This is a genomic window from Robertmurraya mesotrionivorans (genome assembly GCF_050971805.1).
Classification (GTDB): domain Bacteria; phylum Bacillota; class Bacilli; order Bacillales; family Cytobacillaceae; genus Robertmurraya_A.
Genome location: NZ_JBPCCH010000009.1, coordinates 1 through 57411, shown reverse-complemented (window position 1 = coordinate 57411; position 57411 = coordinate 1). Strand labels below are relative to the sequence as shown.

The 57411-nt window shown below is 38.2% G+C and carries 58 protein-coding genes and 1 riboswitch (1 of these 59 only partly in view); of the genes, 37 read left to right on the top strand and 21 right to left on the bottom strand.

Features of this window, described 5'->3' with window-relative positions; all coding sequences use genetic code 11:
- Together ACRX5O_RS15155 and ACRX5O_RS15150 are read left to right on the top strand one after the other, a co-directional pair.
- Positions 1-773, top strand: partial view of a YitT family protein gene (locus ACRX5O_RS15155; RefSeq protein ID WP_433906706.1) — the 3' portion only. It extends 61 nt beyond the left edge of the window; only the last 773 of its 834 coding nucleotides appear in the window; its start codon lies off the left edge, out of view; it ends in the stop codon at positions 771-773.
- Positions 774-1008: 235 nt separating this feature from the next.
- Positions 1009-1587 (top strand): cell wall hydrolase, encoded by a 579-nt coding sequence (locus ACRX5O_RS15150; protein ID WP_433906705.1) that lies wholly within the window; start codon positions 1009-1011, stop codon positions 1585-1587.
- 28 nt (positions 1588-1615) lie between these two features.
- Here ACRX5O_RS15150 and ACRX5O_RS15145 read toward each other — a convergent pair whose 3' ends face one another.
- Positions 1616-2443: an STAS domain-containing protein gene (locus ACRX5O_RS15145; RefSeq protein WP_433906704.1), complete on the bottom strand. Its 828-nt coding sequence runs from the start codon at positions 2441-2443 to the stop codon at positions 1616-1618.
- A 200-nt stretch (positions 2444-2643) separates the two neighbouring features.
- Positions 2644-2731: riboswitch (cyclic di-GMP riboswitch) on the top strand.
- A 123-nt stretch (positions 2732-2854) separates the two neighbouring features.
- Between ACRX5O_RS15145 and ACRX5O_RS15140 the strand changes: the two genes are divergently transcribed.
- Positions 2855-3724: an NAD(P)-dependent oxidoreductase gene (locus tag ACRX5O_RS15140; protein ID WP_433906703.1), complete on the top strand. Its 870-nt coding sequence runs from the start codon at positions 2855-2857 to the stop codon at positions 3722-3724.
- 309 nt (positions 3725-4033) lie between these two features.
- Positions 4034-4630 (top strand): cell wall hydrolase, encoded by a 597-nt coding sequence (locus tag ACRX5O_RS15135; protein WP_433906702.1) that lies wholly within the window; start codon positions 4034-4036, stop codon positions 4628-4630.
- Between the two features lie 44 nt (positions 4631-4674).
- Here ACRX5O_RS15135 and ACRX5O_RS15130 read toward each other — a convergent pair whose 3' ends face one another.
- Positions 4675-5850 (bottom strand): sensor domain-containing diguanylate cyclase, encoded by a 1176-nt coding sequence (locus ACRX5O_RS15130; RefSeq protein WP_433906810.1) that lies wholly within the window; start codon positions 5848-5850, stop codon positions 4675-4677.
- Positions 5851-6023: 173 nt separating this feature from the next.
- On the opposite strand from ACRX5O_RS15130, the gene ACRX5O_RS15125 reads away from it, so the two are divergent.
- Positions 6024-6611 (top strand): helix-turn-helix domain-containing protein, encoded by a 588-nt coding sequence (locus tag ACRX5O_RS15125; protein ID WP_433906701.1) that lies wholly within the window; start codon positions 6024-6026, stop codon positions 6609-6611.
- Between the two features lie 67 nt (positions 6612-6678).
- On the opposite strand, the gene ACRX5O_RS15120 is transcribed toward ACRX5O_RS15125, so the two are convergent.
- The gene (locus ACRX5O_RS15120) at positions 6679-6810 is read right to left on the bottom strand and encodes a hypothetical protein (RefSeq protein ID WP_285852229.1); all 132 of its coding nucleotides are present in this window, start codon (positions 6808-6810) and stop codon (positions 6679-6681) included.
- A gap of 127 nt (positions 6811-6937) precedes the next feature.
- Here ACRX5O_RS15120 and ACRX5O_RS15115 point away from each other — a divergent pair, with 127 nt between their 5' ends.
- Complete coding sequence (locus ACRX5O_RS15115) at positions 6938-7066, top strand: hypothetical protein (protein ID WP_433906700.1); 129 nt, start codon at positions 6938-6940, stop codon at positions 7064-7066.
- 110 nt (positions 7067-7176) lie between these two features.
- Positions 7177-7785, top strand: a complete 609-nt coding sequence (locus ACRX5O_RS15110; protein ID WP_433906699.1) for a LysE/ArgO family amino acid transporter — start codon at positions 7177-7179, stop codon at positions 7783-7785.
- A 137-nt stretch (positions 7786-7922) separates the two neighbouring features.
- Here ACRX5O_RS15110 and ACRX5O_RS15105 read toward each other — a convergent pair whose 3' ends face one another.
- From ACRX5O_RS15105 to ACRX5O_RS15095, 3 genes are all read right to left on the bottom strand, one after another.
- Positions 7923-8534: a glycosyltransferase gene (locus ACRX5O_RS15105; RefSeq protein ID WP_433906809.1), complete on the bottom strand. Its 612-nt coding sequence runs from the start codon at positions 8532-8534 to the stop codon at positions 7923-7925.
- Positions 8535-8607: 73 nt separating this feature from the next.
- A complete protein-coding gene (locus tag ACRX5O_RS15100) occupies positions 8608-9102 on the bottom strand; it encodes a CBO0543 family protein (RefSeq protein ID WP_433906698.1) in 495 nt (164 codons plus the stop codon).
- Positions 9103-9155: 53 nt separating this feature from the next.
- A complete protein-coding gene (locus tag ACRX5O_RS15095) occupies positions 9156-9782 on the bottom strand; it encodes a DUF2238 domain-containing protein (protein ID WP_433906808.1) in 627 nt (208 codons plus the stop codon).
- 293 nt (positions 9783-10075) lie between these two features.
- Here ACRX5O_RS15095 and ACRX5O_RS15090 point away from each other — a divergent pair, with 293 nt between their 5' ends.
- The 4 genes from ACRX5O_RS15090 to ACRX5O_RS15075 all read left to right on the top strand — a co-directional run bounded on the left by ACRX5O_RS15090 (position 10076) and on the right by ACRX5O_RS15075 (position 19182).
- Positions 10076-15148, top strand: coding sequence for a rhamnogalacturonan lyase family protein (locus tag ACRX5O_RS15090; RefSeq protein ID WP_433906697.1), 5073 nt, complete (start codon positions 10076-10078; stop codon positions 15146-15148).
- A 112-nt stretch (positions 15149-15260) separates the two neighbouring features.
- On the top strand, positions 15261-17504 hold the full coding sequence (locus tag ACRX5O_RS15085) for an EAL domain-containing protein (RefSeq protein ID WP_433906696.1): 2244 nt from the start codon (positions 15261-15263) through the stop codon (positions 17502-17504).
- Between the two features lie 132 nt (positions 17505-17636).
- The gene (locus ACRX5O_RS15080; protein WP_433906695.1) at positions 17637-18782 is read left to right on the top strand and encodes a PstS family phosphate ABC transporter substrate-binding protein; all 1146 of its coding nucleotides are present in this window, start codon (positions 17637-17639) and stop codon (positions 18780-18782) included.
- A gap of 73 nt (positions 18783-18855) precedes the next feature.
- Complete coding sequence (locus tag ACRX5O_RS15075) at positions 18856-19182, top strand: YnfA family protein (RefSeq protein ID WP_391557052.1); 327 nt, start codon at positions 18856-18858, stop codon at positions 19180-19182.
- 52 nt (positions 19183-19234) lie between these two features.
- On the opposite strand, the gene ACRX5O_RS15070 is transcribed toward ACRX5O_RS15075, so the two are convergent.
- Both ACRX5O_RS15070 and ACRX5O_RS15065 read right to left on the bottom strand, forming a co-directional pair.
- On the bottom strand, positions 19235-19672 hold the full coding sequence (locus ACRX5O_RS15070; protein WP_433906694.1) for a GNAT family N-acetyltransferase: 438 nt from the start codon (positions 19670-19672) through the stop codon (positions 19235-19237).
- Positions 19673-19726: 54 nt separating this feature from the next.
- Positions 19727-20932 carry an MFS transporter gene (locus ACRX5O_RS15065; RefSeq protein WP_433906693.1) on the bottom strand — a complete coding sequence of 402 codons (1206 nt, stop codon included), beginning with the start codon at positions 20930-20932 and terminating at the stop codon, positions 19727-19729.
- Positions 20933-21041: 109 nt separating this feature from the next.
- Between ACRX5O_RS15065 and ACRX5O_RS15060 the strand changes: the two genes are divergently transcribed.
- Both ACRX5O_RS15060 and ACRX5O_RS15055 read left to right on the top strand, forming a co-directional pair.
- The gene (locus tag ACRX5O_RS15060; RefSeq protein WP_433906692.1) at positions 21042-23012 is read left to right on the top strand and encodes a methyl-accepting chemotaxis protein; all 1971 of its coding nucleotides are present in this window, start codon (positions 21042-21044) and stop codon (positions 23010-23012) included.
- A 117-nt stretch (positions 23013-23129) separates the two neighbouring features.
- Positions 23130-23375, top strand: a complete 246-nt coding sequence (locus tag ACRX5O_RS15055) for a Parvovirus coat protein VP1-like protein (protein WP_433906691.1) — start codon at positions 23130-23132, stop codon at positions 23373-23375.
- 47 nt (positions 23376-23422) lie between these two features.
- Here ACRX5O_RS15055 and ACRX5O_RS15050 read toward each other — a convergent pair whose 3' ends face one another.
- Positions 23423-23932, bottom strand: a complete 510-nt coding sequence (locus tag ACRX5O_RS15050; protein WP_433906690.1) for a DoxX family membrane protein — start codon at positions 23930-23932, stop codon at positions 23423-23425.
- A gap of 395 nt (positions 23933-24327) precedes the next feature.
- Between ACRX5O_RS15050 and ACRX5O_RS15045 the strand changes: the two genes are divergently transcribed.
- Complete coding sequence (locus ACRX5O_RS15045; protein WP_162927734.1) at positions 24328-24501, top strand: hypothetical protein; 174 nt, start codon at positions 24328-24330, stop codon at positions 24499-24501.
- A 54-nt stretch (positions 24502-24555) separates the two neighbouring features.
- Here ACRX5O_RS15045 and ACRX5O_RS15040 read toward each other — a convergent pair whose 3' ends face one another.
- The 3 genes from ACRX5O_RS15040 to pdxR all read right to left on the bottom strand — a co-directional run bounded on the left by ACRX5O_RS15040 (position 24556) and on the right by pdxR (position 28585).
- The gene (locus tag ACRX5O_RS15040) at positions 24556-25926 is read right to left on the bottom strand and encodes an aldehyde dehydrogenase (RefSeq protein ID WP_433906689.1); all 1371 of its coding nucleotides are present in this window, start codon (positions 25924-25926) and stop codon (positions 24556-24558) included.
- A 15-nt stretch (positions 25927-25941) separates the two neighbouring features.
- Positions 25942-27141: an iron-containing alcohol dehydrogenase gene (locus ACRX5O_RS15035; protein ID WP_433906688.1), complete on the bottom strand. Its 1200-nt coding sequence runs from the start codon at positions 27139-27141 to the stop codon at positions 25942-25944.
- A 64-nt stretch (positions 27142-27205) separates the two neighbouring features.
- The gene (gene pdxR / locus ACRX5O_RS15030; RefSeq protein WP_433906687.1) at positions 27206-28585 is read right to left on the bottom strand and encodes a MocR-like pyridoxine biosynthesis transcription factor PdxR; all 1380 of its coding nucleotides are present in this window, start codon (positions 28583-28585) and stop codon (positions 27206-27208) included.
- 106 nt (positions 28586-28691) lie between these two features.
- Here pdxR and ACRX5O_RS15025 point away from each other — a divergent pair, with 106 nt between their 5' ends.
- Both ACRX5O_RS15025 and ACRX5O_RS15020 read left to right on the top strand, forming a co-directional pair.
- A complete protein-coding gene (locus ACRX5O_RS15025) occupies positions 28692-29132 on the top strand; it encodes a GNAT family N-acetyltransferase (RefSeq protein WP_433906686.1) in 441 nt (146 codons plus the stop codon).
- A 202-nt stretch (positions 29133-29334) separates the two neighbouring features.
- The gene (locus ACRX5O_RS15020; RefSeq protein WP_433906685.1) at positions 29335-29631 is read left to right on the top strand and encodes a DUF3817 domain-containing protein; all 297 of its coding nucleotides are present in this window, start codon (positions 29335-29337) and stop codon (positions 29629-29631) included.
- A gap of 105 nt (positions 29632-29736) precedes the next feature.
- On the opposite strand, the gene ACRX5O_RS15015 is transcribed toward ACRX5O_RS15020, so the two are convergent.
- Positions 29737-29979 carry a hypothetical protein gene (locus tag ACRX5O_RS15015; RefSeq protein ID WP_433906684.1) on the bottom strand — a complete coding sequence of 81 codons (243 nt, stop codon included), beginning with the start codon at positions 29977-29979 and terminating at the stop codon, positions 29737-29739.
- Between the two features lie 165 nt (positions 29980-30144).
- Between ACRX5O_RS15015 and ACRX5O_RS15010 the strand changes: the two genes are divergently transcribed.
- The gene (locus tag ACRX5O_RS15010) at positions 30145-30666 is read left to right on the top strand and encodes an acyl-CoA thioesterase (RefSeq protein ID WP_433906683.1); all 522 of its coding nucleotides are present in this window, start codon (positions 30145-30147) and stop codon (positions 30664-30666) included.
- Between the two features lie 73 nt (positions 30667-30739).
- Here the strand turns inward: ACRX5O_RS15010 and ACRX5O_RS15005 are convergent, their stop codons facing one another.
- A complete protein-coding gene (locus ACRX5O_RS15005; RefSeq protein WP_433906682.1) occupies positions 30740-33310 on the bottom strand; it encodes a rhamnogalacturonan lyase in 2571 nt (856 codons plus the stop codon).
- A gap of 904 nt (positions 33311-34214) precedes the next feature.
- Here ACRX5O_RS15005 and ACRX5O_RS15000 point away from each other — a divergent pair.
- The 3 genes from ACRX5O_RS15000 to ACRX5O_RS14990 all read left to right on the top strand — a co-directional run bounded on the left by ACRX5O_RS15000 (position 34215) and on the right by ACRX5O_RS14990 (position 35713).
- Entirely contained in the window at positions 34215-34862 is a 648-nt protein-coding gene (locus tag ACRX5O_RS15000; RefSeq protein ID WP_433906681.1) for a pentapeptide repeat-containing protein, read from the top strand.
- A 184-nt stretch (positions 34863-35046) separates the two neighbouring features.
- Positions 35047-35214, top strand: a complete 168-nt coding sequence (locus tag ACRX5O_RS14995; protein ID WP_162927735.1) for a hypothetical protein — start codon at positions 35047-35049, stop codon at positions 35212-35214.
- A gap of 49 nt (positions 35215-35263) precedes the next feature.
- Complete coding sequence (locus ACRX5O_RS14990) at positions 35264-35713, top strand: hypothetical protein (protein ID WP_433906680.1); 450 nt, start codon at positions 35264-35266, stop codon at positions 35711-35713.
- 52 nt (positions 35714-35765) lie between these two features.
- On the opposite strand, the gene ACRX5O_RS14985 is transcribed toward ACRX5O_RS14990, so the two are convergent.
- Positions 35766-35978, bottom strand: coding sequence for a Spo0E family sporulation regulatory protein-aspartic acid phosphatase (locus ACRX5O_RS14985; protein WP_433906679.1), 213 nt, complete (start codon positions 35976-35978; stop codon positions 35766-35768).
- Positions 35979-36202: 224 nt separating this feature from the next.
- On the opposite strand from ACRX5O_RS14985, the gene ACRX5O_RS14980 reads away from it, so the two are divergent.
- Complete coding sequence (locus ACRX5O_RS14980; protein WP_433906678.1) at positions 36203-37021, top strand: VOC family protein; 819 nt, start codon at positions 36203-36205, stop codon at positions 37019-37021.
- Between the two features lie 133 nt (positions 37022-37154).
- Positions 37155-37532 (top strand): VOC family protein, encoded by a 378-nt coding sequence (locus ACRX5O_RS14975; protein WP_433906677.1) that lies wholly within the window; start codon positions 37155-37157, stop codon positions 37530-37532.
- A 154-nt stretch (positions 37533-37686) separates the two neighbouring features.
- On the opposite strand, the gene yeiL is transcribed toward ACRX5O_RS14975, so the two are convergent.
- Positions 37687-38343, bottom strand: coding sequence for a transcriptional regulator YeiL (gene yeiL, locus ACRX5O_RS14970; RefSeq protein WP_433906676.1), 657 nt, complete (start codon positions 38341-38343; stop codon positions 37687-37689).
- An 83-nt stretch (positions 38344-38426) separates the two neighbouring features.
- On the opposite strand from yeiL, the gene ACRX5O_RS14965 reads away from it, so the two are divergent.
- The 3 genes from ACRX5O_RS14965 (at position 38427) to ACRX5O_RS14955 (ending at position 42110) form a co-directional block, all read left to right on the top strand.
- Positions 38427-39578, top strand: coding sequence for an MFS transporter (locus ACRX5O_RS14965; RefSeq protein ID WP_433906675.1), 1152 nt, complete (start codon positions 38427-38429; stop codon positions 39576-39578).
- Between the two features lie 141 nt (positions 39579-39719).
- On the top strand, positions 39720-39860 hold the full coding sequence (locus ACRX5O_RS14960; protein ID WP_162927736.1) for a hypothetical protein: 141 nt from the start codon (positions 39720-39722) through the stop codon (positions 39858-39860).
- Positions 39861-40046: 186 nt separating this feature from the next.
- Positions 40047-42110: a transglycosylase domain-containing protein gene (locus ACRX5O_RS14955; protein WP_433906807.1), complete on the top strand. Its 2064-nt coding sequence runs from the start codon at positions 40047-40049 to the stop codon at positions 42108-42110.
- Between the two features lie 55 nt (positions 42111-42165).
- Here ACRX5O_RS14955 and ACRX5O_RS14950 read toward each other — a convergent pair whose 3' ends face one another.
- The gene (locus ACRX5O_RS14950) at positions 42166-43608 is read right to left on the bottom strand and encodes an alkaline phosphatase PhoX (RefSeq protein WP_433906674.1); all 1443 of its coding nucleotides are present in this window, start codon (positions 43606-43608) and stop codon (positions 42166-42168) included.
- A 290-nt stretch (positions 43609-43898) separates the two neighbouring features.
- Between ACRX5O_RS14950 and ACRX5O_RS14945 the strand changes: the two genes are divergently transcribed.
- The 4 genes from ACRX5O_RS14945 to ACRX5O_RS14930 all read left to right on the top strand — a co-directional run bounded on the left by ACRX5O_RS14945 (position 43899) and on the right by ACRX5O_RS14930 (position 46822).
- On the top strand, positions 43899-44084 hold the full coding sequence (locus tag ACRX5O_RS14945; protein WP_430776637.1) for a twin-arginine translocase TatA/TatE family subunit: 186 nt from the start codon (positions 43899-43901) through the stop codon (positions 44082-44084).
- 80 nt (positions 44085-44164) lie between these two features.
- Positions 44165-44914 (top strand): twin-arginine translocase subunit TatC, encoded by a 750-nt coding sequence (tatC, locus tag ACRX5O_RS14940; protein WP_433906673.1) that lies wholly within the window; start codon positions 44165-44167, stop codon positions 44912-44914.
- A gap of 204 nt (positions 44915-45118) precedes the next feature.
- Complete coding sequence (locus ACRX5O_RS14935; protein WP_433906672.1) at positions 45119-46360, top strand: ATP-binding protein; 1242 nt, start codon at positions 45119-45121, stop codon at positions 46358-46360.
- A gap of 24 nt (positions 46361-46384) precedes the next feature.
- On the top strand, positions 46385-46822 hold the full coding sequence (locus tag ACRX5O_RS14930) for an SRPBCC family protein (RefSeq protein ID WP_433906671.1): 438 nt from the start codon (positions 46385-46387) through the stop codon (positions 46820-46822).
- Positions 46823-46928: 106 nt separating this feature from the next.
- On the opposite strand, the gene ACRX5O_RS14925 is transcribed toward ACRX5O_RS14930, so the two are convergent.
- Positions 46929-47645: a GntR family transcriptional regulator gene (locus ACRX5O_RS14925; RefSeq protein WP_433906670.1), complete on the bottom strand. Its 717-nt coding sequence runs from the start codon at positions 47643-47645 to the stop codon at positions 46929-46931.
- A gap of 262 nt (positions 47646-47907) precedes the next feature.
- Here ACRX5O_RS14925 and ACRX5O_RS14920 point away from each other — a divergent pair, with 262 nt between their 5' ends.
- From ACRX5O_RS14920 to ACRX5O_RS14905, 4 genes are all read left to right on the top strand, one after another.
- Positions 47908-48567: an amino acid ABC transporter permease gene (locus tag ACRX5O_RS14920; protein ID WP_433906669.1), complete on the top strand. Its 660-nt coding sequence runs from the start codon at positions 47908-47910 to the stop codon at positions 48565-48567.
- Positions 48560-49282 carry an amino acid ABC transporter ATP-binding protein gene (locus tag ACRX5O_RS14915; protein WP_433906668.1) on the top strand — a complete coding sequence of 241 codons (723 nt, stop codon included), beginning with the start codon at positions 48560-48562 and terminating at the stop codon, positions 49280-49282. The genes ACRX5O_RS14920 and ACRX5O_RS14915 overlap by 8 nt, the downstream gene beginning before the upstream one ends.
- Positions 49283-49377: 95 nt before the next feature.
- Positions 49378-50346, top strand: coding sequence for an SIS domain-containing protein (locus ACRX5O_RS14910; RefSeq protein ID WP_433906667.1), 969 nt, complete (start codon positions 49378-49380; stop codon positions 50344-50346).
- A 23-nt stretch (positions 50347-50369) separates the two neighbouring features.
- Positions 50370-51161, top strand: coding sequence for a transporter substrate-binding domain-containing protein (locus tag ACRX5O_RS14905; protein WP_433906666.1), 792 nt, complete (start codon positions 50370-50372; stop codon positions 51159-51161).
- Between the two features lie 129 nt (positions 51162-51290).
- Here the strand turns inward: ACRX5O_RS14905 and gltC are convergent, their stop codons facing one another.
- Complete coding sequence (gene gltC, locus ACRX5O_RS14900; RefSeq protein ID WP_433906665.1) at positions 51291-52202, bottom strand: glutamate biosynthesis transcriptional regulator GltC; 912 nt, start codon at positions 52200-52202, stop codon at positions 51291-51293.
- 147 nt (positions 52203-52349) lie between these two features.
- Here gltC and gdhA point away from each other — a divergent pair, with 147 nt between their 5' ends.
- On the top strand, positions 52350-53732 hold the full coding sequence (gene gdhA / locus ACRX5O_RS14895) for an NADP-specific glutamate dehydrogenase (RefSeq protein WP_433906664.1): 1383 nt from the start codon (positions 52350-52352) through the stop codon (positions 53730-53732).
- A gap of 345 nt (positions 53733-54077) precedes the next feature.
- Here gdhA and ACRX5O_RS14890 read toward each other — a convergent pair whose 3' ends face one another.
- The gene (locus ACRX5O_RS14890; protein ID WP_433906663.1) at positions 54078-54917 is read right to left on the bottom strand and encodes a fructoselysine 6-kinase; all 840 of its coding nucleotides are present in this window, start codon (positions 54915-54917) and stop codon (positions 54078-54080) included.
- A gap of 142 nt (positions 54918-55059) precedes the next feature.
- On the bottom strand, positions 55060-55680 hold the full coding sequence (locus ACRX5O_RS14885; RefSeq protein WP_433906662.1) for a helix-turn-helix transcriptional regulator: 621 nt from the start codon (positions 55678-55680) through the stop codon (positions 55060-55062).
- A gap of 211 nt (positions 55681-55891) precedes the next feature.
- Here ACRX5O_RS14885 and ACRX5O_RS14880 point away from each other — a divergent pair, with 211 nt between their 5' ends.
- The 3 genes from ACRX5O_RS14880 to ACRX5O_RS14870 all read left to right on the top strand — a co-directional run.
- Positions 55892-56509: a superoxide dismutase gene (locus tag ACRX5O_RS14880; RefSeq protein WP_433906661.1), complete on the top strand. Its 618-nt coding sequence runs from the start codon at positions 55892-55894 to the stop codon at positions 56507-56509.
- A gap of 85 nt (positions 56510-56594) precedes the next feature.
- Positions 56595-57104, top strand: a complete 510-nt coding sequence (locus tag ACRX5O_RS14875; RefSeq protein ID WP_433906660.1) for a helix-turn-helix domain-containing protein — start codon at positions 56595-56597, stop codon at positions 57102-57104.
- Positions 57105-57193: 89 nt separating this feature from the next.
- Positions 57194-57411, top strand: a 218-nt coding sequence (locus tag ACRX5O_RS14870; RefSeq protein WP_433906659.1) for an IS3 family transposase, incomplete at its 3' end; no start/stop codon positions are given.

The window sequence follows — 57411 nt, the reverse complement described above, 5'->3', positions numbered from 1 at the left end:
TTCACTTTTTTCTAGCACCTAATCAATTTGCTGCCGGAGGTTTAGGTGGTTTGACCATTGTGATGCATCACTTTTTTCCAAACGTTTCGATTGGTTTATTAATGTTATGTTTTAATGTGGTGTTGTTTGGATTAGGATTCATGTTTCTCGGTTTTAGCTTTGGTTTAAAGACCATTTACTCCAGCTTTATGTTATCGTTTATGGTTTGGTTGTTTGGGGAAGTTGCTCCAATGGATAATCCCCTAAGTGAAGACAAGCTGATTCAACTCATGGTCGGCGTATTAATTGCTGCACTTGGATTGGTCATCGTGATGAAAGAGGGAGCTTCAACCGGAGGAATGGACCTTATCGGCATGATATTAAATAAATATTTTTCGATTGATATAGGTAAAGCTGTGTTGTTTTCCGATATGATCATCGTGCTACTGTCGATTGTTGCCTTTGGTGTGGAAAATGGGTTATATGCACTATTTGGAATTGTGTTAAGAGGCGTCGTTATCGATTATTTGATTCAACAGTTTAGTTTAACTAAGGAAGTTGTCATAATTAGCTATAAATGTGATTTAATAAAGAACTTTATTATTGAAAATCTAGGCCGTAGCGCCACCGTGCATGAAGCAAAAGGTGTTTTTAGCAATGAGCAAAAGGAAGTCATAACGATCGTGCTAAAACGAAGCGAGTTTCATTCACTGAAAAAATATATTAATGAAATCGACAAACGAGCTTTTATTAGCGTACATAATATGAGCGAAGTCGTCGGAAATGGATTTTAGAGTATTGTTTAGGTAAATAAATCCCATGTTACATTCCTGAAATATATGTAATAAAGGAAAAAGCAATCATTTGTTTCTTAAATAAACCTGGTAATTCCACCCATCATAAGGGCGGTTAAAGCCCGGTCTATCAATATATTGTGTCAACAAAAATTATTTGTCCAATAATTGGAACATGCACGGGTATATTACATCTGGTAACCTTCTTGTTATCGAAAGCAAGGAGGTATTTTTTATGAACATTCTAAAGAAACTACTTGTTCTCTCTACTCTATCGTTCACATTGGTTGGGTTCGAAACTACTTCGAGCGCAGCTGAACAAACTCTTTCAGTGAAAAGTGGAGAAACATCTTGGAAAGTAGTAAGTAAAACTGACAATTCTGCTCTTGAATTAATGAAAGAAAATCATGATAAATTTCCAACATTATATGAAAAGGAAATTGATGTTACAGATCAGGAAAAGGAATTGATGGCTCGACTTGTATCCGCGGAGGCAAAAGGTGAGCCGTACGAAGGGAAAGTGGCAGTTGCAGAGGTTATTATTAACCGTGTAGAGCATGAGGAATTCCCTGATACTGTCAAAGAAGTTGTATACGAGCAGGTATCTGGTACGTATGCATTTTCCCCTGTTCAAAATGGTGAGATTAACAAGCCGGCGGATGAGAAATCAATGGAAGCTGTAGAAGAAGCTTTGGTTGACAAGGAGAATGATACAGAGGCCATATATTTTTATAATCCGGAAATTGCAACGGATACATGGATTTTATCAAGACAAGTGACAGAAACGATTGGTAACCATCGATTTGCGATTTAGAAACCAGGGAATAAACTTCCCTGGTTTTTTACTGAACAAAATATTGCTTTAATGCTTGTTGCAATGTTCCTAATGTTTTTGTCTTCTTATAGAAGGCTGAAACATCTAAATGAATCATTTTTTTCACAACTTCGGCACGTAAACCGGTGATAATCGAGTGGCAACCCATCATGGAAGTGCCGTCGATAATTTTCATAAGATGGTCGATAACATCAGGTTCCATATCGCCAATTCCTGATAAATCAATGATTAACGTTTGCATGCGAAGTCTTCCAATCTCTGTTAGAACCTTTTCTTCTAGAATTGCAGTTCGGAAGGAGTCTACCGTCCCAATTAAAGGTAAAATACATACAGAAGAAGTGATTGGAATAATAGGTACTGATAGATTTTCAACTAGTTGTCTTTGTGCAACAATAAGAGAATCTTTGTATTTTGAATAACTGATAAAGAAAGTGTTCAGAAACTGGTCAACTCGATTATTGATTTGTAGCTCGAGCTGAAAGAAGTCATCTAACGCATATTTGTTGGAAAGAGTGTTAAACGATTGAATAAACTTCCAAAGTGTACGTCGTGTCGCTTGAACCCATTCAAGTTTGAAGGATAATTCAATTGAATGGGTAGCCCATACAATTCCCTCTTGCTTGGCAAAAGCTTTCAGTTCATCCTCATTGCCATCGATAATGTCGATAACTAGCTTTTGAGCATTCGAAACTAAGTTGATATTACCGATTCTTAGTATTTCATCAATCCGACCTTTTACATTTACAGCCTCTAGAAGAAGTGAGTTCTTAAATTTATCTTTATTTTCTTCAATAAAGTGTTTTAAGTCAAAAGAAGCTTGATATGTATATTCCATGAGATGTTCCCCCTTTTACAATTCCCCAAAAACTAATACCCATAAAATGTATTTGATAAACATGTTTTTAAGATAAAAATAATAATGAGATATTTAATAGGGAAAAAGAAGGATTTGGGATAGAAAACAGTGACTTTTATCATAGTTGTCGACTGATTTCGACAAATCTTCTATAATGGGTTTGCTAAAATAAAAAATATAATTGAAAAAGGCAAACTCATTGAAAGGTGGGGACGCAAAGCTACAGATCTAAGGTTCTAAAGGAACTATGATGGCTGAGTTGCCAAGGGAATAATCGGAAGACCTATATCCCTTTGGGTGTAGGTCTTTTCTGTATTTCAAAAAAAGTTTGGACCATACACCTTTCACATTACAAAAAGAAATAAATTTTTAAAATAAGGAGTGATGACATTGAAGGTTGGATTTATCGGCTTGGGCAGTATGGGGTTACCGATGGCAGAAAATCTTTTGAAAAATGGCTATGAATTAGTGGTATACAATCGGACGAAAAGCAAATGCCAAGAATTAGCCAAAAAAGGAGCCTTTATAGCAAATACTCCAGCTGAAGCAGCCGGTCATACGGACATCGTCTTTACCATACTTTCCGACGATACAGCTGTAGAGAATGTCGTGTTTGGAGATGAAGGAATACTTGCTGGGTTACTGCCAGGTGGCATTCATGTGTCTATCAGCACCATCAGCGTGCATTTGGCAAAGACACTAACGGCTGACCATGAAAATGCCCGTCAACATTTTGTTTCTTCCACCGTTTTAGGTCGCCCTGAGGCAGCTGCAGCCGCTGCTTTACGCTTTATTGTTGCAGGTCCAGAAGAGGCAAGAAAGAAAGTCATACCTATCCTGAAAATGTTAGGACAAGATGTTTTCACTGTTGGTGATCAAGGGTATTTATCGAATGTGGCTAAGCTGGGAAATAACTTCTTACTTGTATCCATGTTAGAATCCTTATCAGAAATATTCGTAATGGTGGAGAAGCACGGAGTTGAACCAAAGCAGTTTTTAGAAATTATTAATTCCCTGTTTGCATCTCCAGTTTATAATACTTATGGAAAAATGATTATAAATGAACAGTTTGATCCTGCTGGCTTTAAGCTGAAGCTAGGGTTAAAGGATGTGAATTTAATGATTGATGCAGCAAATGAGGTATCAACGGAGTTGCCAATTGCAACCCTCGCACAATCTCACTACAGTTATGCGATCGAAAAAGGCTGGGGAGACTTAGATTGGGCAGCCATCATGAAGGTACTAAAGGATATTAATTAGGTAGAGTCAGTCGGCTCTACTTTTTTAATTTTTTGGAGGTAAATTAGAGGTCAAAATTGAGTGGGTCAGGTGGTTTTTTTACAAAAAAGCTTGTCATAATTCAGTAATATGTTTGTAATACCACCCTAATCAAGAAAAAAACGAATAAAATATGCTGGAAATTTGACCCTTTTCAAAGCTTGTGAAACGTTGATACCATTACTGTTGGAAAAATTAACTAGTTGTAGGGAAAAATTGGTTCATGAAACGGTATGTTACATCTGGTAATCTACTAGTTGTTCGAGAAAACAGCAATTGGAGGTACAAGCTATGAAAATGCTAAAAAAATTACTAGTGATCTCAACTCTATCATTTACATTGGTTGGATTCGGAACAGCAGCAGATGCTGCTACTCAAACACATGTGGTACAAAAAGGAGACACGTTCTGGAATATTGGTTCTAAGTATGGTGTTTCTGTTCTAAAGTTAATGAAGCAGAATAACAAAACGACATCACTTTTATATCCAGGTGAAAAGCTAGTGATTCCGGCAACTACTTTGTCAACAGCTGATAAGGATCTATTAGCGAGACTCGTAAGTGCGGAAGCTAAAGGGGAATCTTATGCGGGGAAAGTAGCTGTTGCGACAGTTATTTTAAATCGTGTGAACCACCCAGATTTTCCTAACACAGTAAGTGAAGTTATTTATCAAATCGACCAAGGTTATTATGCGTTTACACCGGTTCAAAATGGAACCATTAACCAAGCGTCAGATGAAGAATCAAAGCGTGCAGTTGACGAGGCGTTAGCGTTCCAAGGACAGGGACAAGGTTCATTATATTTTTATAATCCACAAACAGCGGCAAGTAACTGGGTGTTCTCTCGTGAAACAACGATTACGATTGGAAACCATAGATTTGCAAAATAAAAAATGGCAAGAGGGGATTGTACCCTCTTGCATACATATAGTTACTACCCATAAATAGCCACTTGATCTCTACCGTTATTCTTTACATAATACAGCGAATGATCAGCATGCAAAATCATTTCATTCACATTCTTATACTCTTGAAAATCATTGCTACATAACCCGATACTAAGCGTTAAATATATGGAATGACCGTTTTCTAACATAAAAGGAACTATACGATGAAGCTCAATTAGTTCCTCGGCGATTTGTGAAGCGTTATGATGATCTAATTGGTTTAAAAAGACAATAAATTCCTCTCCGCCGTATCGACCGACGATCCCGTAGTTCTTACAAACTTTTTGAATTTGATTAGCAACAAATACAATGGCTTGATCTCCGATGGTATGACCATACGTATCATTAATATTTTTAAAGTGATCAATATCTATTAACATAAGTGATACAGGTTGATTGGAACCTTTGGCAAGAGACAGTGTTTCTTGAGATGATTCTAAATAATACTTACAATTTAGTAAGTTGGTTAAATGGTCATACATAGCTGATTGCTTAAAAGTTTGAACGTTTCTAGTTTCTTGTTCTTTTTCTAAAGTAATGCGTTTTATTTTATCAGCTAATCCTAGTGAAAGGACCATTACTTCTACTAAAACCCCTATTTTCGGTGCATACAACGTCACTGCATTTAAAGGTAAAAGCTGATAAGCAGCGCATATATTTAATAAAACACCCACGAGTAAAAGTGCCCATGCAGCAACGAAATATTTTGATTCTCTAGAAGTGAATCTCACCTTCAAAGCGATTGCCAAAATGAAAATGACAGCTATTGTCGTAATAATCGTACTAACCATCGTTGCCGTTCTAAAGTTAAGTACAAAAGGAAGTACGAGGGCTACGGCACAAAAAAAAATAAAAGTATTAACTACTACTTTGTATAATAATGGTGCGTTTGTTTTTAGCTGAAGAAAGTGCTTCGCAAACTGCAAAGAGAATAGCGATGTCCAAACGATAAAAAAGGAATTCGACCTTAACGTCCACCAAGGATAATCTTCCCAAAGCCATTGAAACGCAAATCCATCCCAGATAGACTGCATCAGGGTAAATCCAATAATGAATAAAATATAATACAAATAACTTTTTTCTCTTAAAGAGAGAAATAAAAAGCTATTGTAAAGAATCATGGCCAACATGATTCCGTAGAAAATACCATGAAGCGTTTGAATTTCATAATTTTTAGCAGAAAAAGCATTCGGATCCCAAATAGATACAGGAGCTTGAAAAAAGCTTTCTGATTGTATTTTAAGTAAATAGGTTGAAGACGGGGGATCTTTACTCTACGGAGCGTTTATTGATAACTCTTCTGCTTGAAATTATTCTTATAGATGAGGTGAATCAAATGGATTGTACAAAAGTAGGAAGGTTGCTTTTAACCCTTCGCACAGAAAAAGAAATGACTCAAAAAGAGGTTGCTGATGCCTTAAATATTAGTGACAAAACCATCTCGAAGTGGGAGCGTGGATTAGGTTGCCCGGATGTGTCATTGCTTGAAGATTTATCAAATCTTTTCGGTGTAAAAATTGAAAATATATTAACTGGCGATTTAAATCCTAGCTTGCCAAACGTGGGAAATATGAAACATATTAAATTTTATGTGTGTTCAAATTGCGGGAACGTTATGAACAGTACAGGACAATTGGAAGTTTCGTGTTGCGGCAGAAAAATAGAACCATTAGTGGCTAGACCAGAAGATGACGCACATGAGTTAAAGATCGAAGAAATTGAAAATGACTATTACATTACCATACAACACGAAATGAGTAAGGACCATTATATTTCCTTTCTTGCCTGTGTTTCTTTTGATAGAATCTTGTTCGTAAAATTATATCCGGAACAAAATGCAGAAATACGAATACCAAGAATATCTCGTGGGAAATTATTTGCTTATTGTACGCGCGACGGTTTATGGGTGAAAGAAAAAATCTGAAAGTAATTCAAGCTTAATAAGTTATAATAATGCAAAAAGGCAGGAACCTAACTCCTGCCTTTTTGTTTTACTTTTGCTTTTTCTGCTGACTCTTCATTTTATTACTTGTTAATTCTGCAGCGTATTCCTCTTGCGACATTCCTCGTTTTGCACTTTCAGACTCAATCTTTCTGGTCTTGTTATCATTTCGATTTGGCATAGTAACACCTCCCTTTAAACAAAGATATTTTGTACAAAGTTTTTACTTCTATTCAAAAGAGAATACGTCAAGAAAAAATAAGTAAACTAAAACCGTATTCCCAATCAAAGATAAGGAAGGTGACAAGATGGTGAAAAATAAGGATAAGCAATTTAAGAATAATAAAAATGCTTTACCTAAAGCGGATGTAGAATTTTCGTCTGAAAATGGGTTGGAAAGAAAAGCGTTGAAGGCATTGAAGAATGTGAATAAGTAAAAATAGAAAAGTCGAATTCCGTTATTCTAGGAATTCGACTTTTGCAATTAGTAGAGACTCATCCAACTATTTCTTATAAACTATAAGAAATAGCAGCAGGAGGAGTTTTCATGTTTGAAGCAATTATTCATGGTTTTATTTTAGCATTTGGATTAATCTTGCCTTTAGGTGTTCAAAATGTTTTTGTATTTAACCAAGGGGCCACACAGCCTCGATTTTCAGGGGCGTTACCAGTCATTATTACTGCCGCTATTTGTGATACGTTACTTATTTCTTTAGCCGTCTTAGGAGTATCCGTTGTGGTTCTGGACTATGATTGGCTAAGAATGATTTTACTTATTGCAGGCATTATATTTCTCATTTATATGGGATTTGTTACATGGAATAGTAAAGCAGCTATTAATGAAGGAGAGAGTAGAATATCGTTTTCTCCGAAAAAACAAGTTATTTTTGCTATGTCGGTATCTTTACTAAATCCTCATGCTATTTTAGATACCATTGGAGTGATTGGAACAAGCTCCTTAGCCTATTTAGGTGTGGAAAAAACAGCATTTGCCATTTCGTGTATACTTGTCTCATGGTTGTGGTTCCTTGGCTTAGGAATTGGCGGAAGAATGACAGGAAGGCTTGATCAAACAGGTCGCTTCTTATTGGTCTTAAATAAAATCTCAGCAATCGTCATGTGGGGAACAGCTGTTTATATTGTTGTTACCCTATAATTTTTTTCAAAAACGAGGTCAAAGATTTCTCTGTATTTAAACATAATCAGACATCATCACGGTTGGACTATGCAGTGGTCGCTGTTATTTAACACATGAAAAAAGAGGCTTAGTAATCCTAAACCTCTCGATTTTGGTTAAAACTTATCTGGGAACTGCTTTATGATGCCTTCAGTTAGTGCATCAGCCATTTTAATGATATGATCTTCGCCTTTATCAAAAGCGATAATGTCAGCTTCCCAATTTTTATTTATTCTTGCTTCAAGTGTATCAGCAACTAATTTTAAATGCATATACAACATGTCTTTTAAATCTTTAACAGACCAATTTGGATTAGCTTTACTTAAAAACTCGGCAATATCATCAGCGTTTTTATACCACTCTGAATTATATTTCTTAGTATTTGTTTCATTTCCGCTCTTTACTGCGTCTACTATTTTCCCTGCGATGACAATGTGATCTGTTAGCAATTCAGCGAGCTTATTTCCTGCTTCCTCCCCATAATAGGGTTTTATACTATTCCCTAAATCTTGTTGATTTTTCAATAGCCTAGCTAGTACCTTATCCTTATCATCAAGGTTTTCTACGGCACTTATTATATAGTCTCTTGTCCAAATTGTATGGTCAATCCAAAGTCTCCGTATATCTTCCTTTAATTTAACTGCTGCAGGACTATAACACTGATTCTGCCTGCTCTCAGATCCCTTTGCTATCACCTCAGAACTAAATAAACAAGTAGAGTGGGCCATTAAAACTACGATGATTACTAGTAAGTATTTTTTCACAAATATCTTCTCCTTTTCCTAAAGTATTACAATTATTTTAAAGTTTTTCATGATGTGCTTGAGTTCTAGATAAATTTCTAATCATCCCCATAAACCCGCGAACAATAAGAAAACTAAAGGCGATAGACAGAAAACTATAAAAAGAATTCCAAGATTTTTTATAGGATATTAATTTTGTATTTCTTTCGAGAAAGTGTTCAACTACGGCGGATGGAACACTAAAATAAAGGCATTTTTTTAATATGTCAAATACGCTAGACGACTTCGTGATTTGGTTGAAATACACGCATGAGATCGGAAATAGAATATAACTAAATAAAACACTAATATCAAACCCGCTGATTAGATTCACAGGATATTTTAGAAACCCTTTTCTTACAAGTAAGTTATCAATAAAGGTAGCGAAGTAACTTTTTAGAAAAAATACAAGCAACCAATCTTTAATAGGAGGTTTCCTTATTAAGTTAATGAACAACCCTACACTGATGACTAGTAAAGCTTTCAAGATATTCATCTCTAATTTATTCCTCATATCATGTCCTCCTTACTTCAGATAGTTAACCAAAGGAAAAAATAGATGACTGGTTATCCATCAGACTTTTTCCTCAAGTATTTGTTATGGATACTAGAAAGGAGAACCAAAGCAATGATTGAGCCTGCAAGGGTAAGAGACATATCCCACTGAGAATCCCATATATCACCTTGAGTGCCTAAAAAATCCTTCGATGCTTTTCCACCATGCGTGATGATTGAAACGAGCCATTCAATGATTTCATATAAGGCCGCAATAGCAAGGGCTACACTTAAGGATAGGAAAGTTAGCCATTTTCCTTTTGGCAGTGGTGAAGTTCGGAGTAAGATTTCTCTAATAACAATGATCAAAAGTCCCTTAAGGAAATGACCGAACCGATCATAGTGATTCCTCTCAAAATGAAAATCATCTTTAATCCAATTAAAAAGGGGGACTTCAGAGTAGGTATAGTGCCCTCCTATAAACGTGAAAATGGACAGAATAGCAATTAATAAATAGGAAAGGGTTGTGAGTTGAAATTTTTTATAGATAGCTATCACAACAAGGAGTCCAATAACCGCAGGGAGTACTTCCATTGTCCATATTCCATATCCAACAGGTTTAATGGCCGACCAAATTAACACAGCAAAAACAATTAGTAGCAGGATAAAATGAATCTTTGTACCAGTCTTTTTACTCAACATTTTCACCTCCACATATAGTATTTACAATCGATAGTTGGTAAATGCAGTCATTTAGGTTCACGAGAAGAACAAATGAAATGAAATGTATATATTTTACATTTCTGTAACCTACCCTTTTTTATTGCTTTAGGGGTGGAAATCTGTTTTTTAAACAAAGAGACCTGTTTTTTGACTACAATAATTTTCTGAAAATAAATACAATTCTACGTGTAAGCGATTTCAGTATGGAGGTGAAATACATACATCGCAAGATTGACACAATCAATAAGAAAAATAAAGGAGGAAGCTTATTGATTACAAAGAGTAAGGGCAAAGGAATTATTTCTATTGTTTTAAGTGTGTTAATGGTAGTATGCAGTATTCCTTTAAATTCTCAAGGAGTCAGTGCGGCAGAAGAGGAATCAGCCATTGTGAAGAAATTTGATTTTGGGACAAAAGATAGTGCGACAATGAGCGGTTATACTCAGGTTACGCCCGAAACTGCCTATACATCGGAATTAGCATACGGTTTTGCAGATTCAACGAAGGTAACTGGTACCGATCGGAACACATCGGATGAACTAAAGTCTGATTTCATTTCGGCTGTTGGAACAACCTTTCAAGTCGATCTTGAGCCAGGAGATTATAGTATTACGGTGATCGCTGGTGACACAGACGAAGCAACAAGCGTAGGAGTTATGGCCGGAAATATTCAAAAGGTGCAAAATACAAACGTTGCAAAAGGTGAGTATATTGAGCGTACTTTTAATCTTGCCTTAGTAGATGAACAAGTAAGCTTTGAGTTTACTGGAGATACGCCAAAGATCAATGCGATAGTTATTTCCAAGCTACCACAACGATCAGCAGCAGACGTACCAAACGTTTATATTGCCGGTGATTCAACGGTTCAAACGTATGATGAATACTGGAAGCCTGAAGCTGGTTGGGGTCAGATGATTTCCCGTTATTTTACCGATGATGTGAGCTTTAAAAACCATGCGATTGGTGGAAGAAGTACGAAATCATTTATTAACGAGGGAAGACTGGACGACATCCTTCAAGAGATTAAACCAGAGGATTACTTCCTTGTTCAGTTTGGACACAACGATGCTACAATCAGTAGACCTGAACGATATGCATCAGTTCCTGATTATAAAAATTATTTAAAGACGTATGTAAATGGTGCTCGTCAACGAGGAGCAACACCTATTCTTGTTACACCTGTTGGGCGTCGTGACTTTAACGCAGAAACTGGAAAATTCAATGTTAGTTTCCCAGAATATGTGCAAGGGATGAAGGAAGTAGCAGAAGAGTTAGACGTTGACTTAGTCGATTTGAGTACACTAAGTGTGGCTTACTATGATTCTATCGGACCTGAGGGGACTTTATCAGTATTCCTACATACGGAACCAGGGATCTACCAGGCATTCCCTAATGGCTCACAGGATAATACGCATTTCCAGGAGTACGGGGCGATTCAGCTAGCGCGACTTGTCTCTGGTGGGATCAAAGATTTAAATAACTCATTGTCATCGTATGTTCAAGATATTGAGCCACCAGCTCAAGTTCCTAACAAACCAACTGGGGTTATTGCAAGTAGCATTAGTAATGCAGGCGCAAAATTAACTTGGAATGAAGTAGAGAGCGCAGATATTTACAAGATTTATAGAAAGCTAGAAGGCGATGGAGAATACACGCTAGTTGGTACGTCTACTCTTCCAAGATTAAATATTTCTGGAATGGAAGAAGGAAAAACATATCAAGTAGTTGTAACAGCTGTTAATGGAAAAGGTGAATCGGAACAATCTGAAAGCGTAAGCATTACAACAAAAGCAGCCACGATGAAATATGACTTTGGCCTAGCTGGAAGTGTTATAGCTGAAGGATATACGGGAGTTAATCTTTCTACTCTTTATACACCAGAACGAGGGTATGGAATAGTTAATTCAACAGGTATGATCGGGCGAGATCGTTCATCTGGTGGAGATGTCATTCGAGATTGGCTTGGCTATTTTAGTGTAGGCTGGAAATTCAATGTTGACGTACCGAATGGGCTCTATTCGGTGAAAGTATATGTAGGTGATATGCTAGGTAGCGCAAGAACAACGTTAGAGATTGAAGGTCAAGATTTTGGGCAAATCTCAGCACCTAGCAGAAATTTCACAAGTAAAATTGTTCCTGAGGTTTCAGTAAAAGATGGACAGATGAATTTTGCTTTTGGAGGTTCAACGGGAATTGTTAACGGACTTGAAATCACTCCGATATTAGCTGCACCATCAGGAGTGGCCGTAAAAGAACTTTCCTTAAATGCCGACACCCCTTCTGTTTCCCTCACTTGGAATACAGTGGAAGAAGCAAAAGAATACAATATCTATCGTCAAACAGAAGGAGCTTCTGATTATGTAAAAGTTGGGACATCGACTTCGAATGCTTTTACCGATCAAACGGTGGATGTAGGAATGGAATATCAATACACAGTGACAACTGTTGATCACGCCAATGTGGAAACTGTTCCTTCTATCCCGTTAAAGGTTGCTATGATTGATCCGAATCAACCTATTCCTGGCACTCCGATGAACTTGAAGGTTGGCGAGGTAAATAAAAATGATGTAACTATTTCTTGGGATCAAGTAGATGGTTCCGTTTCTTATAATGTATATCGTTCGAAGAAACAAAATGGAACGTACGAATTTATTGGGAAAACAAAACAGACTTCTTTTAAGGATGAAACGGTCTTAACCACCATTCCATATTTCTACAAAGTAGCAGCTGTCAATGCAGGAGGAGTATCTGAGCTTTCTGAAAGCATAGAAACACCAGCCGTTACAAAGTTGAAGAGACAGATGGAGGATTTAGATCGTGCACCAGCAGCTGTAAAAACAGAAGAGGGAGTGCTTGTTAGCTGGAGAATGCTTGGAACCGATCCAGAAAGCATCGGTTTTACCGTCTACCGAGATGGTAAGAAAATTACCTCAAAACCAATCACAACAAGTACGAACCTTCTTGATAAAGAAGGAACAGTAGATTCTATCTACGAGATTCATTCTGTGTTGGATGGAAAAGAAAATAAGGTTGCACGAAATATCAAAGTACTTAGTAACAACCATTTTGATATTCCATTAAAAAAACCAGCAGATGGTGTCACACCGCTTGGAGATCCGTATTCTTATCGAGCAAATGATGCGAGTGTTGGTGACTTAGATGGTGATGGAGAGTACGAATTGGTTGTAAAATGGGATCCAACCAATTCCAAGGATAACTCTCAATCTGGTTATACAGGAAATGTATACATCGATGCCTATGAAATGGATGGAACGCTTTTATGGCGTATCGATCTAGGAAAAAATATCCGCGCAGGTGCTCATTATACTCAGTTTTTAGTATATGACTTTGACGGTGATAGCAAAAGTGAAATTGCATTTAAAACAGCTGACGGAACGATTGATGGCATGGGGAATGTCATCGGAAGAGCGGACGCTGATCATCGTAACAGCACAGGGTATGTGCTTCAAGGTTCGGAATATTTAACCGTATTTGAAGGGCAAACAGGGAAGGCACTTGTTACAACGGATTATGAACCACCTCGTGGAGATGTGGCTTCTTGGGGAGATAGTTACGGAAACCGTGTAGACCGTTTTCTTGCAGCTGTTGCGTATTTGGATGGAGAAACACCAAGCATCGTGATGGCTAGAGGTTATTACACAAGAACCGTACTTACTGCCTATAACTTTAAAGACGGAAAATTAACTAAGCAATGGACGTTTGATACAAATCAAGAAGAATATCGGAGCTATGTAGGTCAAGGCTACCACAGCTTGAGCGTAAATGACGTAGATCTAGATGGAAAGGATGAAATCGTTTACGGACAGATAGTCATTGATGATGATGGAAAAGGTCTGTACAACACAGGATTGGGCCATGGAGATGCCCTTCATGTGAGTGATTTAATTCCTGATCGACCTGGCTTAGAAGCCTTCGCTGTTCAAGAACATAAGGACTCACCATATGGTTTTGACATGCGCGATGTAGAAACAGGAGAAATCCTATGGGGCGTGAAAACCGGTGAAGATACAGGCAGAGGATTGGCAGCTGATATTGATCCAAGACATAGTGGTACAGAAGCGTGGGCAATCTCAGGTGCGTGGAATAGTCGGGTAGGTGGACTTTATACGTCTACGGGAGAAAAAATCTCTGACAGTATTCCTAGCTCTAATTTTGCCATATGGTGGGATGGAGATCTACTCCGTGAATTGTCGGACCACAAATGGAACGATGAAACAAAAACAGGTGTTGGTACAATTGATAAATGGGACTATAAAGAAAACAAATTAGTCAATTTGTTAACAGCCGAAGGTACTCAGTCCAATAATGGTACAAAAGGAACTCCAACTCTTCAAGCTGATTTATTTGGTGACTGGCGTGAAGAAATTATTTGGCGTACAGATGATAGCAGTGCCTTACGTGTGTACATGACTACTGAAAAAACGGATCATCGAATTTTCACGCTTATGCACGACCCACAATATCGATTATCGATTGCGTGGCAAAACGTGGGTTACAACCAGCCTCCACATACAAGCTTCTTCCTTGGTGAAGGGATGAAAACTCCACCAGCACCAAGTATTAGTATCGTGGAAGTAGCTGATAAAATCGCACCTGAAACCACTGCAGAAGTGGAAGGGTCCACAACAAATGAGTGGTATAATAAACCAATTACTGTTCATCTTACGGCCGATGATAACAAATCAGGTGTGGAAGCCACATACTATTCAATAAATGACGGTGAAGCACAAGTAGGGAACACAGTAACCATTGAAACAGACGGAAAGTTTATTCTTAGCTATTGGAGTAAGGACAAAGCTGGAAATGTAGAAGACAAGAAGTCCATTGAGATTAACCTAGATCAAACAGGTCCAAAGATTACATTCTCTGTTGAGGATGGAGCAGAATTTGGGGTAGACCAGATGGTAGACATCACTTCTAAAGCAGAAGACGCACTATCAGGAGTCGATACTTCTACGGATGTTAAAATCTCAAAACCTGCCTATGAGCTTGGACTAGGTTCTCATTCGTTCTCTGCTGAAGCAGTGGATGTGGCTGGAAATCGTTCGAGTCAATCCATCAACATTGTGGTGATTGTTGATTATGATCGATTAACAAGCTTGACAGGTCAATTCCTAACAGCGAATGGAAGCACTGAAGACCTTAACTCCTTTGAATCGAAGTTGATGGCTGCTAAAGAATCAGAAGCTAAAGGAAACACTTCTGCTCACAACGGTCAGCTCAAAGCATTTATGAACCAAGTGAATGCACAGAGTGGTAAAGCGTTTACAGAAGAGCAAGCTAATGTATTAAGTGAACTTGCAGAATCTTTGATGAAATAATTTAAAGCTGGATGGACCTGTTATAGGTCTATCCAGTTTTTTGCATTATTAAAGAGTTAATACAAATAATAGAAAATATACGTTGGGGTTTGTGAAGGGAAATGGTGTTTGAATGTGGAAGGATTGGGGAGTAGCAAAGAAAGCAGCATTAAACTTTGTCATTTTTTATATCACCCTAAGCAGCTTGTGGGTTTTATTATCCGATTATATTTTCAAGAGGAACCTAAGTTATATACCTGAATGGATGAATACGTCAAAAGGCTTGGCTTTTATCATATTAAGCGGTTTTGTTTTTTATAATTTATTTAAAAAAATGATTAAAGATATTATTAAAGAGGAGCGTTATTACAGGCTAATCGTAGAAAATGCTTCTGATTTAATATTGGTGATTGATCAGCAGGGCAAATTGGAGTACATCTCTCCATCGCTCCAATCTATTGTTGGCTATCATCCACAGGATTACATAGGAAAAACAGTAAAAGAAATATTTAGCCAAGAAGAGATAACAAAATTAAGGTACAGCTATATCCAAGAAAATTATAATATTCCAATAAAATTTAAAATAAAGAATAAAAGTGGTAGAACCATTCTTCTTGCAGGAAAAGGTGTGTCCATCTCTGACGAAAAGGATGCATGCCGTTATGTCGTTCTTGTTCAAGATATTACCGAACGTGACAAAGTAGAAAGAGATCTATTAGAAAGTGAAGAACGGTACAGGAAACTTGTCGAATTTTCTCCAGAAACAACATTGATTCATAAAAATAGAAAAATCCTCTATGTTAACCAAGCAGGAGTAAAGTTAGTAGGAGCTCATAATCCTGAGGAAGTCATTGGGAGAGATGTGCTAGATTTCATTTATCATGAGGACCTAAGCCAGGCTATTGAAAAAATGAAACAAGTGAAAAAGGGGATATCAGAAATTAGTGAATATCGTATCCTTAGGATAGATGGTACAGTAATTTTTACGGATATGATGGCGTTTTTAACAACATATGAAGGAGAAGAAGCGGTTCAAGTCATAATAAGAGATATTTCGAAACGAAAAAAAGCAGAGGAACAAGTTCAATTATTAGCATACTATGATTCATTAACTGGGATGGCCAACCGCAATCTTCTATATGAGCATTTAAGCGAAGCGGTAACAAGAAACGAAAAGAGCGGACAAACCTTTGCTGTAATGTTTTTGGATTTAGATCGTTTTAAGATGATCAATGATACGTATGGACATAGTTTTGGAGATCTATTATTGCAAAAGGTTTCTACAAGACTAACGAACTCTATAGGTGAGGAAGGGAAAATCTTCCGTTATGGAGGGGACGAGTTTATTATTGTACTTGAAACTGATAAACGGTCTAAAGTGTCTGAAACAGCAGAAAAAATCATTTTTATGTTAGGCTCTCCCTTTGTAATCAAAGACCGACAAATGTTCATATCAACAAGTATCGGAATAAGTGTCTATCCAAAGGATGGAGAAAATGTAGAGGCACTTATCCAAAATTCGGATATTGCTATGTACAATGCAAAGGAAAATGGAAAAAATAATTATCAATATTACACTTCTTCTCTGAATCTTAGTCATCGATGGAGAATGGAATTAGAAATTGGGCTGCGAAATGCTATTAGCAATAATGAATTGAGCCTTTATTATCAACCTCAGGTAGACCTTGTATCTAATCAAATCATTGGATTAGAAGCATTGATTCGGTGGAAGCACCCTGAATATGGTTTTATCTCTCCAGCAGAATTTATTCCACTTTCCGAAGAGACAGGTCTCATTTTCTCGATTGGAAAGTGGGTATTAAAAACCGCGTGTACTCAGTGTAAGCAATGGATTGACATGGGTTTACCGATTGATAGTGTATCAGTTAATGTGTCTCCCTTACAATTTCGAGAGAAAAACTTTGTTTCTTCCATCAATCAGATACTAGAGGAGTCGGACCTACCCCCGAGATATCTCGAACTGGAAATTACCGAAAGTGTAACTAGCAATGTTGATCAGGCGTTAAGCATTATGAAAGAAATTAAAGAACTAGGGGTAAACTTTGCAATAGATGACTTTGGGACGGGATATTCTTCGCTAAACTACTTAAGACGTTTTCCCATTCATAAATTAAAAATTGATAAATCATTCATTGATGAAATCAATCAGCATGAAGACGGAGAAGTGATCGTAAAAACAATTATCGAACTTGGCAACCGGTTACGTTTTCAAGTTATTGCTGAAGGAGTAGAACATGAACAACAAATGTCCTTTTTAAAAGAAAATAACTGTTTTTTAGCGCAAGGATATTTCTTTAGTAAGCCACTTCCAGCTGAGGAGATTGAAGTTCTTTTAAGAAAGAAAATATTGGAGTAAAAGACCTTCCAACAGCAATTAGTTGGAAGGTCTTATAATTGTTTATAAAATTTTCCAAATTACCTTCCCTTCAATTGGAAATATAGTTATAATTAGTGTAAAAATACACTATTTGTTTATAGGGAGGGAATTATGAAGTTATTTGGAGCGATGGTTGTTGTTTTCGTTTTTGGATTTATTGGATTCTATGGAACTATCATTCTAGCAATTTCAAGATCATCGGAGTTTTATCCTATTTTTACACCGATCGTGGTACTTGGTTTGATCGTTATCTCGATCCTCGGTATTTATGATCAATTAAAGAAAAAGGTAGTGAAAAGAATTTCTATCGGGTTTCTTGCTCTGGCTGTGTGTACGGTGGGGGGCTTTGAAGGATATCAATATTATTTAAAAAGTCTGGAAGTGGTAAGTACGCAAGATGTGGATTTATCTCAATATCGCCCGTTTGTTGAAAACTCAAAGGTTGTAACCTTAGATGAAGCTTCAACGCTTCAAATTGAAGAAAATCTTCCAACACTTGATGGGGCGACTGCCCTTTATCCGGTATATGCGGGATTTGTTCAAGCCGTTTACCCGGAAAAAGATTATTCATTAGATGAAAGTGAAGTTGTTTCGACTCAAACGAGTTATGCGTTCGAGCGTTTAGTTAATGGTGATGTTGATATGGTTTTCATGGCTCATCCGTCGGACCAACAGATGGACTACGCTAGACTTCAAAGAGTGGAATTGACATTAACCCCCATTGGAAGAGAAGCGTTTGTGTTTTTCGTTCATAAAGACAACCCAGTGGAAGAGCTATCTGTTGAGCAGATTCAAGGAATTTATACAGGAGAAATCACCAATTGGAAGGAAGTAGGAGGGAAAGACGAACAAATCCGAGCCTTCCAACGACCAGAAGGAAGTGGCAGTCAATCAGCGTTAATCAATTTTATGGGGGACACACCCATCATGGATCCGCCATCGAAGGATATCGTCTCAGGTATGGGAGGCATCATTCGGGAAACGAGTAATTATCAAAACCGTTCGAACGCTATCGGTTACTCTTTCAGACATTTTTCTGAGGAGATGGTGCAGAATGGGAAAATAAAGAATATTGCCGTTAATGGTTTTCTGCCGACAAAAGAAAATATTCAGAACGAAACGTATCCAATTGTCGCCAATTTCTTCGCTATTACAGGTAACAGTCAAAACCCTCATCTTGTAGAGTTTATTCAATGGATACAATCAGAGCAGGGTCAGGAAATTGTTGAGAGATCGGGGTATGTTCCGTTGAAGTAGTTTCGTGCCTGTGGTAATTTTATGAAAAGAAATATAATAAGAATTCATAACAAACAAACAGGAAGTGGTTTCAATCATTAGTGCTATCATTTTGTTTATATGTGCAGGAGTAGCTGAAATAGGCGGTGGCTACTTAATTTGGCTTTGGCTTCGAGAGGGAAAGCCTGCTTATTGGGGAATAGCTGGTGGAATCGCATTAGCTCTTTATGGTGTGATTGCTGCATTTCAATCCTTTCCTTCCTTTGGCAGAGTCTACGCCGCCTATGGAGGAGTGTTCATCGTGCTTTCTGTGCTATGGGGATGGGGAGTTGATAAAAAAACACCTGATTTATATGATTGGGTAGGGGCTGCAATATGCTTACTAGGTGCTTCCATTATCTTATTCGCCCCTCGTCAATAAGAAAGCGTATTGCTTAGACCACAGCAATACGCTTTTTCCTTGTTGAAAGCAATTATTTCGTTAAATTTTTTATCATTAAAACGTGAGGGATGTCTGCTTCCAGAAAAACATCGGAGGCTGTGTGATATCCCAGTTTTTTATAAAATCCTTCTGCTTGTGTTTGTCCGTGCAATTTTGCATGTGTCATGCCTTTTTCAAGAGCGGTCTCTTCCAGTGCTGAAATAATTATTTTTCCTAGTCCATATTTCCGGTAATCTTCTAATATACAAATTCTTTCTAATTTGCCAAAGTGGCCGACAAATCTTACGCGTCCAGTACCTACGGCTTCTTCCTGATAATATACTAAAATATGTTCACAATCTGCCTCTAAAGTATCAAACTGATCAAACTCTTCCTCTAGTGGCACACCTTGTTCCTCAACAAAAACCTTTTCTCTAATGGAACAAGCTTTTTGTAAGTCCTCTTGATGAGTAATTCTTTTTGAAAACATGTTCTCATTCCTTTTCATGACTGATAGTGTTTATTAACTCTAATATAACAAATATTAATTACTTGGTGTGACCGTAACATGTGCTGAAGAGGTCAATTTTATAAAGAAGGATAAGAAAAAACTGACCAATAATATACAGCCTAATACACTAAAGGATAACACGTAAACTCCAGTATTTATTAGGGTCAATGCTAAAATAGGTCCAGTACTCGCACCAACAAATAAAATAAAGGCATTGAATGAAACGGCACTGCCTCTGGCATGTCCGGCTAGTTGGCTAACAATGGAGATAACAATCGGATTGGCTGTCGCAATTCCTAATACAAAAATGATACTGGCAAAAATAATTAACGAGAGGGATGGACTTACTCCTATTCCAAACAATCCAGCAGCAGCAAGAGCCAACCCTATTTTCAGAATTATAGTGGTTCCTAGTTTTTGTGCAAGTCTTCCGGCAAATAGTGATAATAGCATTCCTATGATACCAGCGGCACGAACTAATAAGATTTCTTTTTCTGTTAGACCAAACTGATTTGACAGATAGCTTCCTAGAATCGTATACATACCAACTAATGATAACAGTAGAGAGAATGTAATACAAAAGGCGAGTAGAAGCTGTGTTTCTTTTCCTAATAAGGTCATTTTTTTGAAAGCTTCAAGCATTCGTACATGAGGTCTGGTCATCTCATCCTTTGGTAAAAAGAGAATAATTAGTACAAGTGTAAGGAAATAAAGAATTCCTAGCAGGAAAAATATAGCCTGCCAGCCCCAGAGTTCATTGACTAGTCCGCTATACACTTGCCCCACCACTCCAGCCATTAAAAGCCCCGAACTGACAAATCCAACAGCTGTTAACCTTTTTTCTGGTGGAAACATTTCCCCTGCATACACCAAAGAGATAGGAGCAAAGGCTGCAGAAATAAGTCCTTGTAACCCCCTCAGTATCAGTAAAATGTAAAAATTGTCTACAAAACCTATAGCAAAGGTGATCACTGTTAAAAGACTAATGCTCGTAACTAAAAACACTTTTCGTCCATAACGATCGGAAAATGGACCGTAAAGTAAACATCCAACTGCATAACAAATGGAATAGGAACTTGCGAGCCAAGCCACCTGTGTCATACTTTTGTGAAAAGTATCAACTAATACGGTCGCTAAAGGGATGGTCACGTACATGCTACATAACACGACTAAACCACACCAGAATAAGATGCTGGTCATTAATGGATAGTTATATGGTCGTTTGTTTGGCTGTGTCATTTCACGAACCTCCCTTTCACAATTTGGAAAAAATTAAACTTATAATTGTAGAAGTTAAACCGATATACATAGTGACATTATTAAAAAAGATCATCTTGGAGGGTTTTACTTGCTGAAAAAATTCATATCACTAAAAATTAGAACGAAACTAATATTGTTTTCGCTAGGTATTCTTTTATTACCATCAACGATTATCGGTACACTTGCTTATTCAAGTGCAAAGCAGGAAATCGAAAAACAAATGATGTCTACTTCCATAGAAAGTATTATGTTACTAGACTCATTTATTACAAGTTCCATTAGCCTAAAAGTACATGATGCAGAAACGTTTGCAAAAATGGTCACTTCTGAGTTGGTTAATGGTGAGGATAGTCCACAATTACGTGTAAAATTAGAACAATATACCAACCTTCATCCTGAAACAGTCAGTATCTTTTTAGGGACAACGAACGGTTTGATGATTCAAAATCCAAGAAAAGAACTAGCTGCAGATTATGACCCTCGACAACGTCCGTGGTACCAAGAAGCCATGGCGAATAAAGGGCAGGTAATCATTACGGATCCGTATGAAGCTTCTTCAGGTGGAATGGTCATTACTGTAGCAAGAACTACAGATGACGGCAGTGGTGTTATCGGAATTAACTTAATGATTGGGAATATCACACAGTCAGCAAGTAAAATTAAAATTGGAAATGAAGGCTATGTTATTCTTCTTGGAAGAGAAAAGAATATGATTTACCACCCAACGGTAGAACCTGGAACCGTCATGGAGCAAGCTTATTATCAAAAAATGTACGAAGGCAATAAAGGTGAGTTTGAATATGAATTAGACTCCCAAGATAAAAAGATGAGCTTTACAACAAATGAACTTACAGGCTGGAAAATCGGTGGCACGATGTATACTAGTGAAATAAAAGATAGTGCCTCACCAATTTTTAATAAGACATTAATCACCGTGGTGATTGCTCTAATAATCGGTACGGTCGTAACGTTCTTAATCATCCGTTCCATTGTAGAACCAATTCGTCGTTTAGTTGGCAGTACATTGGCGATAAGCGAAGGGGACCTAACACACGAGATTGAAGTTAAAGGCAAGGATGAGATTACAGAGTTGGCTGTTTCGTTTAGAAATATGACTAACAATCTAAAAGAAATCATTACCCAAGTGGATATGAACACAGAGCAAGTAGCGGCTGCAGCAGAAGAATTAACGGCATCATCTGATGAAACAACGATCGCTACCAAACAGGTTGCATACTCTATCCAACAAGTGGCAAGTGGTGCGGAAAGTCAAACAATCGGAATCGATAAAACGGTAAGTACGATGAATGAAATTAGTCAAGGTATGGAAACAATGACAACCAATTTTATTCAAGTAAATGCACTAACACAACAAGCGGTGAAACATGCTGAAGAAGGTGGAGAGTCGGTTCAACATACGGTAGCACAAATGAACGAGATTCATAGGCAAGTAGAAAGTTCAGATGTGATTATTAAATCACTTTATGACCGTTCGAAGCAAGTAAATGAGATTATTGGTGTGATTAGTGATATTTCTAATCAAACGAACTTGTTAGCGTTAAATGCTGCAATCGAAGCAGCAAGAGCTGGTGAGCAAGGGAAAGGATTTGCAGTAGTGGCTGATGAAGTCCGTAAACTCGCTGACCAATCTCAAAGCTCAGCAAGCAAAATAGCCGAACTAATTCAAGCGATCCAAGAAGATACCGAGAAATCGGTAGAAACGATGCAGCTCGCAACAAAGAGTGTGCAAGACGGAATTCTTGTATCAAATAAAACGATTGAGAAGTTTGACGAGATTTTAAATGGAGTAAGAGTCATGGCGCCTCAAATTGAAGAAGTATCACAAATAGCGGAACAAATTACAGCAGAAATCAAAAATGTTACAGACACATCTTATGAATTATCTGAAATCGCAAAGGAAAACGCGTCCTCTTCAGAAAATGTGGCGGCGTCCACTGAGGAACAACTCGCATCTCTTGAAGAAGTAAGCTTATCAGCCAAATCACTATCAGAAATGGCCGAAAACCTTCAGGAGCTCGTTAGAAAGTTTAAGATATAATATTAGAAGGAGTCCTAAAAATATTTTAGGACTCCTATTGTATGTTGGACATCCCTCCATACAAAAAACGGGGAGATACATAAACTGAGAGTAACATGAAAATAAGGAGGGGATGACGTGCCTTGTTACCCAGGTTATCGTTATTGTGGTCCTGGTTGTAGTGGACCAGGCCGTCCCGTCAATCAATTGGACGCACTTTGTATGAAGCATGACGACTGTCTTCGTCGCTATGGGTCACATCGGGTGTGTGACGAAATATTTATGCAGCGGCTGAGACCTATTAGGAATCAACGTAACAGAATGGGAAGAGATGCTGGTATAATGAATGGTTTTATGAACCTAAAACGAATGTTTTTAAGCTAACTGAAGAAATAAGAAAATCCCTTACGAATCAGTAAGGGATTTTCTTATTATGCTTCTTGATGAAGTGGATTTGTTTTTTTGTTAAATGCTTTGCGGATGATAGGCAGTACATAATAATCTAAACCAAATCTTCCTGCATTGTAACCAGCTACGATAAGAACGAAGCCCATTAGAATATCCGTTGGGTTATGAGATACAGTTCCAGCAAGGACGAAAGCAAAGTTCATTAATACTCCGAAAAAGGCAGCTGCAGTTGTAAAGCATCCAAGGATTAAACCTAAACCAACTAAGAACTCTCCCCAAGGTACTAAGAAGTTGAATAAATCAATATTTGGTAATGCGACGCCTTCTAGGAAGGATACATACCAACCATACACAATACCATCTGGACCTGCTACTGGATTAGCGATTGCTCCTTTTAAAAATCCTGCAGCATCAAAGCCACCACTAGTTAATTTTCCCCAGCCAGCGGTCATCCAAGCAAACCCGAGGTATACACGTAAAACTGTCAAAAGACCAGCAACAATCTTGTTTTCTCTTAATAATTGATTAAACATAAATGATTCCTTCTTTCGAATAAATGTTTTTGTGTTTCTATATTCATAATATACACCGTGGCTATATAGAAAAACATAGGTTTGTGATATTTTTCACAAAGTGTTAAAAGCTTATTGAATAAAATGTGAACACAAGGAAAACGGCCGGTACAACAAAAAAATTAACTATAATATTATTATGTAAACTAACGTAAAACCAACCGCCAATTCACTCACTATAAAATATAACTCTAAGAATAAAAAAAGGATAAAACCAATCATTCAAAGAATACATATAAAATGAATCCAATAATTTTTATAAAATAATAGATTTTATTTTATAAAAATGTTTAACAAATAGTATAAAGGGTATATATCTAAGAAATCTCATTTTATCAACTAGGAGGGGATGTTCTTTGGAAGGAACAAAGGTCGTACATAGAAATCAAGATTACATAATTATGCACGATTACAAGAACGGAATGGTAGAGATACGCAATAGAAATTATAAGTTTGACATCCGATTGGTTTCTATTCATGAGCTACTTTTTTCTAGTGGACAACAAGAAGGGTACGGCCAAACGGGTTGATAATGCGATTTTGGGAAGCCTTTACGCACAATAAGCGTAAAGGCTTTATTCCTTTTATTTCAGAAACCACTTTAATTTTTTCAAACCATCCTTCAGATTCGGATAGCGGAAGGGTAGATCAAATTTCGTTGTTTGCTTTAGAACACTTTTACGATGAGAAAACGTATCAAAGCTTCCTTTTCCATGGTACGCCCCTATTCCACTTGAGCCCACTCCACCAAAAGGCAGATAAGGAGAGGCGAGATGATAGACGGTATCATTAATACAGCCACCTCCGAAAGAAATATGATGTAATACCTCTTGTTGTACGCTCTCATTCTCAGAGAAAAGATATAGTGCTAAAGGATTCGGGTGTTTATGTATACCATCAATAACCTCTGAAAGCTCGCGATACGGAAGGACAGGTAGAATCGGACCAAATATTTCATCCTGCATAATGGAATCATCCCATGTGATTCCTGTCAAAACAGTCGGTTCAATCGTTAGTGTTTCCTCATTTGAAGCACCACCCATGAACGTATCTCCATTATTCAAAAAGGTTAGCAATCGTTCAAAATGTCGTCTGCTCACGATACGCGTGTAATCAGGATTTTCAAGTGCTTTTTCTCCATACAGCTCATGAGTTGCCAACTGAAATTCCTGTAAAAACTCATCTCTTATGCTCTCATGAACATACAAGTAATCAGGTGCAACACAGGTTTGACCAGCATTAATAAATTTCCCCCACGCAATTCGTTTGGCAGAGAGCCTCACATTCGCATCGTGATGGACGATACAAGGGCTTTTTCCGCCTAACTCGAGTGTAACGGGAGTCAGATTTTTGGCTGCCGCCTCCATAATGACTTTTCCAACAGGAACGCTTCCGGTAAAGAAAATGTAGTCAACATCCTCTGCTAGAAGTGCTTGGCTGGCTTCGACTCCGCCTTCCACTACGGCAATATATTCTTCTGGAAAAAGTTCAGTAATCATCCTTCTTAACAATGCAGAGGTTTTGGGTGTTAACTCCGAAGGCTTTAAAATCGCACAGTTCCCAGCAGCAATGGATCCCATTAGTGGAGCAATCGCCAGCTGAAACGGATAATTCCATGGCGCAATTATGAGAGCGACACCGTAAGGCTCTGAGTAAATATAGCTGGTCGAACCAATATGGCTAACAGGTGTTTTTACTTTTTCTGGCTTGACCCAGTCGCTTATATTCTTAAGAGTAAAACGAATTTCTTCAAGCACGACCCCAATTTCGGTTGCGTACGCTTCAAATTCGGATTTATTTAAATCCTCTTTTAAGGTGTGAAGAAGGGATTGTTCATTTTTACGAATGGCCTCCCGAAGTTGTTCTAATGCCTGAATTCGATAGGCCAATTCTTTTGTTGTTCCTGAACGGAAAAACGCTTTTTGTTTTAATATGAGTGAGTGGTAGTTCTCCATATGTGCAGCTCCTAATTATTCCTTAATCATTTCATATAATCTGAACAAATCGTGTTTGTCTAATATCTTTGGAACCGGATATAGCGGATTTGCTTCACGAAACGCACGATCTACCATGATCGGAAGGTCCTGATTCAGTAGACAATCGAATGTATTTGGGATATTCATGTCCCGGTTTAGTTTTTTAATCGCTTCAATAAATTTTTGGGCTTTAAGAGAGTCCGTTTCGTTTGCTGTGGTAATGCCGATCAAATCAGCTAATTCTGCTAACGGTTGATGCACGCTCTCTCCATAATACTCTAGCACATAAGGGAGAATTATGGCATTCGCTAGGCCATGGGGTACTGAGTAGAATCCACCTAATGTATGAGCGATGGCGTGAACATAGCCAACATACGCACGTGTGAACGCAATCCCAGCCAAATACGAAGCCTTTTGCATGTTTTTACGAGCCACAATATTCGATCCATCCGAATACGCCTCATATAGATTTTCAAAAATTAATTGAACCGCTTCTCTGCTGCATTGAATGGTTTCCTCTGTATTGCTTCTGCCAATGTATGCTTCAACCGCGTGAGTGAGCGCATCCATTCCTGTCGTTGAGGTTATATGAGGGGGAAGCTTCACTGTGAGCATCGGATCGAGAATGGCCAGATCCGGGATCAACACATGGTCATTAATGGCATATTTTTCGTGTGTTTCACTGTTTGAAATGACCGCAGCTACCGTTGCTTCGCTCCCTGTACCGGATGTCGTTGGTACTGCAATAAGTGGAGGAGTCGGCTTTCTTACCTTCAGCTGTCCCTTCATTTCAGGTATCGTTTTACCTGGTCGTGCGACTCGAGCAGCCACTCCTTTTGCACAGTCAATCGGAGAGCCACCACCAAAGCCGATAATCCCATGACATTGATGGTCTTTATATAATTGTAAAGCTTCTTCAATATTTTCAATCGTTGGATTTGGTACGGTTTCGTCATAAATAACATAGTCAATTTCTTTTCCTTCTAACCCAGCAAGTAAACGATCGAGCAATCCAATGGATGTAATCCCTTTATCTGTCACAATTAAAACGCTCCCAATTCCTTTCAGTTTCAGGAGTGGGGGAAGCTTGATCAGACTGTTTTCTCCTTCTAAAAGCTCAGGCTTTCTCCAATCAAAAAAGGGAGCAGCAGTTTTATAGGCGAATTGGTACATTCGACAATAGAGGTTGTACATCGCAATTTCCTCATTTCTATAAAAGGTCTACTATTATTAAATGAGGAAATATTTGGAGAAATACCTAAAACCTCCAAGCTTGTTTTAGCAACTGCACACCTAAATGGATTTGTTCGATTGATAGATTACTAAAACCAAGCTTTAGTAAGGTTCCCTGTTGGTTTGTTACATAGTAATTGGATGTAGGATACACTTTCACTCCGTGTGAAAGAGCTTGTTGAATCAATTGTTCTTCCTTTGCTGGTCCTCGAAATCTAATTAGTACATATAAACCTGATTGAGAACCGATGATTTCAAGCTTCTCTCCGAATGCATCCTTGAGGCAGGTAACAAGTGTGTGCATCTTCCTTTTGTATGTGGTTCGCATTTTCCGTATATGTGAATCCCAAAACCCATGTTCCATGAAGCGTGCCATCGTTCGCTGATGTATGCTCGAGGTACCTTGTTCGAGTCCGGAGAATATCTTTACATAAGGTTTGATTAGGATAGAGGGCAGTACCATGTAGCTTAAACGAATCGAAGGGATAAATGCTTTTGAAAAAGTACCAAGGTAAATCACACGCGCACCAGGCTGTAAAGATAATAAAGCTGGAACCGGGTGTTGCTTGTAACGAAATTCACTATCATAATCATCTTCTATAATAAAACCATTCTGCGTTTCTGCCCATTTCAGTAATTGCTGCCGCTCTGGAACAGGTAAGGTGACACCGGTTGGAAACTGGTGGGACGGAGTGATGTATACAAGCTTGGAGTCCGTCATTTCAAGCTTTTCAAGCGATAGTCCTTTTGCACCGACGTCTATGGGATGAAGGTGATATCCATGAAGTTGAAAGACTACCCGAGCTCCGTCATAGCCTGGATTTTCTACTGCAATGCTAGAAAAATCTTTTTTAAGGAAAAGAGACAAATGCATCAAAAGCTGCTGCGTGCTGCTGCCGATGATGATGTTTTCGGGTGTGGTTTGGATTCCCCTTGACTGAAGTAAATAGCTAGAAAGTTGAGTTCTAAGAAGGGGATCCCCTTGATTATCTCCGTAAGTATAGATCATGTCTTCCTTTAAGACGTCGTTACTACATCTTCGCCAAGATTTTAAGGGAAAAGCCTGTTGATCTACGGTTCCAGCATGAAAATTCACTTTAATCGATGTCTCGCTAGTACGAAGGTTATTCTCTAATTGAATTAATTGCTGTAAATCAATGGGCTCAAACGCTTCGACAAAGTATCCTATTTTTTCTTCACTTCTTATATAACCCTCAGCTACTAACTGTTCGTACGCAATAAGAGTCGTGTTTCGGCTCACATGCAAAATCATAGCTAACTGACGAATGGACGGAAGCTTCGTATCTTTTGGAAGCACTCCATCTTCAATAAGGGAGCGAATTCGTTCATAAGTTTGTTTATATTTAGGACTCTTATCGTTTAGTTGTAGGACTAACTCTTTCATCTAGAACTCCTAACTGACATATGCAATTGATAAAAACTGTTCCTTTTATTATGTCAGATTCCTTGTAAGATATAAATAGATTTAGTGAAAAGAAGGGAAGAGGAAAATGGATCTTATAAAGGCAGATATAACTTCACTAGAGCAAATAACCCCACTATTCAATGCCTACCGGATGTTTTACGAACAAACTAGCAATCTTGAAGGCGCAAGACAATTTATTCAAGAAAGAATAGCAAATCAAGAGTCGGTCATTTTTCTAGCGCTGGAGGGAGAAACGGCAGTTGGATTCGCGCAGCTGTATCCAACCTTTTCGTCTGTTGGTATGAAAAAAGGGTATATCCTAAATGATTTGTATGTGGATGGAACCTATAGAAAGAAAGGCATAGGAAGAGCATTAATACAGGAAGTTTTTCAGTTTTGTAAAGAGAGAAATGCACATTTTGTACAATTAGAGACGGCACCAGATAATGTTCAGGCTAAGACTTTATACGAAATGATGGGAATGCAGTTATCAAATGATTATGATTGCTATGTGAAAAGGTTCTAGAAATAAGTGAAAAGTGAACCAAAGCTTGGAATCAGAGCTTTGGTTTTTTTAATTTATTTTTAACAGTGATAATAGTGCAGACATGTTATTATATATCTACTAATGGTAAAAATGGTTATAATAGGCATTGGGGGAAGGGGAAGTCATTTTTAAATTATGAAGTACATATTTGAGTATGGAATAGAAGCCAGGAGGGAAAATGATGCTTAACTCGCCAATCGCAAAATTTCGGTTCATGGGTCTGTTAGAAGGTTTATCTCTGCTCATCTTGATATTTATTGCTATGCCCCTTAAATACTTCGCGGGTTTTCCGGAAGTAGTCACATTTGTTGGTTCCATTCACGGTATGTTATTTGTCATGTATGTGTTTATGATTGCGTATGTCACTATTAAAATTAGATGGTCTTTTGTATGGATCACTTCGGCATTTGCTGTTGCGTTTATTCCTTTCGGTAATCTTGTCCTTGATGCAAAACTTCGTAAGTCACGTTACAGTTAATTTGTAATAGATTCCTACGCGTACGGTTACAACGAATATTCCATCAAGGGTGGCTGCCAATCATGGTAGCTTTTTTATATTTGACCGCTTAAATGGGAGTTCTTTTTACGATTGCGATAACTTAATCATTATTTTTTCTAAGGTTTCTTTTTCAGTTGATGATCTCACAATCGTTGTTATTTCAGAAAGTATTTTTTGACATTGCTCGGCTTCTTTCGCTAAAGATACGAGATACTTTAGATCGCTGTAAGTTAATTCACTTACTAAAGCTTCCCATTTGTACCCATCCTCGTAATCTCGCAAAATTCCTTCCACGTTCCCTATCACAGAATTCTTCATACTACGCATTGGAACTCCTCCTTGATGATTCATTTTATTTAATTATAAAAGAGGAACATGAAGTTAGTTTTAACGTTGTGTAAATATCATGAAATTGTTTTTAAATAAAAACAGAGCATAGTACGTGCCAAAAATTAGAGTATAATAATCAAAAAGAAGAAGCGAGGAAGAACGATGACAGATAGAATAACGAAAACATGTTCACAGTCCAGAGTGATTAAGACAAGCAGGGTATTTCCACTCGATACCAATAACCATGGGACATTATTTGGTGGGAAATTGATGAGCATGATCGACGATGTCGCATCCATTTCTGCCTCAAGACATGCTCGATGTGAGATCGTGACGGCTTCAACCGATTCGGTCGATTTCCTATTTCCCATCCAAAAGGATCATTCAGTTTGCTTGGAATCTTATGTCACATGGGTCGGAAAGTCCTCTATGGAAGTGTTCGTCAAAGTGATCTCAGAGAATCTGATGACAGGGGAAAGGCAATTGGCTGCAACATCATTCCTAACGTTCGTGGCCCTTTCTAAAGAAGGGAAAGCACTGACAGTACCTTATGTAAAACCTGTAAGTGAAGAGGAAATTATGATGAATGAAAGTGCACCGGTGAGGGCGGAAAATCGAAAGAAAAGAAGAGAACATAGCAAAACATTAGCGGAAAAAATCAATGTAAACGTACCTTGGGGTTGAATATTTTTCAGAGCCAATTAGCCTAGGTATAAAAAGACTCTCAACCTAAAAAGGTTAAGAGTCTTTTTAAGATTTAATGATTGTTTTCTAACATGGAGATGACGATTTGAGCTTTATTGGACAGGTTCAGTTTCCCAGCAGAAGAAAGATAGGTTTCATTGTTCTTCTTGTTGATTTCATTCACGAATTTTTCCAGGAATTTGATTGCTTGGTTCTCTGAGCCTTTTTCTAAATGATGGTTTGCTTGTTTAAGAGAGTTTTCTAGCTGGTTGCTTAGCGGACCAGTTAACTCCTTGTTCGCTTGGAGCTCAGCCAACTCCATTTCTAACGCTTTTAGGACTCCAGGCATGATAAATTCTGGGGCTGGAACCTTGGACCAGTCAGTATCACTTCCGAAGTAGAAGCTTGTATAGGAAGGCTGATTATACGTCGTACTTTGTCTAGCAACCTCTGCTCGATATTGAGTATCATGCATGAGCGTGTATAATTTATGGTCGGTTACCTCTGTACTCATGTACATTCTGATAGCAGAGCTATCGGTAGTGCGTACGAGCAATTCTTCTCTCCAGTCACCAAAAATATCAGCTACTAAGCTTGGATTTCCTTTTGTTCCGTTATTTGTTCTGGTTCCTTCAGCGGTGAGAACGGTCCCTTTTTTCCAATCTTGAATAGTAGGAGTAACTTCAAGGGCACCATCCACAATCTGTGTCGTCATATCTGCAGACCACTTGATGTTCATGTTTGTACCAGGGGCACTAGAACCTAGTTTTTGACCGGCTGCTGTCCATAAGCCAACACCTGTATTCGCCCAGGTTTCTAAGCCAGGCTGGGCAGGATCAATATCTCCGACCATTCCTCGGCCAGTATCACGGCCAGTATAACCTCCGTATATCAATTCACCTGTTTTGGCATCTCGTAGTGAGTAGCCGTAAGGTGCCCAAGTTCCACCTTCGTGAACCATATAAATCTCCATTCCCGGACGATTCGGATCAATATCTGTCACATGCATAGCATCTCCATGTCCAAGTCTAGCAGTCTCGCCAGGAATTGCGCTTCCTTCAGGCATCTCGTCCATGGAACTATATAATAGAGATCCATCATGATCAATCGTGGCACTTCCATAGACGATTTCTTGCTTGCCATCACCGTCCACATCAGCCGAACTTAAGGAGTGAGCTCCTTGTGTGGTGAGAGTACCATATTCAGGATCCGTACCGTCTACGCCATGAGGACTATCGTTAAATGGGTTAGACATAGGTGCCCAGCCACTGTCCACGGCCCAGTGTTCTTTTAAGTTTTTGCCATCCCAGCTGTATGTAACAAGATTGGACCTTGTATAATAACCACGAGCAAATACGGCAAAAGGTTTTTCCCCATCTAGATAAGCAACGGTAGATAGGAATCGATCCACACGGTTGCCAGGTTCAATTCTAGCCATCGCATAATCTCCCCACATGAGTCCATCATCATGTCGCTCTGGCTTGTAATCGATGGTATCCATTTCTTCACCTGTTTCCCCATTGAACACGGTTAAATATTCTGGACCTTTGACGATAAACCCTTCGAAGGCTCTTAAATTATTCCGAGCGCTTCTGCTTGGTGCATAAACATCCAGAAAAAAGTCAGTTAAACTTTGTGCATCTTCCTTAGATAATGGATAGCTATATTGTTTTTCTACTCCAAACGCTTCTTCAAGTGTACTTGGCCAATTGCCATTTTTGACTTCTTCATGTTCATGCCAATTCATAAACATGTTCACAACATGATTATAATAGTCATCACTGCTCATTCGGTAGTCATCTTGATTGCTGTATCCTGCATCAATGTCTTTTTGAGGCATCGTAATGTATTTCTCTGAAGTAACCTGACCATTTTTATCATACTTCATGATCTTGGTACCTGGAGCTGTTTTGAACATCATCTCTGATTTGCCATCACCATCAAAGTCATATACTAAAAATTGAGTGTAATGGGCACCTGACCGGATATTCACGCCTAAATCAATTCGGTAGAGGAGGGTGCCATCCATTCGATAACTATCAATATACGTGTTTCCGGTATATCCAACCTGCGAAACATCCTTCGAATTAGAAGGGTCCCATTTTACAAAAAACTCATATTGGCCGTCGCCATCCACATCACCAACACTCATATCATTAGCCGAATACGTATAGCTCTGGCCAACTGGTGTGACACCGTCAGCTGGTTTGTTGAGCTTCAAGTCGACGTAGGATTGCGTCCAAGGGGAAACAGAGGAACTTTGATCCAGCTCTTTTCCATTTAACACAGACCGAACGTAATACTTAGAAGTACTGCTGCCGTTAGGATCTAAAAAGTTTGTGCTATCCTCGACACTGGCTATAAATTTACCATCGCGATACACATGAAAGTTGACACCCGTTAACCCCGTTTCTGAATAACTGGTCACTTCATTGCCCAACAGTCTCCAGCTTATAAAAATGCCTTCTGAAGTGGTGGCTGCCACAAGACCCCGGTCAAGATACTCTAATTGAACGCCTTGAACAGTGTAGGGAATCTTGTTTTGCTGGGTTTTATCCGCAGCTACCGATGAAACACCTGATAAAAGAAGTGGTACGGCTAATGCACTGGTTAGAACTCTTCTGCGTAGGGATGTTTTTTTCAAAATTAATAACCTCCTAGATTTTTTAGTAGTTGTACTCTAATTGAATGCGCTTACAAAATAATGGATGCACCTCCATGAAATAGGTTAGTAGAAACACGTAACCAATTATATTTGAAATATTCTGAACAAAAAATGCAATTTTCAGACGTTTTCATTTAAAAATCAGTGTTGTTGGTATTTATGAATGAGGGGGCGATTCGGACAGAGCGGAGAGCAAGGGAGCGGGTGGAGTCTGAATGAGTGGTGGATTCGGACAGAGCGGAGAGCAAGGGAGCGGGTGGAGTCTGAATGAGTGGTGGATTCGGACAGAGCGGAGAGCAAGGGAGCGGGTGGAGTCTGAATGAGTGGTGGATTCGGACAGAGCGGAGAGCAAGGGAGCGGGTGGAGTCTGAATGAGTGGTGGATTCGGACAGAGCGGAGAGCAAGGGAGCGGGTGGAGTCTGAATGAGTGGTGGATTCGGACAGAGAGGAGGACAAGGGAAGGGTTGGTGTCTGAATGAGCTGTGGGTTTGGACAGAGAGGAGGGTAAGGGAAGGGGTGGAGTCTGAATGAGCGGTGGATTTGGACAGAGAGGAGGGTAAGGGAAGGGGTGGAGTCTGAATGAGCGGTGGATTTGGACAGAGAGGAGGACAAGGGAAGGGTTGGGGTCTGAATGAGCGGTGGATTTGGACAGAGAAGCTTAGTTTTTAAAACATTCCACCCAAATCAGTAAATTCCGTATTAGTAGGAATGTTACTTACCTTTGATAGATACATGTACGTTTTTCTGTTAGAAAATCATAGGAATAAGAGCCTGTAAAAACCAATTTGCTCACAATTCTATTAAAAAATAAAGACTTAAATATGATTTGATTTTCTTGTATGGTTAAGAAATGAAAAGTAATTGAAAGATTTTGAGGTGTAGTATGTCAAAAACAATAAAAATTGATCGTCCAAAAGTCTCAACAGATTTGCCGCATGGTAATTTCCATGATGTTTTTTATGAAGAAGAAGCGGAGTTAGTAAACTGTTCGGTGATAAATTCCCAAGTAGAGAACGAGGAAATCGAAAGGCTGATTCTATCAAAAGTTATCTTTAGAAACGTTACGTTTATAAGCTGTTCCTTTATAAACATAGATGCAACCGATGTGGTTTTCGAGAATTGTAATATATCAAATGTTCGTTTTTGTGGAGGAAATCTACATCGAGTGGAGTTTAAAGAGAGCAAACTTTTGGGTTTAGATTTGTCTGATGCGATCTTAGGAAATGTTCTTTTTGAAAACTGTGATTTGAACTTTAGTAACTTTGCTGATACCCGTTTAAAACAAGTGAATTACGAGCAGTCAACATTGAGAAGTGCAAATTTTTTCAACTCAAAGTTTACTAAAGTAGGTCTTAACCGATGTGATCTGAATGATGTGGACTTTACCAATACAATCCTTAAAGGGGTTGATATTAGCACTTGTACGTTTGAACAGATCAATGTGTCGACCGAAAGTTTGGTGGGCTGCGAGGTTTCTTCCAATCAAGCAATTGGGTTTTCAAAGTTATTAGGATTGAAGATTAAAGAGTAGTTAATCGTATTTGGCATATAAACATATTAAGTAAAATGGACACTATCTTCATTAAAATACCTGTATCAAGTCATATTTGATACAGGTTTTTTTATATGGAAAAATATTTGGATATTCAGAGAAATGCTATTATAGTAATGAATATGAAATTCATGAAAGCCTAATGAAACTAGGAGAGGGTTATATGAGATGTGGTTCAAAATGCTTTCTGGTCACAATTGAAATGAATGGAGAAAAGCAAATCAAGCCAGTTACCGCGAGATCACCGGTGGACGCTAGAAAAACTATTCGAATGGAATACGGAGCAGAGGCACAGATTTTATCGGTAACAAAAGAGGAAAAGAAACGGTGAGGCTGAACGATAAGCACATTGAATTGCTGTCATCCAATAGGAGGTTTGCATGAAAACTTGGTCAAATCGCACAGTTTTGTGGTTATTCTTATGTATCATTTTTATATACTTAGTAGATTTATTTACGATAAAGCCTAGTGTCACTTCAGGGAACGGGAATGTAGGACTTTTATTTTTAATACCAGCTCTTATTGTCTTTTTCCTTTTTGCAAGAAGTTTTTGGAGAATCTTAGGTAGCATTCAATTGAAATCAAGTACTTTGGTTCTGATACGTTTTGGGGGAATCATCCTTTTACTATTGTTTTGTTTTTTAGAATACAATTTTACTATAAACCTTATTAACAATTTAGGTGGTGCTCCAGGAAATGAGTCCTCAAGAATCTATCGTTATCCTTGGTTAAATCAATATACAAACACCGTTTTTATTAACTTTTATACACTAGGATTAATGGTTACTGGAGTTATTTTTATTAAATCTTTTGGTAGAAAACAAAATTAACTTCAAATAAAATGACTGGCCGTTTTTGGTCAGTCATTTTGGGTCTAATGTTTCAATTATTCAGTTGTTTAGAGAGAAAAGTACGGCGGTTTTTTGAAAATAAACGTTGATAGATGGTGAGATAACTGTCTAGTCTTTGACTGATACGGATGGTATTTTTGCTGCCAAACCCTTCTTGCATTCCAGTGTAGATCAATTCACCACGGATAAGTTCAATTTTAATATATAAGTACACTTCATCATTTTCAAAAATAATCGGCGGCATATCAATGACTCCTATGGCTTTAATTTCTCTTGGTCGTATTAGTCTATTATTACATATTTTTAAAAGAAAAGGGAATATTTGATAGCAATTTTAATAAAATGTTTATTTTTTGTAAAGAAGTATCTTGTATCCTAAAAATTGAAAAAAAAGTAAAAGAATGATTGACATTCAACTAGGTTGAACCTTTATCCTAAATATGTAAACCAAACAAAGGGAGTGGTTAGATGTATCGATGGGATGGAGGATTTATTATGGTGCACCCTAGTCAATTTGAGGATGCCATTCAATGGTATCAGAAGGTATTTGGCTGGGAGTGTGTGGATCAAATCACTAGTTGGGTTGGAAGAAAAGGATTTATGAAGCTGCCTAGAGCTGGAATGGTGACGATAAAATCATTTGAAGGAGAGCATGAACACTTACAGTCTACAGAAACAGAAGGAAAGGTTAGGCTCGGATTTGCCACGTATAATCTGGATCAAACACTTTCTTATTTGCAAGATAGAAAGATAGAGGCAAAGGATATTAAGATGCTTCCGAACAGACAAAGATACTGTGATATAGTAGCATTTGACAACACAAGGTTAACGTTAGTAGAGGAGTTCAAAGGAGAGGATGAAAGGGAATATCCTCCATCAGGAGTTCTTGGTTTTGGCACAGTGAATTCCATTATTCATGTGAAGGACCCAAACTTCTCAGCCTCCTGGTATAAAGAGCATCTTGGATTTGTGATAGAGGAAATAGATGAGGAGAAAGGCTTTGCTCACCTTAAGACAGAGGATGCTTATGACAGAAATGTATTAAACGAATGTTTTTGGGATCATATTTGGCTTCTAAAAAGCGAAGACACCGTTACAAAGCCAAATGATAATCGTGCAAGAACCTATTACGACATAAGGCCTGAGCGTGTTTTCGACGAATATCAAAAACTGATAAAAAATGGATTGGAACCTTCTGAAATGGCAGGTGACCCAATAAATGATTGGGGTGGTTTTAATTTTTATGATCCAGACAATAATCGTATTAATGTGTGGTCCTATAAGTAATCGTAAAATTTATTAGTGAAATTGAAGGGTACGTATTTTTCTCAACTTAGGTATTAAAATTTTTAAGTGGAAGCGTTATACTTATACAGGTAAGTGAATGTCTTAAAAATCCATCTAAAAGGGGTAGAGATGAATGATTAACAAAGTTGGTCAAATCATGCTGTATGTTACTAACCAAGATGAGGCAAAAGCTTTTTGGACAGAAAAAGTAGGGTTTCAGGTCGTTTCTGAAGAAGATAACGGTCAAGGATTTAGATGGATTGAGATTGCTCCAAAGGACGCTGAGACAAGTATCATTTTACATAATAAGGAATTTGTAGCGAAAATGTCACCTGAATTAAATTTGGGTACACCTTCTTTAATGTTTTTTACCAAAAATCTCGAAGACTTATATAACAATCTTTCAACTAAAAACGTTACTGTTGGAGAATTGGTCAATATGCCTTTTGGAAAAGTCTTTAACTTTGCAGATGATGAAGGAAATTATTTTGCGGTTATGGAGAAACAGTAAAATAGAGATAGTTGACGGATTTTAGTTTTAGTAAAGAGGATACTTTGCTCATTTTGATGGCAAAGATCCTCTTTTTTGATTTCACTTTAGCAACAAATCTCTTTCTATTAAGTAGCGGTGGTTATTAAAAAGAAACCAAGTAAGTAAGATCGTCCTATTTAGCTAATTGTTGCAGCCGGTTTCTATCCAAAATCAGAAATCCTCGAGCATGTTTTTTCATCATCCCTTCCTCACATAGCTTTGCAAAAACGTGCAATAAATGACGGTACGACACGCCTAAGTATTCACATACTTCAGTGTGTTTTTCTTTGTAAAAATCATGATCCGCTGACACGAGTATAAAAGCAGCCAGGCGGTTAATTAAGGGATATACCTGATTTTCCGTGTATTTCGCGGAAATGGTTGTTGCTTTTTGACTTAGAAAAATACATAAATGCCTCAAAAAGGTAGCGTCCGTGAGAAGTTTCTCTTTACAAGCCTGAATGGGAATCGCAAGACAAGTAACTTTCGTGACGGTTTGAATCGCTTTGGAAATACGTTCTTCATTTAATAGTTCAATTTCTCCCATAAAAGTAGGGGCTTGCAAAAAATTGATAAGTGATACTTTCCCATTTTCGTGTGTCACATATAGCTTTGCTTTACCCTCGACAAGATAATATAAGTACTCAGGATAGGAGCCTTCTTTGAAAATAAATTCAACACGTTCAAACTGACACACTTGAATATAGGGTGTGATGGGAAAGGAGAAAAGGGTATCGATTGGGTATTTTGTAAGATAGTAATTACGTAAAGGTTCAACTAAAAATTGCATGAATTCCTCCGAAAAAATATGAGATATCTCATATTATTGTATGTATGTTCGTGTTATGATGCAAGAATCACGGAGGTATGAAAATGAATATTCAACATTGGCTTTCTCGAAATTTCTTTGTATTTTTTATTACATGGGGTGCATTTTTACCATATTGGACGGGATGGCTTGTACAAGACAAGGGATTAAGTGTAACAGAGGCTAGTCTGATTATGGGAGTAGGATTAGTAGCAAGAGGACTCTCAACACTGTTCGCTTTTCCTTTTGCATCAAGATTTTTAAGTGCTCATAAGGTGATTCTGAGTTTGACGGTTATCTCACTCATTGCCACCATCCTGTATATCCCTTCTTCTTCGTTTACAACATTATTCGTTGTAACGATGCTATTTAGTGCCGTTTACCCAACACTCTTGCCAGCTGTCGAAAGTGCCGCGGCCGTGTTAGTGAGTCAACATGGAGTACATTATGGAAAAAGTCGTAAATACGGATCGATTGGATTTGTTGTTTCCGTTTTTATCATTAGTGTGTTAACAGGGGAGTGGGGAGAACAAGCCATCTTGTGGAGTATGTTTGTCGGACTCGGTTTCATGCTAATCATGTGTTTTTTACCAACACCGCCGATTTTATTAGAGGCACCATCGAAACAAACTCGAAAAGGGGCATTATCTGTCCAGAAATTATTAGAAGTTAAAAGCTTTCCGATCGTATTACTCATTGTTGTGTTATTACAAGGAGCACATGCTTCTTATTACAACTATGGATATATTTATTTACAAGACTTACAAGTAAATCAGTATTATATCGGTTTGATTATTAACATAGCGGTCATTTTTGAAATCTTCTACTTTATGAAAGCAGATTCCTTGTTCCAAAAATGGAATACTTCCTCCTTATTATTGCTTGCGGCAGCAGGTTCGACTTTAAGGTGGATCCTTTTGTTTGTGTTCCCTAATATCTGGGTGTTTATCCTCTCTCAAAGCTTACATGCATTATCCTTTGGAGTGGCACATTACGCGTTTATCTCTTATATTACAAAGAATCTGCCAAAACAGCAGATTCCAAATGCACAAGGAATTTATTCCGCAATTGCCTTAAGCTTTAGTACGGCTATGCTAACACTATTAGGTGGATTCTTATATGAGATTTCCCCGAATCTTGCCTTTTTAGGAATGATTGTTTGTACCATTCCGGCGATTCTTGTCATTGTCGCGACAAGAAGGCGGTTTAATTTTTAAATAAGTATGATGAGAGCATCGGACTATTAGTGTTCATGCTCTTTTTTCTTATGACACGTTCGCTTCAGATTTTTCGCCTCTCATGTCATAAAGTTTTTTTAATGACGCACCATATAAACATATTATGAATGGGGGTTCCACATGGAAAAAAGCAATGAAGAGTACAAAAGTATTCATCAAATGAAAGCAGAAAATAAAGAAAAGCTAGAGATTAGTTCAACGGGATATGGTTTAGAAAATGCTATTGAAGATAATGAAACAAAGCAGTCAGACAAGAGTTAAATAAGGTGAACTCATAAAAGAAAGGCGTTTATCCACTAGGATGAACGCCCTATTTATTGAAAAAACGTTTGAACGTGAAGTTTTATTATTTATAATGATTCAGTGCATTACTTCTTATAAAAACGGGTAGTAACACAAGTGGAGACTTTTTATGTTTAAATAGTGGGGGAAAATTACGTGGGAAGAATGGAAAGACGACAACAAAGAAGGTCATCAAAGTTTTCTTGGAGTGCCTTCACTTCAAAGAGCGCAAAAATTAAGATTCTAGCAGACGTTATAGGTGTGGCACTTGTTTTCTTAATAATTTTTAATATTTTCATATGGACAACGGACGTAAGCAAGCTAGAAGAACCTGCACCACAACCAACCATTATCTTTGATCAAAGGGGAGAGGTTGCAAGTAAAATTGCCTCTTCTAATATTGAAGGGGTTAGTATAGAGAAAATTCCGGAAGACGTTGTACATGCGGTGATTGCAACAGAGGACCAGAGGTTTTATAAGCATGACGGAATTAACTATTTTGCTATTGCGAAAGCATTGATAAAGAATACCCTGAGCGGAGAAATTGTTGCAGGTGGTAGTACATTAACACAGCAGCTGGCTAAAAATGCTTTTTTAACACAAGAGCGAACCTATACTAGAAAGTTTAAGGAACTTATTATTACAAAAAGAATTGAACAAAAATATTCGAAAGATGAAATCATGGAAGGATATTTAAACCAAATCTACTTTGGTGAAGGGGCATGGGGAATCCAACGTGCTGCCCAGACGTATTTTGGAAAGGATGTTAGTGAATTAACTCTTGGGGAATCGGCCATGATTGCGGGGTTAATAAAAGCACCGTCCATCTTGTCTCCTTTTAAAGATATGGACCGATCGGTTGAACGAAGAGATCTTGTTTTATCACTAATGGAAAAAGAAGGATATATTACGGAAGCGGAACGAAACCAAGCAAAAGAACAGCCAATTGTTTTAGAAGGGAAAAAGATCGATGGTTATAAAGGGAAATATCCTTATTATGTCGACCATATCATTGCAGAAGCGATTGAACAATATGACCTAACCGAAAACGAGATTTTGTCAGGTGGGTTGAAAATTTATACAGAACTAAATCCAGTCATTCAGAATGCGGCTGAAGAAGTGTATAACGATAATAGCTTATTTCCTGAAAGTACGTCTGACCAGTTGCTTCAAAGTGGGGCAGCCTTTATTGATCCAGCTACTGGAGGAATTACCGCCCTTGTGGGAGGCAGAGGGGAACATGTGTTTAGAGGCTTTAACCATGCGACTCAATTAGAGCGTCAGCCAGGATCTACTATGAAACCATTAGCTGCGTATACACCTGCCCTCGAACAAGGATATGATATATTTGATAAACTTCAAGATCGTCCGATCGATATCAATGGATATCAACCATTAAATTATGATAAACGTTTCCGTGGAGAGGTAACGATGTATGATGCCTTGGTTAACTCCTATAATGTGCCCCCCGTATGGCTATTGCAGAAAATGGGGGTGAAATTTGGGGTGAATGCCGTGGAACGCTTTGGTATTTCATTGGAGGAAGAAGACCAAACAGCTGGTATGACACTTGGCGGCTTACATAAAGGAGTATCACCTTTAACAATGGCACAGGCCTATTCAACATTCGCCAACAAAGGGGTCAGAATAACAGCCCATTCGATCACCCGAATTGAAGATGCAGAAGGAAAAGTGATCGCCCAATGGAAAAATCATGCGATCAAGGTGACGGACCCAGAGGTTGCTGAGAAAATGACGTATATGTTAAAAGGGGTCGTTGAAGAAGGAACAGGAAGAAATGTGAAGGTAAGTGGTTGGGATATTGCTGGAAAAACCGGAACAACCGAACTTCCTTTTGCTAATGAGGCTGGAACAAAGGATCACTGGTTTGTCGGGTATTCTCCTGAAATGGTTGGCGCGGTTTGGATGGGTTACGATCAAACCGACGAGAATCATTTTCTAACCGAATCAAGCAGTTCCACCGTAACGATTTTATTTAAAGAAATATTTAGTCGATCGACTTCTGTGTTCACCGATAAGGAATTTGACCTTTCTTTCATTGAAAAAGAGTATCGTGACGCGAGAAAAGAAGAAGAAGAGGACGAAGACGAAGACGAGGAAGATGAGAAAGAAAGCAAAAAAGAAGAGAAGGAAAAAGAAAAGGAAGAAAAGGAAAGAGAGAAAGAAGAGAAAAAGAACGAGAAAAAAAATAAGAAGAACGATGATTAGAGTCAATCGTTTAAAAAGGCAACTACATGGAATTGTAGTTGCCTTTCGCTTTTTATTAAATTTTCACTCCGTGACGCTCAAAGGCAGCTGCTTCAAGAACTGAGATTCCTTGGCTTTCAGCGAATGCCGATAGTTTTTCAGACACTTGTGGAGCAAACAGTTTGCCAGGGGACGAGTAAGACATTTCTCTCGCACGTGCTGAGTTGCTGCGAGCAAATGGTCCCCAAATGGCAAACGTTTTACCTGGAGTTTGAATGTTAACAAATAATGTTTTGCCATCAGGTGAAAAAATCGGTCCTGCTAATTCTGAGCCGCTTAAACGGTTGTTAGCGAAAGGGTAGATTTGACCTTCGGGTGTAATCCCCATAATACGGTCGTTTCCAGAACCGTCCTCTGCAAACCACAGGTCACCCCAAGGAGTCATACAAATATTATCTGGTGACTCCATAAGTTCTCGATCGGTTGCTTCATAGAAAAGCTCCAATGAATTGGTAGCTGGTATGTAGCGGTAAATACGCCCAAGATTTTTCTCGCCAGCAGAGCTGTCGTCAAACCAGAACACACCGGCTTGGAAAAATGCTCCTTCTAGCTTTTTAAACTCGATACAGCCCTGTGCCTTTGCATCTTCACGACATAAATCCGGATTCAATTCCTTCCACACAATTCCTATCGTTTGTCCCGTTTTAAAGGTACTTGCTTTTGGAGAAGCGATTTCTTCGATAGCAGCTGCGTATAACTTACCGCCTTTTTGTAGCGCACCTGGTTTTTTGCTCGTGTCATTTGGAATGAAGCGGTATAAATAACTTGGGCTTGCATCCTCAGTCAAGTACACATATCCAGTGGCTGGATCGATCGCACAAGCTTCATGAGAGAAGCGACCCATGTCTTTGATTGGCGTTCTTGACAGTTCGTTTTCAGGATCAAGAGGATCTACTTCGAATACATAGCCATGCGTGGAGGAACGTGTTTCTTCACAAGTTAACCATGTTCCCCAAAGAGTTGCTCCACCTGCACAATTACGGATGGTTCCTGAAGAGCTTACATATTCTTTCACTACGTTTCTAGCATTATTTATGATAAGTGTCGTTGTACCACCTACCGCCCCGGCGTTATACGGGTTTTTACCAATAACCGGATTGGTGGCGCTTGTCCCTAATTCATGGTTACGAACAAGAACAGTTGTATTATTCGGTCCCTCGAAAGCGGCCATTCCATCAAAAGCTCCTGGAATCGCTATTCCGTTAGTCATCGGCTTACCTTCTTCGGAAATGATCTTATAATGAAAGCCTTGTGGAAGGTCAAGAATACCATTTGGATCCGGAACTAATGGTCCGTAGCCTCCAAACCCGCTTGTCGGATTAACGGTAGAATCGGCTAATACCTTTGAGCCTAAAGATAAAATTCCAGTGGAACCAAGAGTTAGGGCAAGTGTTCCCACACCTCCAGCTTTTAGAAAATCACGTCGGTTTAATCCATTTTGAGTTGTTTCTTTTTTCATAAAAAAATTCCTCCCTCAAATTGTTCGTTTTCAAAAACTAGTTTTATAGTAAAGGTAGAGGATTAAGTTGAAATGGAGAGCTTGTAAGAATTTTATGAATATTACTAATGAAATGTAAAAGATTTCTTGTTACTAATTTCCTAAAGTGCTGTTGGGGAGAGGTAAATCCTATTTTCACTATTAATAATTTCTTAACATTTTTTTACAGTAGCTTCATTGGCTTTGTTTTTTCACTCCCCTATAATCAAAACTATTAATATAACAAACTACTAGATAGGGAGGTTTTTCAATTGTTTCAAAATATAGGAGTACCCGGCTTAATCCTTTTGCTGGTGATTGCACTAATCATTTTTGGTCCCTCTAAGCTGCCTGAACTAGGCCGAGCAGTGGGGTCAACATTAAAAGAGTTTAAAAAATCCACTCGAGAGTTAGTATCAGATGATGCGCCCGTGAAAAAAGAGGAAAAAACAAATTAATAGAAAATGCAGCCGTAAGATGTAAGTGGTTACTCCTACTTACATCTTATTTTATGGAATGAATAAGAGGGGGCAAACAGATGCAAAACAAGGATGTCCATTTAGTAGAGCATTTAGAAGAACTTCGGAAGAGAGTCATAATCACATTAGGTGCCTTCATGGTATTCCTTATGGGTGCCTTTATATTTGTAAAAGACTTATACAACTGGTTAATTAGGGACTTAGATGAAAAACTTGCGGTACTCGGACCAAGCGATATTTTGTGGGTGTATATGATGTTATCAGGTGTATGTGCTTTTGCATGCACTATTCCTGTAGCGGCTTATCAAGTGTGGAGGTTTGTCACTCCCGCATTACATAAGAAGGAAAGGGACATTACACTCCGGTTTATCCCTGGATTTTTTCTATTATTTATTTTAGGCATCAGTTTCGGGTACTTTGTTTTATTTCCTATCGTTTTAGGGTTTTTAATGGGGCTATCCGAGGGACAATTTCAGACCATGTTTACGGCAGAAAAATATTTTAGCTTCTTAATCAATCTCACATTACCCTTTGGTTTTCTATTTGAAATGCCACTCGTCGTCTTGTTTTTAACAAGATTAGGAATTCTCAATCCAATGAGACTAGTAAAAGCGAGAAAGCTCTCGTATTTTGTTCTTATCGTCGTTTCAATTCTCATCACACCACCGGATTTTATTTCTGATTTTCTAGTGATCATTCCATTGCTTACGCTTTATGAAGTAAGTTTAACTCTCTCCAAGATCGTTTATAAAAAGAAGATGAAGGAAGCTGCACAGGTTGAAGAGGTGGGTCTTAGTGAGGTAAGCTAGCGGGTATTACGGCCTCGAAACCGTGAAAAGAGTAATCACATTGGTGATTGCTTTTTTTTATTTCGATCACTGACCCCAAGTACAAAAAAAACGAATTTGTTGGCTTTTTTTGTCGGAAAAAGGAATTTAGAAAGTTTTTATCGAATATGTGATGTAGTAAAAAATATTATTGTAGGGCAAGTATTATACAGGGGGACAGGCTCCATGCTTCATGGGATAGAACTCATCTTAAATCAGGTGCTAATGGTGCTTTTTCCTATTTGGACGTACCATTTGTTATTTCAGAAAAAAGGGTCTAGACAAGGGTTTAAACCAATGCTTGTATTGGTACTAACCATTTCTCTCTTACTTACCCTAACATTTTCAATTAATTATTATGATACATTTTATTTTGATTTAAAAATGGTTCCTATCATTATTGCTTTTCTATATGGGAGCAATCCATGTGGATTACTGATAATCGGTATTACCGTCGGTTATGAAATTATCTTTCATGATGATGCCCCATTAATCACAGTGATGAATTTTGGAATTATAAGTGGATTACTTATTCTTTTAGCAAAGAAATTTCGTACATATAGTGATTTTAAAAAGATATTTCTAATTAGCACTTTGTATGGACTCATCACCATTACGAGGGGGATTTTGCTCGTTTATACGAATCACTCTCAGGAAATAGGAATTGTATTTACTTTTTCATTCATTTCTTGGCTTACTTTATTGTCTGCTATGTTTATTTTTGAAAATATGAACAAGCAGATGGAATTAGAGTCTAAGGTACAACGGGCAGAAAAATTCGATGTGGTGGGCCAACTTGCTGCATCTGTAGCGCATGAGGTGAGAAACCCGATGACCGCTGTTCGAGGCTTTTTACAGCTTTTGAGTGATGATGATAATTTAACGGAGTCCCAAAGAAGATACATAAAAATTTCGATGGAAGAATTAGATCACTCACAGGTCATCTTATCTGAGTACCTGTCCTTAGCCAAGCCTGCTACGACCGATCTGAAAATCCTTAACTTAACGTCAGACCTAGAAAATATTATCGAACTGATGAGGTCATTTACGAACCTTCAAACCATTTCGATTGTATCTTCATTAGAAGATAGACTTCTAATCAAAGGGGACAGTTCAGAAATGAAGCAAGTTTTTGTGAACCTACTCAAGAACAGCATAGAAGCGATTGGAGAAAAAGGCGAAATTATGGTTAGTGCCTATCAAAATGGAAAACATGTAATAGTAGAGATAGAAGATAATGGTCAAGGAATGTCAGAAACTCAAATGAAATATCTCGGTACCCCTTTTTATTCGACTAAAGATAAAGGAACGGGAGTAGGGCTGTCACTGTGCTATAAAATTGTACATTCCATGAAGGGTACGATAAAGGTGAGTAGTAAACAAGGAAAAGGGACACGGTTTACGATCCAATTTCCGTCAGTGGAGTAACAACAGGAAATGGAGTTGAAGGATATGGACATCACAACAAAAATGAAAATCAAAAGACCAACAAATGAGGTATTTGAAGCCATCGTGGACCCAGAAAAAATAGGAGGCTTTTGGTTTTCATCTAGTTCAGAAAGATGGGAACAAGGCAAGCAGGTGACGCTAAAATACAATGAATACGAGGCAGAAGGGCTTATTCATGTCTTAGAAGTAATCCCAAACGAGAAAATTGTTTTTTCTTGGGGAGAAGAACAGAATGAGGTCACGATTGTTACGATACAGCTACTAGAGAGGGAAAATAACGTAACCATTATCGAAATAACCGAATCAGGTTTCAAGAAGGAAGACCGCGACTTGCTCAACAAAGTACTTGGTCAAAAAGAAGGCTGGGTATATATGCTATCTTGTTTAAAGGGATATTTGGAACATGGAGTGAGGGATTTAAGAGCATCCTTGATTCACTAAAGCTATTTTATGGTATCTTATGTTAATAATTTGCAAGATTTCTCACGCAAATATAAAACCCGAATAGTTCCCACTCGATACTAAGTGGAGAGCTATTCGGGTTTTTTTAACTAAATGTGAATTTATAACCTTCTCCAACGATAAGCTGCTTTCCGATATGAACAGGTTGGTGATCTTGATCAAAAATCACCGTTTTCATTAAAAACAAAGGTTCACCAGAGGGTACTTCTAGCAACTGCGCTTCTTCCTCCAGTGCACGGACGATTTCTAACGTAGTTTCACCTGGATTAGAAGGATGAATATGGTGTTTTTCTTTTAGTGTTTGATAAAGGGAGCCATCTAAGTTTTCATTTAATAAGAATTTATATTTGTTATAAGGGAAGTAGTTGTTTTCTAGCATTAACGGATTTTCACCCGCATACCTGACACGTTGAATATAGACAACAAGATCATCAGGGTCCAACTGAAGCAATTGACTGACTTCTTGTTCCGGTTGGAGAATTTCTCGTTTGATCACCTTGCTGCTCGATTTTAATCCATTTGCTTCACAGGCTGCTGAAAAACTAATGAGGTGAACAATCTTTCTTTCGATTTTCGGTTTGCTAACAAATGTTCCTTTTCCTTGTTTTTTAATTAGGTAGCCTTCTTCAACTAATTCGGTAATCGCTTTTCTTACCGTGACTCTACTAATATCATATTTCTCGCTTAATTCCACTTCCGTTGGGATTTTTTCTCCAGACTTCAGCTTTTTATTTACAATTTCACTACGAATCGACTCTTTTAATTGTAGGTATAGTGGGATCTTGTTCTCCTGGCTAAGCATATTATCACCTTCTTTATAAATGTATGCGCTATATTTGTAAAACGTATTGTATCATCTTATCCTATGAAGTGCCAATGATTTATCTTCATTTAAAGAGAATAATAGTAAAGTATTCAGAAAATACTAAAAAGTATTGACGAGTGTTCTTTTTGTATAGTATATTTTGATAAAACGTTTTAATACGTTTTATTGTACATAACGAAGATATTTAATAGATTCATTGGTTTTGATTTTGCTTTAAAAAGGGAGGAGTGAACCGATTATGGATTTGGATTTTACCCAAATAGCACCATCGATTCCATACATCATAGAAGGGTTACAGATTACGATACAAATTGTATTAGCAGCGGCTCTCCTTGGTTTTACCCTAGGGATTATCCTTACTTTATTTAAAATCAGTAAGTTTCGGCTGTTACGCTGGTTTGCCGATGGTTATACCTCTGTATTTAGAGGAACACCGATGGTTCTACAATTACTGATTATTTATTACGGATTGCCACAGCTCATTGGGTTTGAAATCACGGCATTTCCTGCAGCAGTGATTGCATTTGGAATGAACTCAGCCGCTTATATTTCTGAAATTATTCGTGCAGGGATTCTGGCTGTTGATAAAGGACAAAGCGAAGCGTCTCTTGCACTTGGAATCCCATACCGCCCCATGATGAAGGATATCATTCTTCCGCAGGCAATGAAAAACATCTTGCCCGCACTAATGAATGAGTTTATTACTCTTACGAAGGAATCGGCAGTCGTAACGGTAATTGGTGCGATGGATGTGATGAGACGAGCGTATATCGTTGGTGGTCAAACGTATCGTTATTTTGAGCCACTTCTAATCGCGGGGATCATTTATTACATTTTGGTCATGGTTCTTACGATTCTTGGAAAAGCGATCGAGAGGAGAATGAGAAAAAGTGATTAAGATTACGAACCTCGAAAAATCGTTTGGAAAAAACACTGTTTTAAAGGGCATTTCAACAGAGATTAAAGAGGGCGAAGTTGTAGCCATCATTGGACCCTCTGGTTCTGGAAAGTCGACGTTTCTTCGATGTATGAATTTATTAGAAACACCGACGAAAGGAGAGATTTGGTACCGTCAAATAGAGGTGACCAATCCTAAAGTAGATATAATGAGTGTCAGACAGAATATTGGTATGGTCTTTCAGCATTTTCACTTGTTCCCACATAAAACCGTTTTAGAAAATCTAACGTATGCTCCAATAACCGTAAAAGGGGTGTCTAAGGAAGAGGCTGAAAAGGTTGGGATAAACCTTCTTAGTAAGGTAGGTTTAGCGGAAAAAGCAGCCGAATATCCGAATCGCTTATCAGGCGGTCAAAAGCAGCGTGTAGCTATCGCGAGGGCATTAGCGATGTCACCAGAAGTGATGCTTTTTGATGAACCCACATCGGCACTAGATCCAGAGATGGTGAAGGAAGTGCTCGATGTGATGAAATCACTCGTACAAACAGGGATGACGATGGCAATCGTCACTCATGAAATGGGATTTGCACGTGAGGTAGCGGATCGGGTGTTATTTTTGGACGATGGTAGATTAGTAGAAGATTCACCACCAGCAGAGTTTTTCTCCTCGCCGAAGAGCAACCGGGCGAAAGAATTTTTAGAAAAAATGCTATAAAAGTATTCGTCCTGTACTTCTTCAGTAGAGGATGAATTTTAATCATAAAAAGATACGTTTTAATACGTATTTATCAAACAAAAGGAGATGACATAATGAATATTCAAGAAATCGTTAAGCAAATTCAGTCAGCAAAAAAAGAAGGAATTAAGGAAGTATATTTAGTTGCTTGTGGCGGCTCACTCGTCGATATGTATGCTTCTAAATACTTGCTAGAAAGTGAAGCAAAGCAATTACGCGTGGGTTTTTATACGAGCAATGAGTTTGTTCATGCGACACCGAAAGCCTTAGGTGGGAGTTCCGTAACGATTGTTTGTTCACACGGTGGAAATACTCCTGAATCTGTTGAGGCAGCTAGACTGGCAAGAGCGCATGGTTCCACGACCATCACATTAACACATAATGAACAGGCAAACCTTATTCAACATGCGGACCACAATATTTTATACCTGTGGGGGGCTGAATCGAATGTGAAAAACAACCCGATGGCCATCATCTTGCACATTACTTTTGAGATTTTGCATGAGACAGAAGGATTTGACTATCATGACAAGGTTCTTGAAGGGTTAGAAAGAATCAATGGTATTATTGAAAAAGCGAAAGTGCTTGTGGCGGATCGAGCAAAAGCATTTGCTGAAAGATATGAGCATGAGGACTTATTTTATGTGATGAGTAGCGGTGCTTCCTACGGTCATGCGTATGGTTTTTCGATTTGTTCGTTAATGGAGATGCAATGGGTAAATGCATCTGCCATTCATTCAGGGGAGTACTTCCATGGACCATTCGAGGTAACGGATAAAGAAACACCATATATCCTTTTAGTCAATGAAGGAAGAACGAGAGCCCTTGATGAACGAGCACTTAAATTTTTAAACACATACGCTGAAAAGGTCGAGGTGATTGACAGCAAAGAACTTGGAATCAGCACGATTGATGATACGGTGGTTGAGTACTTCAACCCGATTCTTTTCTATAGTATTTTAGATGTGTATCGTAGCGAGCTTTCGAAAATTCGCCAGCATCCATTAGAAACAAGAAGATATATGGGGAAAGTCGCTTATTAAATAAAGAGAAGAGGGGTCTATCAATGAAAAAGTTCTATTCAGTATTTATGTTGGTTGCGTTAGTGATGGGTGTATTAGCTGCATGTGGAACCTCCATTCCTTCAACGTCTGGAAGTGATGAACAGGCAGAAACAGAGGAGAAAAAAGTGCTAGTGATGGGAACGTCGGCTGATTTCCCGCCATTTGAATATATTGATACAGCAAAAAGTGAGGAGATTATTGGCTTTGATGTGGACATTATTCATGCTCTTGCTGACAAACTTGGGTATGAAGTCGAAATTAAAGACATGGATTTTAGCGGGTTAATTGCTGCGCTGCAGGCTGGAAAAGTAGATTTCGTCATGTCTGGTATGGCACCAACCGAAGAGCGAAAGCAAAATGTTGACTTCACAGATAGCTACTACCGATCAGATTTGGTTTTATTATTTGAAGAAGATAGAAAGATCACAAGTGCAGACGATTTAAGTGGCAAGGTATTGGGCGCTCAAGTGAACTCTTTCCAAGAAGAAGTAGCAAAAGAGCTAAATGGTACGGTGGATTTTACCCTGGAAACACGTGACCGCACACCTGACTTAATACAAGAACTAAAATCAAAGCGATTTGACGCTGTAATAATGGAAGAAGCTGTAGCAATAGGCTACATGAGCACGAATGATAATCTCAAAACCATATCGGTTCCAAATGGAGAAACACCTGGTACGGCCATTGCTTTTCCAAAGGACAGCGTGCTAACAGAAGAATTTAACACCGCATTAAAGGAAATGATTGATAGCGGAGAAATTGATGAACTGGTTGTGAAATGGTTTGTTGAGTAATAGGTGAAATGAGACTGGCTTGAAAGGCAGGTTCTGTCCTGCTTTTGAGGTCAGTTTTTTTATTAACTATAATTATATTATGTAAACTATTTGGATTTAGGGACGAATCTGTCGTCCCTTTTGTATATGCTACTTTTTAAACTCATTCAATCTTTCAAACGTTTCAAGCAAGAAATCATAAAACAAAGCTTCGGTAGGGAGCAGTTTCCGTTGGGTTGGGTAGATCACTCCGACCGTTCGGGTAACACTTGCATCTGATAAGGGTATCATTACGGTGGATCGTGGGGTGTTATCCACCAATGTCATTTCTGGCATCAAGGCGACACCTAATCCAGCCGAAACTAAACCTTTTAATGCATCTATATCCTTTCCTTCGAATGCAATTTTTGGCGTAAAGCCAGCATCATGACAGGCTTGAACCACTTGTTCGCGAAATATAAACCCTTCAGGCAAGACACAGAACGAATCATCTAGTAAGTCACGCAGCCGAATGGATTCCCGGTCCGATAATGGGTGGTGAAGAGGGATGAGGGCAACGATATTTTCTGTGAAAAGAATATCGCCTTTAATTTTTTTCTCCTTTTCCTGATTGGGCATGGGAGCAATCATGGCTAGGTTGTATTCCCCATTTACGACACCATCGATTAAATCAGAATAAAGGGCATTGCTCATATGAAACTTAGCTTCAGGGTATCTGTTGCGGAATGCATAGATAATTGAAGGCAAGGTATGAGCGGCCATGCTAATAGGAAACGCAATTCGAACGGTTCCTTTTTCCGGATTAAGATATTCTTCTACTTCTCGCTTTGCATCCTCCATCATGTTCCACACTTGCTTCATCCGTTCGTAAAAGATTCTACCTAAAGGGGTTAACCGTACACTTCTACCTTCTCGGATAAATAGTTCGACCCCTAATTCGTCTTCTAAATTGAATATTTGTCTGCTAACGGAAGACTGAGCAACATGCAAAGCATCTGCTGCTTCTGTCACATGCTCTCTTTTTGCCACTTCTAAAAAATATTGAATTTGCCTTGTTTCCATTTTTACCCGCTCCTGATTGATGCGTTTTATGCATTGATTTCATCGAATTTTAATATTGGAACTATCAATTACAAAATTATAAAATGAAAACACATTTAAGAAAAGAAAATATTCTTAACTTTATAATAGATTAGGGGAGAAATTTTTATGAAAGTGTTAGAAAAAGTAGAAGAGAGTCAAACTCAAATCGTTAAAGATTATGTAAACCGTTTATTTTCAAAGGTTCAAGAGCGTAACCCAAATGAAGGAGAGTTCCAGCAGGCGGTAAAAGAAGTGCTGGATTCTTTAGTACCTGTTCTTGTGAAAAATCCGATTTATATCAAACAATCAGTTTTAGAAAGAATGATTGAACCAGAGCGCTTGATTTCCTTCCGAGTTCCATGGGTAGATGACAATGGAAATGTAATAGTTAATCGCGGGTATCGTGTTCAGTTTAATAGTGCCATTGGACCTTATAAGGGGGGACTAAGATTTCATCCTTCTGTGAACGCGAGCATTATTAAATTCCTTGGCTTTGAGCAAATCTTTAAGAACTCCTTAACAGGGCAGCCGATCGGCGGTGGTAAAGGTGGATCTGATTTTGATCCAAAAGGAAAATCGGATTTTGAAATTATGCGATTTTGTCAAAGCTTTATGACAGAGCTTAGCAAACATATCGGACCAGATACAGATGTTCCCGCTGGAGATATCGGGGTAGGAGCGAGAGAGATCGGTTATATGTTCGGACAATATAAGAAACTAAAAGGCGCTTATGAGGCCGGTGTATTAACGGGAAAAGGAATTGGGTATGGTGGAAGCTTAGGCCGAAAAGAAGCAACTGGTTACGGTACGGTTTACTTTGTAGATGAAATGCTTAAAAGCAAGGGCTTCAGCTTTGATGGTAGTACGGTTGTGGTATCTGGATCAGGCAATGTTTCCATTTATGCGATGGATAAAGCGATTCAATTCGGGGCAAAAGTGGTCGCATGCAGTGATTCATCAGGCTATGTTTATGACCCTAATGGAATTCACTTAGATACCGTTAAACGCTTAAAAGAGGTAGAAAATAAAAGAATCTCAGAATATATCAAGGAACATCCTGAAGCAATCTATCAAGAAGGTTGTTCAGGTATTTGGACGATTCAGTGTGATATTGCATTGCCATGTGCCACGCAAAATGAGTTGAATAAAGATGCCGCAGAATTGCTAGTTTCGAATGGAGTAAAGGCGGTAGGCGAAGGGGCAAACATGCCTTCTACGCTAGAAGCCATCGATATTTTTATAGAGAATCAGGTGTTGTTTGCTCCTGCCAAAGCAGCCAATGCAGGTGGAGTTGCTGTCTCCGCATTAGAAATGGCGCAAAATAGTGCAAGGTTAGCTTGGACACAGGAAGAAGTGGATCTCAAATTACAACAAATCATGAAAGATATATATAGTAAGAGTCAGAACGCAGCAGAAGAGTATGATGCACCAGGGAATTTGGTAGTCGGTGCGAATATCGCTGGGTTTGTAAAAGTAGCTGATGCGATGATCGCACAGGGAGTAATTTAACTACTCACAAAAGGTCACTATTTAGTGGCCTTTTGTTGTTTTAAGAGATGGAAAAAGAATATTCTTAGCATAAGCAAAATATATAAAGAGTAATAGAAAAATGTATCCATAAGGTGCTGATTCTTTGTATAGGAAGAAAAATGTTAATTTAATTATTATTCTGCTGTTTTGCTTATTTATCGTTCTTTTGGTTCATGTGATTCTTCATGTTAAAGTTTATATAGTATACAGCGCTAGTATTGGTTCTATTTTCATGATCGGACTTATCATTTTTCTTATGGTATTACTTTATTTAAGAGGGTGAAAACTCGCCAAATATGATATGCGCGAGTTTTTTTTGTGTTCCTATTCTTCGTATTTCAATCCGTAACCAAATGCGCCTTCCACCATGCAAGTTTTTGCGGCAAATTCGGCTGCTTTACTTAGTGACTCTTGGATTAATTCTTCCTCTTCAGAACTTTCCGTATAACCAACATAGTTTAACAAAAACGCCGTAATAAACGAATCTCCGGCCCCCAATGTGTCGACTGCTTCTACAAGCTTGGGAGCTTGAGCGTAAAAGCTCGTCCCGTTATATAAAATTGCTCCTTTTGATCCAAGGGTACCAACGACCATTTGACTACCAAGTGAGTGGACTTTTTTTAGCAGTTCCTTCACTTCGGTTTCGTCTAGATGGCTGCATGATAGAAAGCTATAATCCACGAACGGGGCAACCTGCTCTAAGTATTCCTCTGTAAAATCATCAGAAAAATCAAAGGAGATTGGAACGCCAGTTGATTTTATTTTTGGTAACTCACTTTCTATGTAACTATATTTACTGGAGTGAAGGAGCTGAAAGCTTTTAATATATTCCAGATCATCCGCTGATAATTGATAGTTGCTTGTATTGCTGATGCCACCTTTATTGCTACGAAGGAAAATGCGATCTCCATCCACAAGGTCAACCATGGCATAGCCATTTTCACCTTCTAATACCTTGCAATGAGAAATGTCTACGCCGATTTTTTTCAACGTGTCTTGATTATGCGCGGCCGCCAAATCTGTTCCGAATATGCCCATAAAAGAAGAATCGCTTCCAAGCTGTTTCGCATAAACCGTAAAATTTAATGTGTTGCCACCAGGATACATTGTTTGTATATCAACATACTTATCTACGACATTATCTCCAAAACCAATGACGTTCATTGAAGTAACCCCCCTGAGACCCAATATAAAGAAACGTTATAAAACGTATTATATTATATTTGAGCAGAAATTTCAGTAAATTTAAGATAGAAATTTCTTAATATATAAAAAGAGTGACTCACCTGGTTGGTAAGTCACTTTGTTATGCGTGAAAAACAAATCGACAGTGATCATCTCCATCTGTTTTGCAGCAAATTCGATCCACTTGTTCTGTACCTACTACTTTTTTGAACATATCTGTTTCACAACGGCAAGCGATTTTATATTCTTTGGCTACCGCATAGATCGGACAGTTATACTCGATCATTTCATAGGAGTGCTCATCTACTTGGTTTACTTCGGTCATATAGCCTTTGTCATTTTGTAGCGCTGCGAGCTCTTTTATTTTTTCAGACAAATTCTTTTTATCTTGAACTTTTAATTTATATTCATCAGTAATTCGTTTTTCTCTTTTATCAAATAAGAGCTGAATCGTTTCTTCCCCATGGAGTTCTTGAATATCGCGAAGAAACTCGACACTAATGCTTTCATAATTTTTCGGGAAAAGCTGTTCTCCTTTTTCAGTTAAGGAGTACATTTGGAGGGGACGGCCCATGGGCTGCTTGACTTCTACCGAGCGGATCAGATGATCTTTTTCAAGAATGTTTAAGTGCTTTCTGACAGCCATATGGGTAATGTTTAACCGTTCAGTCAGCTCATTAACAGCCAGTGACACTTCCTTTTTCAGCAAATCCAATATATGCTCTCGGGTGTTTTTACTCACGACTGTAACACCTCAATTCTATCTCAATATAAGACTTATTATACTATATAGTATAAATAATGAAAAGAAACGCTCCTATGTGGAAAAAAATAAGAAAATTTTAGAAAAAGATGAAGCAAATGAATTGAATAATTTGAAAGATTGAGGTAAATTAAAAATATACTTTTTAAACCATAAAGTATAAAAAGGGAAAATAAAGGGGATTGTTATTATGACAAATTACACATTACCAACATTAGCTTACGAATTTAACGCATTAGAGCCTCACATTGACCAGCAGACAATGGAAATTCATTACGGAAAACATCATCAAACATATGTAAATAACTTAAATGCTGCTCTCGAAGGAAAAACGGATCTTCAAGAAAAAGACTTAGAAAGCTTGTTGAAAAACTTAAATGAAGTACCTGAAGCGATCCGTGGTGCGGTTAGAAATAATGGTGGAGGGCATCTAAACCACACATTATTCTGGGAAGTCATTGCGCCAGCAGGGAATGCAGCACCAAGCAGTGAATTAGCAGCAGCCATTGAAAAAGCATTTGGTAGCTTTGACAGCTTCAAAGCAGAATTTACAAAAGCAGCTTTAACTCGTTTTGGATCAGGTTGGGCTTGGCTTGTTGTAAACGAACAAGGTGCACTTGAAGTAACAAGCACACCAAATCAAGACAACCCAATCATGGAAGGAAAAGTTGCTATCCTAGGCCTTGATGTATGGGAGCATGCGTATTACCTAAATTATCAAAACAGAAGACCAGATTATATTGAAAGCTTCTTCAATATCATTAACTGGGATGATGTTTCTAGCAAGTTTGAGCAAGCAACTAAATAAGGAATGTAGGAAAAGGGACAATGGTTTGATCTGCACCCCAATTGTTAGACAAAAATACTAACAATTGGAGGTGTGGTTTTTTCTTATGAAAAAAATCTCATTAGAAAAAATAATGGGAGCTGTAAATGCTTATCTAGAGGGCGCGGAGTCCATTAGAGATATCGCTCAGAGGTACAATATTAGTAAATCGGTATTACACAGATGGATAACTAGGGTTAATGAACATGGATTAGCTGCTTTTAAAGAAAAATATACAAATTACTCAGTTGAGTTTAAAATGGACGTACTAAATTACATAGACTTAGGAGCGTCCATTGATCAAGCGGCTGCGAAATTTAACATTTCTTCATACATCGTCTGGAAATGGAAACAGCTATATGAAACACAGGGGATTGACGCTCTTCAACGAAAGAAAAAGGGGCGTCCATCCGTGAAAAAAGAACTTAAGAAAACTAAAGCATTAGAATTAGAAGGATCTGAAGAAGCGTTAAGAGCCGAAAATGAACAATTACGTATGGAGGTTGCTTATTTAAAAAAGTTACATGCCTTAATTCAAGAAAAGAAGAAGTTACCGAACAAGACAAAGCACAAATAATCTATGAATTAAGGCATGAATTCAAAGTAATCAACCTGGTAAAAGTGGCTGATATCGCACGTAGTACGTATTATTATTGGGTAAAGCAAATGGATCGACCAGATAAATATAGTGAAGTAAAAGAAGCAATCCAACACATTTTTGACGAACACAAAGGTCGGTATGGTTATCGACGAATTACCTTTGAATTAAGCAATCGAGGTTTTCAATTGAACCATAAAACTGTCCGCCGCTTAATGAATGAACTCGGGTTAAAGTGTCTAGTACGAATGAAAAAGTATCGATCTTATCGTGGTAAAGTAGGCAA

Bases quoted from the DNA above. Each gene is read 5' to 3' on its own strand.
- ACRX5O_RS15150 (WP_433906705.1), top strand. From the start codon at position 1,009: ATGAACATTCTAAAGAAACTACTTGTTCTCTCTACTCTATCGTTCACA.
- ACRX5O_RS15145 (WP_433906704.1), bottom strand. From the start codon at position 2,443: ATGGAATATACATATCAAGCTTCTTTTGACTTAAAACACTTTATTGAA.
- ACRX5O_RS15135 (WP_433906702.1), top strand. From the start codon at position 4,034: ATGAAAATGCTAAAAAAATTACTAGTGATCTCAACTCTATCATTTACA.
- ACRX5O_RS15125 (WP_433906701.1), top strand. From the start codon at position 6,024: ATGGATTGTACAAAAGTAGGAAGGTTGCTTTTAACCCTTCGCACAGAA.
- ACRX5O_RS15120 (WP_285852229.1), bottom strand. From the start codon at position 6,810: ATGCCAAATCGAAATGATAACAAGACCAGAAAGATTGAGTCTGAAAGT.
- ACRX5O_RS15115 (WP_433906700.1), top strand. From the start codon at position 6,938: ATGGTGAAAAATAAGGATAAGCAATTTAAGAATAATAAAAATGCTTTA.
- ACRX5O_RS15110 (WP_433906699.1), top strand. From the start codon at position 7,177: ATGTTTGAAGCAATTATTCATGGTTTTATTTTAGCATTTGGATTAATC.
- ACRX5O_RS15105 (WP_433906809.1), bottom strand. From the start codon at position 8,534: ATGGCCCACTCTACTTGTTTATTTAGTTCTGAGGTGATAGCAAAGGGA.
- ACRX5O_RS15100 (WP_433906698.1), bottom strand. From the start codon at position 9,102: ATGAGGAATAAATTAGAGATGAATATCTTGAAAGCTTTACTAGTCATC.
- ACRX5O_RS15085 (WP_433906696.1), top strand. From the start codon at position 15,261: ATGTGGAAGGATTGGGGAGTAGCAAAGAAAGCAGCATTAAACTTTGTC.
- ACRX5O_RS15080 (WP_433906695.1), top strand. From the start codon at position 17,637: ATGAAGTTATTTGGAGCGATGGTTGTTGTTTTCGTTTTTGGATTTATT.
- ACRX5O_RS15070 (WP_433906694.1), bottom strand. From the start codon at position 19,672: ATGTTTTCAAAAAGAATTACTCATCAAGAGGACTTACAAAAAGCTTGT.
- ACRX5O_RS15065 (WP_433906693.1), bottom strand. From the start codon at position 20,932: ATGACACAGCCAAACAAACGACCATATAACTATCCATTAATGACCAGC.
- ACRX5O_RS15050 (WP_433906690.1), bottom strand. From the start codon at position 23,932: ATGTTTAATCAATTATTAAGAGAAAACAAGATTGTTGCTGGTCTTTTG.
- ACRX5O_RS15040 (WP_433906689.1), bottom strand. From the start codon at position 25,926: ATGGAGAACTACCACTCACTCATATTAAAACAAAAAGCGTTTTTCCGT.
- ACRX5O_RS15035 (WP_433906688.1), bottom strand. From the start codon at position 27,141: ATGTACAACCTCTATTGTCGAATGTACCAATTCGCCTATAAAACTGCT.
- pdxR (WP_433906687.1), bottom strand. From the start codon at position 28,585: ATGAAAGAGTTAGTCCTACAACTAAACGATAAGAGTCCTAAATATAAA.
- ACRX5O_RS15025 (WP_433906686.1), top strand. From the start codon at position 28,692: ATGGATCTTATAAAGGCAGATATAACTTCACTAGAGCAAATAACCCCA.
- ACRX5O_RS15020 (WP_433906685.1), top strand. From the start codon at position 29,335: ATGCTTAACTCGCCAATCGCAAAATTTCGGTTCATGGGTCTGTTAGAA.
- ACRX5O_RS15015 (WP_433906684.1), bottom strand. From the start codon at position 29,979: ATGCGTAGTATGAAGAATTCTGTGATAGGGAACGTGGAAGGAATTTTG.
- ACRX5O_RS15010 (WP_433906683.1), top strand. From the start codon at position 30,145: ATGACAGATAGAATAACGAAAACATGTTCACAGTCCAGAGTGATTAAG.
- ACRX5O_RS15000 (WP_433906681.1), top strand. From the start codon at position 34,215: ATGTCAAAAACAATAAAAATTGATCGTCCAAAAGTCTCAACAGATTTG.
- ACRX5O_RS14995 (WP_162927735.1), top strand. From the start codon at position 35,047: ATGAGATGTGGTTCAAAATGCTTTCTGGTCACAATTGAAATGAATGGA.
- ACRX5O_RS14990 (WP_433906680.1), top strand. From the start codon at position 35,264: ATGAAAACTTGGTCAAATCGCACAGTTTTGTGGTTATTCTTATGTATC.
- ACRX5O_RS14985 (WP_433906679.1), bottom strand. From the start codon at position 35,978: ATGCCGCCGATTATTTTTGAAAATGATGAAGTGTACTTATATATTAAA.
- ACRX5O_RS14980 (WP_433906678.1), top strand. From the start codon at position 36,203: ATGTATCGATGGGATGGAGGATTTATTATGGTGCACCCTAGTCAATTT.
- ACRX5O_RS14975 (WP_433906677.1), top strand. From the start codon at position 37,155: ATGATTAACAAAGTTGGTCAAATCATGCTGTATGTTACTAACCAAGAT.
- yeiL (WP_433906676.1), bottom strand. From the start codon at position 38,343: ATGCAATTTTTAGTTGAACCTTTACGTAATTACTATCTTACAAAATAC.
- ACRX5O_RS14965 (WP_433906675.1), top strand. From the start codon at position 38,427: ATGAATATTCAACATTGGCTTTCTCGAAATTTCTTTGTATTTTTTATT.
- ACRX5O_RS14960 (WP_162927736.1), top strand. From the start codon at position 39,720: ATGGAAAAAAGCAATGAAGAGTACAAAAGTATTCATCAAATGAAAGCA.
- ACRX5O_RS14955 (WP_433906807.1), top strand. From the start codon at position 40,047: ATGGAAAGACGACAACAAAGAAGGTCATCAAAGTTTTCTTGGAGTGCC.
- ACRX5O_RS14950 (WP_433906674.1), bottom strand. From the start codon at position 43,608: ATGAAAAAAGAAACAACTCAAAATGGATTAAACCGACGTGATTTTCTA.
- tatC (WP_433906673.1), top strand. From the start codon at position 44,165: ATGCAAAACAAGGATGTCCATTTAGTAGAGCATTTAGAAGAACTTCGG.
- ACRX5O_RS14935 (WP_433906672.1), top strand. From the start codon at position 45,119: ATGCTTCATGGGATAGAACTCATCTTAAATCAGGTGCTAATGGTGCTT.
- ACRX5O_RS14930 (WP_433906671.1), top strand. From the start codon at position 46,385: ATGGACATCACAACAAAAATGAAAATCAAAAGACCAACAAATGAGGTA.
- ACRX5O_RS14925 (WP_433906670.1), bottom strand. From the start codon at position 47,645: ATGCTTAGCCAGGAGAACAAGATCCCACTATACCTACAATTAAAAGAG.
- ACRX5O_RS14920 (WP_433906669.1), top strand. From the start codon at position 47,908: ATGGATTTGGATTTTACCCAAATAGCACCATCGATTCCATACATCATA.
- ACRX5O_RS14910 (WP_433906667.1), top strand. From the start codon at position 49,378: ATGAATATTCAAGAAATCGTTAAGCAAATTCAGTCAGCAAAAAAAGAA.
- ACRX5O_RS14905 (WP_433906666.1), top strand. From the start codon at position 50,370: ATGAAAAAGTTCTATTCAGTATTTATGTTGGTTGCGTTAGTGATGGGT.
- gltC (WP_433906665.1), bottom strand. From the start codon at position 52,202: ATGGAAACAAGGCAAATTCAATATTTTTTAGAAGTGGCAAAAAGAGAG.
- gdhA (WP_433906664.1), top strand. From the start codon at position 52,350: ATGAAAGTGTTAGAAAAAGTAGAAGAGAGTCAAACTCAAATCGTTAAA.
- ACRX5O_RS14890 (WP_433906663.1), bottom strand. From the start codon at position 54,917: ATGAACGTCATTGGTTTTGGAGATAATGTCGTAGATAAGTATGTTGAT.
- ACRX5O_RS14880 (WP_433906661.1), top strand. From the start codon at position 55,892: ATGACAAATTACACATTACCAACATTAGCTTACGAATTTAACGCATTA.
- ACRX5O_RS14875 (WP_433906660.1), top strand. From the start codon at position 56,595: ATGAAAAAAATCTCATTAGAAAAAATAATGGGAGCTGTAAATGCTTAT.